We start from the raw sequence: 57671 nt of genomic DNA, 5'->3' as shown, positions 1-57671 counted from the left end.
CCCTGTTGCTCCTGGTACGTTGCTTGGATTGCCATGCAGCGTTTCGTTTGCCAATAGGGCAAAGGCAATCGCTTCTTTCGCATCGGAGGAATAACCGATATCTTCCTGAATAAGAATTTTCAACTCTGGAAGAAGTTCCCTCATCATATGGAGAAGCGTCCCATTATAGCTTCCTCCACCGCTGATGATCACTTCATTTATCGAATGTTCAGGAAGAACGAAATTCTCATAGGCATCCGCAATCGTCAGAGCTGTAAAGTAGGTTGCCGTCGCAATCAGGTCTTCTTTTGAAAGACTACCAAACTCGTCAAGGATCCGATTTACGAATACCTCTCCAAAAAGCTCACGCCCCGTTGACTTTGGAGGCTCTTTAAGGAAGAAATCCTTCTCCCATTCCATCCATTTCTGTGCTGCGTCTGTATGGACCATTCCACTCTCAGCAATCACTCCATTCTCATCAAAAGATAGACCGAATAGTCGCTCGCATAATCCATCTATGACCATATTTCCGGGACCGGTATCAAACGCGAATACTTCGTGAAGAGCGCAATCTTTAGGAAGTACGGTCACATTCCCGATACCGCCAATATTCTGAAGAAGTCTTCCCTGGCCTTTTTTTCGATAGAGAAGGAATTCAGTATAAGGTACAAGGGGTGCCCCTTCACCGCCGGCAGCCATATCCATGGAGCGGAAATTGGAGACGACTCTGGTGTTTGTACGGTACGCAATCACGCTCGGCTCACCGATTTGCAGAGTGGAAGGAACCGAATCTTCCGTATGAAAGGGCTGGTGATAAACCGTTTGCCCGTGAGATCCGATAAAGTCTAACTCCTCTACTGAAACGCCAGCCTCCCTACATACCTTCAAAACTGCATCGGCATAAACGTCTCCAAGTTCAAAATGCAAGCTGGAAAGGAGGGGAGTGGACGATTCTGTTATACTCATCACTTCAAAGATTTTCTTTTTTACCTTTGGAGGGAAGGAAGCCGTTGAATAATGGGCGAGCTCCACTTTTGTATCCGTGCCGCTGCCTTCAATTGAAACAAGGGCAGCATCCACCCCATCCACAGACGTACCGGACATTAACCCGACAGCTAAACGTTTACTCATTTGACAACCTTCCTTCCCTGATGGCTTTTGTCACATCGACTGCCCCGGTGGCAGGGGAGGTTGAGTCGACGATATAGGATGCGTTTGGAAAACGCTCTGAAATTCTTACTTTAAAAACGGATTGCACCACCACATTATGTTCAAGGACACTTCCTTTTATGGCGATAACCGGTTTGGAACCGATCTGTAGTTTATCCAATAAGGAAATCGTCTGTCGGGCAAGCTGTTCACCGGCTATTTTAAGTAAAAGAATGGCAGCGTCATTACCATCCTCAGCTTGCTTGTGAACCACTTTCGCAAGCTTTGCAATTTCACCTTTGGCAGAAGAATAGATAAACCCTTTTAAACCCTTCCCATCACTAGCACCGATTTCGTTTAATATGTCACGTGAGAGAGGGGAAAGTGGTTTACCGGAATCCATCTCCATGGAAATCTGTTTACAGGCTTCAATTGCAATATGATATGCGCTGCCTTCGTCACCAAGAAGATGTCCCCAGCCTCCGGTTGTTCCTTCCTGTTTCCCGTTTCGTCCATAACAAATCGAGCCCGTTCCCGCAATGGTCATCACACCGTTCTGATTCCCGATTAAACTGAAATAGGCGAGGGTGGCATCATTCAAAAGGATAATAGGCAGGGAAGTCATCCTTTGTAACTCCGTCTTGATTCGATGAGCCAGATTACCGGACTCGGCACCTGCCATCCCGATCACAATATGGGACACCTCTTCAGAAGAAGTGTGATCCAGGCATTGTTGAATAACGGATGAGAGATTGGTTAATGCCTCTTCAAAGGAAACCGTGGGATTACCGTGTCCGGATAAGCTTTGAAACAGGATGTTCTTCTCTAAGTCAAGAACGAGTCCTTGTATTTTCGTCCCGCCTGCATCGATTCCTATTACTCTAGTCATCTAAAGAAACCTCCACTTTACTTGGTTTGAAAGGCAAATTTACCCCAAGGCTTCAGGTAATCCAATAAGAAGATTTCTTCTTCGCGGATCCGTCCCACCACATTGGTTTTGCCTGAGTTCTCCATATCTTGAAGCGCTATCTGAAGTTCTCCTGCATACTGGGCATATAGGTCGTTTTCAATCACAATATCGCCCCGTTTAATGTCTGCCGTATTATGTGGAGCAAATTCTCTTCCACGATATTTCACGCGGCTTTGAGTCGAGCGGATCATATAATCAGATACGTCACCACGATAGAAGTGCGGTTCTTCAAAAATAATCGTCTTTTCTAAGTCTGTTGTCGTTTCATGGGTTTCGACTGTAAAGGTAAGCTTCGATGTGTTCAGTTCGCTAAGCAGTTGCATTTCACGTTCTGATGCATAAGCGTTACTGATAATGACATCATCAATTAAACCTGTGGCAAAAAGATGCTTCGCCTGAACATCGATCGGAAGGTTCCGGTGCATTTCTAACGTAGGCAAACCTTCCGTGACCGGCCAGGGACCGAATGTTGCATCGGAAGAAGAGACAAACGCAGCCGTTCTCATCCCAAAGTCTTTAAACTTTTTACTGCATTCAATAAAGAATGGATAGGATAATCCGGAGTAGCGGTGCGGATAGAAGTTATGACATCCAAGCAATTGATCCTTATTCGGTTGATACGTCATGATGTTGTCGATATATTTCGTAGCATTACTCATATTAAGTTCAATTTTCAAGTCATAAGGGTTATACGACATCATCGATTCTTCATGCCCTGTATACCCGAGATCCAGGCGGATACCGTGAGCCCCGAGATCCGCAAAAAAGGATAAATCATCATAGGAGATGTTCAGTTCTTTGAAAATGCGTGGACTGATGTCAGCGATGACTTCCATGTTTTTTTCACGGGCAAACTTAATCGTTTCTTTAAAATTCGAGATGATCCCATCCTTGTCACCCTCTACTGATAATAAACAGGTGAACACACGCTTAAAACCGTAAGACGCAGCCAGTGCCAGATATTCTTTATCCTTTACAGTCGTGGAATGGTTCGGGTATATTGAAACTCCCAGTTTTTTACTCATTGATATGCCTCCTTAAAATTAGTTGTTTTCAAGTTTATCTATTCTTTTTAACAAGGGTATCATTTGTTCGATCAACGAGATTTCACTGATAGAGGTCATCAAGTGGTCCTGGGCATGAATCATCAGAAGTGATTTTTCGAAATTCTCCCCATTGATTTCAGCCTGAATGAGACTCGTTTGCGTTTTGTGAGCTTTGTTCAGTTCTTCATGGGCTGTTTTCAGCATCTCTTCAGCTTCATCGAACTTACCTTCATGTGCCTTTGCCAGTGCCTCATATGCGGTGCTTTTGGCATTCCCGCCGTTTGATATAATTTCAAAAATCTCCATTTCTACGTTGCGTACCTCTGCCATTGTGTATTCCTCCTCATTCCTGTTTAGAACTGGTTTCTACTAGAATAGTAAAATAAAAGTTTAAATATTTTAAAATAATATTGAAATTTAATTTCATTATCGCATATAATCATATTAAACTGAAAGCCTTTTCAAGACAATCATTTTTTTGGAGGTGACTATGACGGAATTTCAAGTATTAAAACACATCAAAAGTCAGATGGAGAACTACACACCGTCTGAAATTGCGGTTGCTCAATATGTGTTGGAGTTTCCTGAGAAAGTAATGGAAATGACGACAAAGCAACTCTCACAATCATGCGGCAGCAGTGAAGCGGCCATCATCCGGTTCTGCAAACGAATCGGAATCAATAGTTTCAGCGGTCTGAAGATCGAACTGGCCAAAAGCACGAATAGTGAAGAAACAAAGAGTCATGACATCAATACACTCCTCCATTTTGAAGATAATATTGAAACCGTATTCAATAAAGTACTGGTGAACACCTATCAAGCGATCAAGAACACGGAAAAGCTTTTTTCCATAGATGAACTGGATCGGGCTGTGAACGCGTTCCATAAAGCTGAAAGGGTATACCTGTATGGAGTAGGCGGTTCTGCTGTAGTAGCGGAGGACTTTACGCAAAAGCTGTTACGACTGAACTATCTCGCATTTCAAGCAAGTGATATCCATGTTCAGATGATGATGGCCGCAAACTTAACCGAGAGAGACGTTCTCTTCGTCGTCTCCACATCGGGTCAGACAAAGGAAATACTGAAGCTGATGAACGTCGCTCAGGAAAAAGGGGCCACAATCGTTCTATTGACACAGCATGGGAAATCCCCGGCAAGAAAGCTCGCTGATATCGTCTTGACGATTTCCGAGGAAGAACACAATATCAGAATCGGGACCATGACGGCAAGAATTGCTCAACTCGTTGTGATTGATGCTTTATTCGTCGCTTTATGCATGAAAAAAGGACATGGCGTTTACGAGCAAATTATTCATACACATGAAGTAGTTCAAAGGATGAAAGAGGAGGAAGAGTAGAAATGAGAGTATTATTCGTATGTTCAGGTGGAATGTCCAGCGCAATTGTCGTGAATGCACTGAAAAAAGAAGGGGACAAAGCAGGGATTGTGATGGAAGTCCATGCAATCGGGACCGGTGAAGTATCTGAGGAGATATCCAAGGGATGGGATGTTTGTATGGTAGCACCGCAGATCCGTCACCGTTTTGACCAAGTGAAGAAAGCCGCTGATGAAGCGAATGTGCCTTGTGGTCCGATTCCTCCACAAGCGTACACGCCACTTGGCGGTCCGACTTTACTGAAAACAGTAAAAGAATTAACCAACTAATTTAATAGGAAACAAGGGGGTACAAACATGCAAAAGTTTGTGAATTTTCTAGAGAACAACTTGTCAGGTCCAATGGCCCGACTCTCTGAACAAAGGCATTTGCAAGCAATCCGGGATGGGGTTATTTCAGCACTGCCATTTATTATCGTCGGTTCATTTTTCCTGATATTAGCTTTTCCACCGCTTCCTGATGGAGGAATATTCGGAGACATCAAACAGTGGGCCGCTGACAACATCGTCGAAATCCTGATTCCCTACCGACTGACCATGTTTATCATGTCACTCTATATAGCCTTCGGGATAGGATACAACCTTTCGAAAAGCTATAACCTGGATCCATTATCCGGTGCACAAATTTCAGTAGCTGCACTTCTATTAACAATTACACCTAAAGTAATGGACGGAGAAGGATGGGTCCTGCCAATGACCAACCTCGGTGGTCATGGATTATTCGTCGCCATGGTCGTCTCGATTCTGGCAGTAGAAATTTTACGTTTCTGTAAAACAAAAAACATTACGATCAAAATGCCTGAACAAGTACCGGCATCTGTATCACGAAGCTTTGAAGCACTTATTCCTGTAGCGATTGTTATCATTTTAGTTTCATCCATCACAGTCTTAGCTGGAGTCGACCTTCATCATATAGTTGGTGTCGCTGTTGCTCCATTGGTTACAGCAGGTGACAGTATTTTCGGAGTATTGGTTCCAGTATTCCTTATAGATTTCTTCTGGTCATTCGGAATTCATGGTGTATCAGTTGTAGGAACGGTAGCACGTCCGCTTTGGGAAGTATTCCTTGTGAACAATGCCGATGCTGTTGCCAGTGGAAATCCGATTCCACATATCGCTCCAGAAACATTCTATCAGTGGTTCATTTGGATCGGTGGATCAGGAGCAACTCTTGGATTGGTTCTTGCTATGGTCTTCTTTGCACGTTCGAAATACTTGAAAGCACTGGGGAAAACATGTCTAGTACCAGGCCTGTTCAATATTAATGAGCCTATTATTTTTGGAGCTCCAATCGTATTGAATCCGATTCTAATCATACCTTTCATCACGGTTCCTTTAATAACGGCAACAATTTCGTATGTGGCAACGACAGTCGGATTAGTATCACCAACTTACATTATGCCGCCATGGACCCTTCCTGCACCGATAGGAGCTTACCTGGCAACGGGTGGTGACTGGAGAGCGATCGTTATGGTTCTGATCAATATCGGAATTTCCTTCGCAATCTACTTCCCATTCTTAAAGATGTACGATAAAAAAATGTTAAAAATGGAAGAAAACGAGCAACAAGCGGCGTAGAAAAGCGGAGGGGCTTTGCCCAGAGGCGACAAGCATAAGCTAAGCCGGCATGAAGGTTGCAGTTTAACCTTCTTGACGGATTAGCTTATGACCTCGAGCCTCTAAGCCCCGTAGCTGGACAAGTAGAAAAGCGGATTAGGCTCGATCAGCCCCGACAAGCATAAGGAAAGTCCACCGGAAAGGCGTTCTTTGCCTTTTTGGCGGGCTGGACTTATGACCTCGAGGGGCTAGCCGCCGCAGCTGGACAAAGAGAAAAGCGGAGGGGCTTTGTCTCTAGCAAAATACGATCATATCAAAAAGCAGAAGTGGGGGTCCTAGGATTCCCACTTCTTCATTAGCATTAGGAGTGATTCAAATGACAGAAACGGTTGTCCCGAAGAGAATCGGTTTTAGAAGTGTGTTTGTTCTTCTAATCTCCGTATCCATCGGACTTTTACTTCTTTCCAAACCTTTGATGAGTGCGGGACTCGCAAAGGATTGGAGCGTATTTTTAGCAACAGGGATTTCGGCTTCGATTGGACTTTCATTTGTTCTTTTGAAAATTGAAGGTCCCGTTGAGGATGCTTCTGTTAAAAGGAAGCGCGTTTTATTAGCAGTAGTTGTAAGTTTCTTAATAAGCTTTATTTTGGCCTTTGTTGCAAAGTAATCTCGGGGAGGCATTCACAATGAAAAAAGGAATCAAGGTTGTTACGATCGGCGGGGGTTCAAGCTATACTCCCGAGTTTGTTGAAGGACTGATCAAGCGTTATGATGAGCTTCCAGTGAGTGAGCTGTGGCTGGTGGATATTGAAGCAGGGAAAGAAAAACTTACTATAGTCGGGAATTTAGCGAAAAGAATGGTAGAAAAAGCTGGGGTTCCCATGGAAATTCACCTTACACTGGACCGGAAAGAAGCGCTCGCAGATGCTGATTTTGTCACGACTCAAATGAGAGTCGGACAACTAAAAGCGAGAATTCAAGATGAGAGGCTTCCAATCAAGTACGGGATGATCGGCCAGGAAACGAATGGAGCCGGGGGATTGTTCAAGGGAATGAGGACGATTCCTGTTCTGCTTGAAATCGCTGATGAAATGCAGGAGCTTTGCCCGGACGCCTGGTTGATCAATTTTACGAATCCTGCAGGTATGGTGACAGAGGCTTTATTGCGTTACGGGTCACATCCTAAGGTCATAGGCGTATGTAATCTTCCCATTAATACGAGAATGACACTGGCCAAGCTTCTAGATGTGGAGGTAGAACGACTACATATCGATTTCGCAGGATTGAATCATATGGTGTACGGATTGGACGTTTTGGTGGACGGTGAGTCAGTTTTAGAGGACGTTCTGGAAATGATGAGTAACCCTGACAAGCAGGTCAGCATGAGGAATATTGCGCCGCTTCCATGGGAACCGGAGTTCATTAAGAGCCTAGGAATCATCCCATGTCCCTATCACCGTTATTTTTATAAAACAAGTGATATTTTAGAAAAGCAGCTAGAAGAATTCAAGACGGGGACCACCAGGGCAGAAGTGGTTCAGCAATTAGAAAATGTACTTTTTGAACTTTACAAGGATGAAAACCTAGATATCAAGCCTCCACAGCTTGAACAAAGGGGAGGGGCTTATTACAGCGATGCGGCTTGTAATCTCATCTCATCCATTTATAATGATCGCTGTGACATTCAAACCCTGAATGTCCGCAATAACGGAGCGATCAGTGATCTACCACGTGGATCTGCTGTGGAAGTGAACTGCGTCGTTACAAAATCTGGTCCTAAGCCGATTGTAGTCGGTGAGCTGCCGGTGGCTGTGAGTGGACTTGTTCATCAAATTAAATCATTTGAACGGGTTGCTGCGGAAGCATCGGTAACAGGGTCCTATGAGAAAGCGATGCTTGCCATGACGATCAATCCGTTGGTGACGAGTGATGTGAAGGCGAAGCTACTGCTGGATGAAATGCTTGAGGTACATAAAGAGTATTTACCGCAGTTTCGTGAGCGATTTAGCCATAGTTAAGCTAGGAGAGTGTCTCAAATTGTGATTTGGGGCACTTTTTTTGTGTGGATTGTCGAGTAGAATGGGGGTTGGAAGTAATTTTGGTAGAGATATTATCGACTTTAAGGATATATTATCGCGTTTGGCATGTTTATTAACGACTTTAAGAATATATCATCGACTTTGGATCGATAAGCGATGCTCAAGCGGGGCAGGATCCAACTTATTTTCACCTTCCCAAATTAATTTTTCAAGACCGCCTAACTCATCCAACCCACACCAAATTCCACCAGAATCCCCACATCTTTCCCCCGGACGAGCATACCATGATACAAAGACCCTTTTCCGAAAGGATACCACGCCTATGATTCCAGTTAAAACAAAGATTGCCGCCTCATTATATGCCACGATGTCAATCAGCTTTTGGGGCATATCATTTGTATCAACGAAAGCAGTGTTGGACACCCTCGACCCGTATACACTGCTCGTTCTCCGGTTTGCGATCGGAGCTCTGTTTCTGCTCTTGCTCTTACTTTTAAAAAGTTATCGACTCACCATTCCGATCAGATATATCCCTCACCTGATAGTGTTGGGGGTACTTGGCGTCTTCGTTCATCAGGTGATCCAGGCGACGGCCCTCCTTACAATTGATGCATCATCCGCAGGCTGGATGATTTCATTTTCTCCCGTATTCACCGTAATCCTCTCCATGATTTTTTTACATGAAAAAATGACAGTACCAAAAGCGCTAGGAATGATTATAGCAATTACTGGCGTTCTGATGGTGACCACAGCGAGGAGCGGGCAGTCTATCGGATTTGCCGTTAACATCGGTTATATCCTGATGATCCTCAGTACCTTAAATTGGGCCATTTACTCAGTGTTGCTGAAAAAACTACGTATCGAGCTGCCATCCCTCGTCATCACCTTTTATATGAGTCTACTGGGTTTCAGCTTAACCATCCCTTTTCTTATCCGAAACCGGGGCTGGGAAGGCATTTCTCTTCTATCCAATGTGGAATGGGCCCACTTGATGTTCCTCGGTGTATTTGTATCAGGTATTGCGTACTGGTACTGGGGAAGAGCACTTGAGGTATTAGATGCGTCAAAGGTGTCGATGTTTCTCTATTTAGAGCCCGTTACCACACTCATTGCGGCAATCCTTCTCCTGCACGAGAAGATTTTTTTCATAACGATACTGGGTGGAGTCATAATTATAATAGGGGTCGTGATTGTAAACGGCCAGTTGATTTCTGTTTTCCATCGGTTTCTATGGAGGAAACGATAACACAGGGAGGAATCGCGGTGACCTTAAGGGAACGGATAATGGATAGATTGGATGAATTGACCACCCCTTCCACGAAAGACCTTAAAGAAGTCTTGCAGTCTCTTCAAATAAGTCTCGATGATTTACAGCCATACTTACAGTCTCCGGGGGGTAAGCCATATTATCGAAAGCTCCTTTATCAAAATGAAGTAGCAGAGCTTCTGGTGATGAATTGGTCCGACATGGAATGTGCTCCACATGATCATGGGGACTCAAGGGGATGGATCCAAGTTCTGAGCGGGACTTCAGTCAATACAATCTTTGAAGTAAAAGAGAACCAGCTTCCACAGGAGATATTTGATCGCGAATATAGGGAAGGTTCTTTCTTTTTTGCACCGAAAAAAGGTGTTCACAAAATGAAGAAAGGGAGAGGGGAAGACCTGGTGACCCTCCATCTCTATTCTCCGCCCATTCAGGGTATGATGGTGTACGACTTGGAAAAATGTGCTGCCTGTGTGGTTTCGGAAGAATGTGGGGCATGGTGGCCGGACCATATCAGGCAAAAGGTAAAGGAAATGCAGTTGAAGTAAAAAAGAGAGTTTCTCCATAGCGGAGAAACTCTCTTTCTATCATTATCGTACTCTTACTCGTACTGTTTTGGCATCCTTACTTTCCACACCTGTCGGAGAAACGGAGGTAATACCATATGTGTACATTCCACCTTCTTCAGCTGAAGTATCTTCATAGGTTGTAAGCCCTTCTTGAGAATACACGACATCCACAATGTTAGCTGGATTCTCGTAATCTCCTTCTTTTACGCCATCAAAGCGATAGATGACATATTTCCTTGCATCGGTATGCTTCTTATCATCTATCATTATCGTGATACCTTCTTTATGTTTATCTGCTTTCACCTTGTTCGGTTTCTTTGGAAGTGTTTCATTGTTCCAAGGAGTGGCAGGGGTTAAAGCAGGCTCGGTGTAAACCTCGTTACGTATAATATCGGCGTAACCAAGCGGGTTTTCAAATATTTGTTTGAGAGAGAAATGCATTTGCCCAAGTGCCGTTCCATTTTCACGGTTGTCCATTATTTGTTCAGGCAGTTCGTATGGATTGAACCATTCCTGGTCAAAATTGTCCCCTACTTTATAGTCAGCCATCCCTATATAAAGATTAACAGGATGATTGTACGCATACTCATTCACTTCCTGACTCCACCAATCTAATAGAACGGAGTAGTTGGCAACAGCGAGATTCCTGGACCAATAGATTTGAGGGGTAATATAATCAATGCTTCCATCCTTGATCCATTGACGTGTGTCTGCATACAGATCGTCATAATTCGTTTGTCCCGCTTGTGTGTCGCTTCCAGTCGGATCATCAGCAATATTTCTCCATACTCCAAATGGGGAAATCCCGAATTGTACCCACTCTTTAATGTCTTTGATGGCTGAATTGATGTCAGCTACTAGTACATCAACGTTATTTCGTCTCCAATCTTCAATATCGTCAAAAGAGTTACCATATTTCTCGTATGTATCTTGATCTGGGAAGGTTTCTCCTGCAATTCGGTAAGGATAAAAGTAATCGTCCATGTGAACGGCTTCGATATTATAATGACTCACTAATTCTTCAACTGTATCAATCAAGTATTTTTGTACTTCAGGTATACCCGGGTCCAAATAATATTGTTTGCCATATTTCACTACCCATTCAGGATGAAGCTTGGCTACGTTATTATCTGCAAGTGACTCGATCGTTTGATTTGGCATCGTGATTCGATAAGGGTTCACCCATGCATGAACCTCGACTCCGCGCTTATGAGATTCATCGATCATAATCTGAAGTGGATCATATCCCGGATCCGTTCCTTGTTTGTCACCTGTAATGTACTGAGACCAGGGAGCCAGTTCAGAAGGATAAAAGGCATCAACAGTAGGTTTCACCTGATAGATGACCGTATTAAACTTCAACTCTTTCAGTTCATCAAGGGTCTCTTCCACCCAATCCGTATACTCCTGCTTGTCCATTCCGGCTTTCACATCGATGTTTTGAACCGTTGCAATCCATGCTGCACGCATTTCATGTTTGGGCGCCTGAGTTTCCGAAGCTTTTGCTTTTCCTGTAGAAAAAGGAAGAGCAAGCGAGAACAACAAGACGGCCATGATCATGTACTTTACTGCTTTCATCAACAAATCCCCCGCTTTCATTAACTGATTTCTTATAAAAGAAACCGTTTTCATTTTACTGAAATAATACTTCACGAAATTATAAAAAAATGTGAAATAATATTTCTATTTTCATTATAAAGTGTTGCGTTAATATGGTATATAGTACCAACGAGATAAAAAAACTGAATATTCTATCGATAAGAGGGAGGATTTGACTAGATAAATAGTTCTAAAAAGAAAAGAAAGGGAAAGAATGATTACAGAATGTTGCGAACAATCGGGTTGGAGTGGTGGTAAAATAGAAGTTAGAAGTGAAGAGGAGAGTGGATGAAATGTTCAAGGATATAACGATAGATCGATGTGATGTCAATAACTATACATTCGTAGATGTGAGATCTCCTTCTGAATACAGGGAAATGACGATTCCAGGCAGTATAAACATACCGGTCTTCAATGATGAAGAGAGAGCAGAAGTCGGGACTCTATATAAGCAAGTAAGCAAAGAGAGGGCAACGGAACGGGGGCTGGAAATCTTCTCACGAAAACTCCCGGAGTTTATACAAGAGTTTAAGAAACTGGGTGGTGAGATTGTGGTTTTCTGCTGGCGGGGTGGTATGCGAAGCAAAGCGGCTGCCACCTTCCTGGATTTGATGGGTGTGAAAACATCCCGTATTCAAGGAGGAGTCAGGGCGTATCGTCACTGGGTGTTGAATGAACTGGTGACATTCGAGGTGAAACCTCAAGCCTTTGTGTTAAACGGTGGAACCGGAATTGGCAAAACAGCCATTCTGAAACAGCTTCAAAATGAAGGGTACCCGGTCTTGGATATTGAAACGTTAGCCAACCATCGAGGCTCCATTTTTGGACAAATCGGATTGACACCACGCAATCAGAAAATCTTTGATTCCCTTCTGCTTAAAGACCTGATGGAGCTTCAGGAATCTCCCATAATATTATTTGAAGCAGAAAGCAAACGGATCGGAAAGCTGCTTCTCCCTGACTTTTTAGTAAAGAAAAAAGAGAGCGGTTTCCATATCTTTATTGAGATGCCAATGGAAGAGAGAGTCAATCATATTTTAAATGAATACCGTTTACATGAGCATCATGATGAATTTGCAGAAGCGTTTAGGTGTATCAAGAGACGAATACATAGCCCGGTTGCCAATCAAATAGAGGACGAGCTGAAAGAGAAGAACTATAAGCGGATTTTAGAGCTTTTATTGGAATACTATTATGATCCAAGATACTACCATACTGCGAGTCAGTATCCTGGAGATAAAAAGGTGACGATAAAAGCGTCTTCTATTGAAGAGGCATGCGAAGAAGTGAAGAAATTTATTAAAGGATGCTTATCAGTTCATGAAAACCTCAGTTTACAAAGATAGGGTCGGGAAATCATTTTATAGAAAGGGATTGACCGTGTGGTGCACCACATGGTTTATGATTTAGGTGTGAGGTGGAAAGAATGTACAAGGTGAGCGAGTTTTCCAAGATGACAGGACTGAGTAAGGAAACACTGCGTTATTACGCTGAGATCAAATTACTGGAACCTGTGTATATCGATCCTGCAAACAACTATCGCTATTATGATAATGGATCCTACCTAGTGGGACGATTATTGGTCTACTTAAGGAGATTTAACTTTTCCATTCAAGAAATGTTAACCGTTGTAAATGACGAGTCCTTTGAGAATTTGGAACAATTGATACGTGCGAAGAAACGGGATTTAGAAGTGGAAATTCAGCGAATACAAACAGTGATCGAAGAAATGGATGATTTCTTCGAGATGGGAATAGGAGAGGATAAGAATGATTAAATGGCATGAAGAACGGATCATTCCAGTCAATATAGAAACGATTTGGCATTTGTTTGAGATTGAGAACATTCAACGAATTATGCCGAACGTGGTTGAAAACAAGATACTGGAGCAAAAGGAAGGCGTAGTAGGATCCACTTACCAACAGAAATACAAAGAGGGGAAACGAATCGAGACGTATATTGTAGAAGACCTCGAGTATGAGAACACCCCTGAGAAGAAACACAATAAAATCGGTTTCACACTCGCCAAAGCATTTGAAATCGAAGCCGAATTCACCCTCCACAAAATAGACGACAGCCAAACCAGATTCATCTATAAAGGCGAAAACAGAGGAGTGAACTTCCTGGGAAAAGTTTTATTAAAACTGGGCGGGGAAAAAAACAACAACAAAGTCGTCATTGATTTCATGGACCTGGTTGAAAGCGAAGCATTGAAAGAAGCGAATAAGTAGTGAAGAAGAGGGACGGACCTCCGGGATTTTTGGAGGTCCGTCCCTCTTCTTTTGGTTTGGATTTTGGTATTGAAGGGAAAAGAAGAAGAGTTTAAGCAGCTGAAATTCAAGGTGCAAAAAAATTTTTTTAGTTAACATTTTGCATGAAAATTCATGTTGGATTTTGATGAAAAATGTTCCAGTGAGTGATTTTTTGTAAGCGATTTCTTTGTGATTACATCAAGCTTTTAAAGATTCTGAATATTAAGTCAAAATAAACATTTATATATCAACGTTCATTCATTGTATTACATATATATTTGGAAAATAAGCTCTTTTTCCATTAACTTAATTTTTCGTTTTTTCTAAATTTCATGATATACTAACGAAAATTAAGAAAATTTAATTAACCGGTTAATTATTCAAAAAGTATACAAGTTTGGTAGAGGAGGACATTGGATGAAAACGAATCTTCCTGTAGCGCAAGGGATGTATGATCCTGCGCAAGAACATGAAGCATGTGGAATTGGAATGATTGCAAATATTGATGGGACGAAGAGTCATAACATCGTTCAAAATGCCATTAATATTTTATGTAACTTAGAGCACCGCGGAGGACAATCTGCAGATACAAGTACTGGGGACGGTGCAGGTATCCTTACTCAAATCCCTCATCATTTCTTCAAAAAGCAATGTGAGAAAGAAGACATCATCCTTCCCCGAAAAGGAGAATATGGGATCGGGATGGTATTCCTTCCTGAAAATTATGAGAAGCGCATGAAGAGTAAAGAAATCTTCGAACGCATCATTGATGAAGAAGGTCAGAAGACACTTGGCTGGAGACCTGTTCCACTCAATGATTCCTTTGTAGGGAAAGTTGCATCGAAGTCAAAACCGTTCATCCGCCAGGTCTTCATTGGTGTATCGGAAGACATACAATCCCGGATGGATTTCGAGCGAAAGCTATATGTGATCCGGAAGCGGATTGAACAGGAAGTCGCAACCGTCGAGGGACAAGAGGATGTTTACCTTTGCAGTTTGTCCTCCACGACCATAGTATACAAAGGGATGCTCATTCCGGAACAACTCGATTCTTTTTATATTGACCTCAACCATCCTGAGTTCCGGTCAGCTTTAGCCCTTGTACATTCCCGCTTTAGTACAAACACTTTCCCAAGCTGGCAACGGTCTCACCCAAACCGTTATACGATTCATAATGGAGAATTCAATACGCTCCGTGGAAATGTGAACTGGATGCGCGCCCGTGAGAAGCTTTGTCATTCAAGTGCTTTCAAAGAAGAGGACCTGAAAAAGATACTACCCGTCATTGATGAGACAGGCAGTGACTCCTCCATGTTTGATAACTGCTTTGAATTCCTTCATTTATCAGGTAGATCCCTTGCCCATACGGCTATGATGATGGTACCGGAGCCATGGGAAAATGATGACACGATCCACCCTAAGAAAAAGGACTTCTACGAATATCATAGCTGTTTGATGGAGCCATGGGACGGACCTGCAGCCCTTGTGTTTACAGATGGAAAACAGATTGGCGCTTGCCTGGACCGAAATGGACTTCGACCTGCCCGCTACTACGTGACAAAGGGCGGCATGATCGTTCTTGGTTCTGAAGTTGGGGCCCTTGATATTTTTGCCGATGATATTGTGTACAAAGACCGATTACAACCGGGGAAAATGTTGTTGGTGGACCTTGAAAAAGGTAGAATCATTCCGGACGAAGAGATCAAGTTGCGGGTTGCTTCCGAACAACCATACAGACATTGGTTGGATAACAATAAGTTTGAGCTTGAAGATTTGCCTGAAACGACCCAGGAAGTGGTTCAACTGGATTCAGAAGAAGTTCTCATGCAGCAACAGGCATTTGGCTACACAACAGAGGAATTAAACAAAATCATCAAGCCGATGGTTACAGATGGAAAAGACCCGGTTGGTTCCATGGGATATGATTCACCTCTTGCTGTATTATCGAAAAAGCCGCAACTTCTTTATAACTACTTCAAACAACTATTTGCTCAAGTGACAAACCCGCCGATCGATGCGATTCGAGAACAGATCATTACATCTGTGGGAACAACGATTGGAGCAGAAGGTAACCTGGTTAACCCGGGTCCTGAAAGCTGCAGGCATATCCATTTAAAGACACCGATTCTAACCGGGGAAGAGCTTGAAAAGCTTCGTCATCAAAACGAAGAGGGCTTCAAAGCTGTTACTTTATCGATTTTATTTGATGTAACCGATGATGGAAATCAGCTTGAAAGCACCCTGGATGCTCTGTATGAAAGAGCTGACCAGGCTGTTGAAGACGGTGCGACACTCCTTATTTTATCTGACCGTGGAGTTGTGAAGGATAAGGCAGCCATTCCAGCTCTCCTTGCCGTTTCAGGACTGCATCATCACTTAATTCGCCAAGGAACCCGTACGACCGTCAGCATTCTTTTAGAGTCTGGGGAACCAAGGGAGGTTCACCATTTTGCAACGCTGCTTGGATATGGTGCAGAAGCGATCAATCCGTATTTAGCCTATGAAACCTTGCGTGATCTGATCGATAAAGGCGAGCTGCAGGACACCACTTACGAGAAAGCTGTGCAAAGCTTCGTGAAATCAGGGACTGACGGTGTCATCAAGGTTTTATCTAAAATGGGAATCTCGACGATTCAAAGCTACCGTGGAGCGCAAATATTTGAAGCGGTAGGCATTCATAAAGATGTAATTGATAAATATTTTACCCGTACAGCGTCAAGACTCGGCGGAATCGGAATGGATATCATCGAAAAAGAAGTGCTCTTGAGACATAGAAAAGCATTCAATGACCGGAAAGACAATCAAAGTACATTAGAATCCGGAGACGAATTCCAATATCGTAAAAATGGAGAGGATCATGCGTACAATCCTAGTACGATTCACACTCTTCAACATGCATGCCGTACGAATAATTATGAGTTGTTCAAAAAATATTCCAACATGCTGACAGATGAAAAGCAGAACCTGCAATCTCTGCGCGGACTTCTTTCGTTTAAAGAAACGAAGCCTATCCCGATTGAAGAGGTAGAGTCAGTGGAAGAAATCTGTCGCCGTTTTAAGACCGGTGCCATGTCATTCGGCTCCATCAGTCAGGAAGCCCATGAAGCATTAGCGATTGCCATGAATAAAATAGGCGGACGGAGCAACTCAGGAGAAGGTGGGGAACATCCAAGCCGCTTCACCCCGGACGAAAATGGGGATTCAAGGCGCAGCTCAATCAAGCAAGTAGCGTCAGGACGCTTCGGTGTAACAAGCCATTACCTGGTAAATGCGGACGAAATACAAATCAAGGTTGCACAAGGAGCAAAACCTGGTGAAGGTGGACATCTCCCAGGCAAAAAAGTATATCCTTGGGTTGCTGAAGTGCGGGGATCTACCCCTGGAGTGGAATTGATTTCACCACCGCCTCATCATGATATTTATTCGATTGAAGACCTTGCCGAGCTGATTTATAACCTGAAGAATGCAAATCCGCAAGCCCGCATCAGCGTGAAGCTGGTATCAGCTGTGGGGGTTGGAACCATTGCTGCAGGTGTGGCAAAAGGCCGCGCGGATGTTGTGTTAATCAGTGGATATGACGGAGGAACAGGTGCTGCCCCGAGAACTAGTCTGAAACATACAGGATTGCCATGGGAAATCGGTCTTGCCGAAGCTCATCAGACCCTGTTACTGAATCGTCTTCGTGACCGGATTGTCGTCGAGACTGATGGGAAAATGATGACGGGCCGGGATGTTGTTGTTGCATCGCTTCTAGGAGCGGAAGAGTATGGATTCTCGACTGCACCACTTGTTGTCCTTGGATGTGTCATGATGCGGGTTTGTCATATGAATACATGTCCAGTCGGTATTGCTACTCAAGATCCTGAGTTACGTAAAAAATACACAGGTGACCCTGAGCATGTAGCGAATTTCATGCGTTTTGTTGCCCAGGAAACAAGAGAGCTTATGGCTCAACTTGGTTTCAGAACGATCAATGAAATGATCGGTAGAACCGATATCCTTGAAGCAAACGAAGCAATCGATCATTGGAAAGGGAAAGGAATCGACCTCTCTGCTCTTCTGCATCAGCCGGATGTGCCTGAGAAGGTGGGACGCTATGCGACAAGAAAACAGGATCACGAACTAGAGAAAACACTGGATTATCAAGAGCTGATTCCCCGCTGCCGCCAAGCGATTGAAAAGGGGGAACCGGTTGAATGGACGACAGCGATCCGGAACATTCACCGTGTAACCGGCACGATGCTTGGTAGCGAAATTACAAAACGTTACGGCGCAGAAGGCTTACCAGAAGATACTATCCGCTTGACGTTTAAAGGATCTGCAGGACAAAGCTTCGGTGCCTTTATTCCAAAAGGTCTGACGCTGAGACTTGTCGGTGATTCAAATGACTTCGTAGGAAAAGGTTTATCAGGCGGGAAAATCATCGTTCATCCTGATCCGACTGCTACGTTCATTCCTGAACGAAACACGATCATCGGTAACGTTTCCTTCTACGGGGCATCAGGTGGAGAAGCATATATTTACGGAGTGGCAGGCGAGCGCTTCTGTGTCCGAAACAGTGGAGCGCAGGTAGTCGTTGAAAGTGTTGGCGATCACGGATGTGAATATATGACAGGTGGGAAAGTGGTTGTACTCGGTCTTACAGGCAGAAACTTTGCAGCCGGTATGTCAGGTGGAGTCGCCTATGTACTGGATGAGGATGAAAACTTCCGATCAAGATGTAATCAGGAACTGGTACTTGTTCAACCATTATTTGATCCGGAAGAAATGAAAGATGTATACGACATGATCGAGAAATACGTTCATTATACAAACAGTAACAACGGTAAGAAGATTTTAGCGAACTGGGATTCCTATGTGTCAAAATTTGTACGCGTGATTCCGAAATCGTACCTCAAGATGAGAGAACGGATCAGTGAGCTTGAAAATAGTGGATTAGAGAAATTCGATGCCGAAATGGCAGCATTTGAAGAAGGTACAAAAGCAGAGAAAAAAGTGTTAGAACCAGCGAAATAAAGAGGGAGGGGGATATTATGGGAAAACCAACTGGATTCATGGAATATAAAAGACAAACATTGGATGAAAGAAATCCAGCTGAACGAACGAAGGATTGGAACGACTACACCTCTCCTCTTTCGGAAGAAGAAGTCAAAAAACAGGGGGCGCGCTGTATGGATTGCGGCGTTCCTACCTGTCAGTCTGGAATGGAAATCAACGGAGCAACAACGGGTTGCCCTGTTTATCACTTAATACCGGAATGGAACGATCTTGTGTACCAGGGACAATGGAAAGAAGCCCTTAAGCGCGAGCATCAGATGAACAACTTTCCCGAATTCACCGGTTTTGCTTGTCCTGCACCATGTGAGGGAGCATGCGTACTCGGAATCAACGAGCCGCCTGTTGCAATTAGAACCGTGGAACGCTCGATCATCGAAAAGGGGTTTGAAGAAGGCTGGGTCATTCCGGAACCACCCGAATACCGCACCGGTAAAAGGGTGGCGGTCGTGGGATCAGGTCCTGCAGGATTGGCCTCAGCTGCTCAATTGAATAAAGCAGGTCATCTTGTGACCGTTTTTGAAAAGAATGATCGTGTAGGCGGATTATTAACGTATGGCATTCCAGAAATGAAATTGCCTTATTCAGTCGTTAAGCGCCGAGTCGATATTCTAGAAGAAGAGGGCATTGAATTCGTTACGAATACGGAGGTCGGGAAAGACTACACAGTCGAAAACCTGCGTGAAAACTTTGATGCGGTAATACTTTGCGGAGGAGCCGCCGTTCATCGTGACATACAAGTGGATGGGCGGGATTTGAAAGGCGTTCACTACGCAATGGAATTCCTTCATGCGAATACAAAAAGCTTATTGGATTCCAACCTGGAAGACGGAAATTATATTTCTGCTGAAGGGAAAAACGTCATCGTCATCGGTGGCGGGGACACAGGAACAGACTGTTTGGCCACTTCGGTAAGACATAACTGTAAAAGCCTCACTCAGTTTGATATCTATGACAAAAAGGGCGCCATGCGTGATGAAGTCGGCAACCCTTGGCCGCAATACCCGGTCATTCACCGGGTGGAGTACGGTCAAAAAGAAGCAGCAGAAGTACTTGGAGAAGATCCACGCGCGTATGCTGTCATGACCAAGAAGTTTGTCGGTGACGAGCATGGTCATATCAAGGAAGTTCATACGATTAATGTAAAGCTTCGTTATGACGAAGATGGAAACAAAATCCGTGATGAAATTCCCGGAACGGAAAAAGTATGGCCAGCTGATCTTGTCCTTCTGGCAATCGGATTCAGTGGTCCGGAACAAGACCTGATCAAAGAGCTTGATGTCGAAACAAACACCAATTCAACGGTGAAAGCAGAGTACGGCAAATACCTGACCAACGTCGATGGTGTCTTCGCTGCAGGAGACATGCGCCGGGGCCAAAGCCTTATCGTCTGGGCAATCAACGAAGGCCGTGAAGCAGCCCGCGAATGCGACCGCTACCTCATGGGTACAACTGAATTACCTTAATTGAGGGACGGACCTCCGTCGGGCTTGATACCTGACGGGGGTTTTTTTTTGCGTGTTTAAAGAGGGACGGACCTTCCTCAAGCCCCATCGACCACTTCCAATCCTCATAACCACACCATTTCTTCAATCGAATTCCAAGGTCCGTCCCTCAATATCCTTTAAGTAGTGAATTACGGTAGAAGATGGTTGTTTCTTTTGCGAGGATGTGGATTGAACGGGCGTTGAAAAGTGAGGGAAGTAGCCTTTAGTAAAGTAAATATGATGTAATTTCATTCGTAGGGCTCTGAAAAGGCACTTAAACCTTATTAAAAGGGTCTGATGGGTCCATTAGAAGGTATAGGCAAAGCTTTATATAGAGTTCTTGGAGATAATTGCTTCATTTTGGTATGCAATTGCGTCATTTATAAGTATATTGCGTCGTTTTCTTGGTAATTGCGTCATAATTTCAATAATTTCGTTATTTTCAATAGTAATCGCGTATATTTCTATTTTATGGAAATGGCGACAAACCCACTTCCACAAAAACTCTCCCCCAAGGTCCGTCCCTCAAATCACTCTTGACAGATATCTCCACATACCGTAAATTATGTTTAATTTATCCATTTGTAGAATTTGATTAGGTAAATAACGAATCAGTTAAAGGTGGGGTTCTTATGGGGATTGAAATTGTGTTTTCACCATTTAATGAATTGGTGGCGAGTTTGCATGTGCTGTGTAATCCGGTTCATCATCCTTATCGCGGGAAGTGGGCGATGGAGGTAGAGGCATCACTTTCAAAAGAGATGGTCTCTGATATTCGCATGATTGGACTGTTGACCTATGAGTGGTTGTATCTCATGAACATCCGCAACGAATACAAGCTTAATGAGTCCTCTACTGAGGAAGCTATCGAGTTTATTTGTTCAATTCCTGATGAGACCTTCGTTTTTTATATGCTGGGAGAGCAGTACAGTGTTGAATCGCTTCAAGGCTGGAGGAAAGATAATCGCATGTCGCCCCTGAACCATCATCAAAAAGATTTACTGAAGCATCCGAAGCAGTGGAAGGACCGCATTCACCAGCTCCTATACGAATACAACGAAAAGATATTCCAACGGGAATTATTCCGTATACACCCTTGGATTAAGAGGGCATCCGCCACTTTCCAGCAAAAGCTTGATCAGTCTTCTTTCGATGCACTGAATGAGCTTCATCCGGATGTTACGCTAAAAGGCTCAACCATTAAGGTGCAAAAGGGTGAGACGTACCGTTTTTCGTTAAAAGAATATTCCCATCTCACATTGCAGCCTTCTACCTTCATTACCCCACATGTCATGCTCGGAGTATATCCTGGCAGGCTATGCCTCGGATTGCACGTGGCAGTGCCTGAGCCGGAAGCTTCAAATGATGAGCCGCCCACGGACTTAGTTCTCATGTTCAAAGCCTTGGGAGAATCAACAAGATTAAAGATTTTACGGGATATTTTCATGCATCCGTACAGCACAAAACAGCTTGCGGAAAAACATGACCTTGCAGAAGCGACCATTTCCAGTCATATTAAAACTCTTCAAAAGTCCGGCCTGGTGACGAGTGAACGGAAAGGCTATTACATTTTTTATTCGGGTAACAGAGAGAGGATGGAGTCACTACGGGCGGATCTTAGTCAGTTCATCTCGCTTCCTTTATTAGAAGAATTTATTTATGAGTCGGATTTAACTTAAGGGGTTATGTTTATGTTGAAACTCATAAAAGAAATTGGACAATATGGATTGACGTGCATAGGCATCATTCTCTTACTGGCTTCTCCTGCAATGATAGGAGGCTTAAATACCTTTACATCAACTATTCTAACGATCATGAAGAATATTCTGCAGCCGCACACACTTTCATACTATGTACATTCAGAGACCCGATCCTACGCCAGAATGCCCGAAGTAAGGTCCGAGGAATTCCATCAGCAGGCGGTCACAATAGACTTGTTTCCCTATATAACAGATTCCTATTTTTATAGTTTAACTTTGCTTCTGGGAAGCTTTATTATAGCAGTATTCATTGTAATGATAGCGAGTATGATGTATATACATTTCCCTCCATTTTTGAAGAAAATAATACTTGCCACAGTAGGAATTCTTGAATCACTTCCAGACGTCTTTTTTATCTTTAGTATTCAATTATCTGTTGTGTGGTTTTATAAACAAACAGGAATCGAACTTGCGGCAGCCTATTCCACAGATGATAAACCGGCTTATCTCTTACCACTTTTAACCTTGAGTGTTGTCCCGTGCATTTATCTCCTTAAAATGAACCTTCTTTTCATGAAAGAAGAGATGGAAAAGGATTATGTACTTTTTGCGAAATCAAAAGGGATCTCCAATGCTGCCATTTCGTTTCATCACATTTTAAAAAATACGGTCATGGAGTGCCTGACACATTTACCCGTCATCATCCTAGTCCTGGTGACAAATCTGGTTGTCCTCGAATTCCTGTTTAATAGTAGCGGGATCATGAGATTTATCATAGGAGATCAGCCAGCGGCATCACGGGCATTCATGCTGATACTCCTCATGACACCACTATTTATTGTGGTAAAAGGAACAATCCATTATCGGCAGCGGTTTTATGGAAAGAAGGGAGGAGGGAATGGTTGAAATCATCAAGCGTGCTTCCAGCATATCTACTCATTACGATTATTCTTGTGAGCGTAATCTTGCCAATTGTAAAAGAAGAACCCGTCGCCAAGCCATTTCTGTATGACGAAAATGGAACAGTGGTGGATACTACTCCATATCTGCCTTCAAGCTTGTATTGGCTTGGAACAGACCGGGAAGGCCGTGATCTGTTTTATTTGTTGGTGATTGGGGCGAAGTGGACGATGTTATTTGCGTTACTGGTCACCATATGTAGAATCATCCTTGCGACTTTCCTTGGTGTCTGGCTTAAAAATTGGTTCACTTCATCATGGGTGGAAGGACTGCTGCAAGCATTCACCTTCGTGCCCCAGTCACTGGTAGCGATCATCTGGCTGTCACCTTTTTTGCTGTATGAGTTGAGAAGTGCACCGCCCCTTACAATGACTCAATCTCTTCTTTTACAGCTCATTGTTCTCATTATGGCAGGTGTACCAACTACTGCAAAAATGATCGGAGAAACTGTACGGCATATTTATTGCCTTGATTTTATGGATAGTGCCCGTGTCCTTGGTGGATCATCCTTTCATCTTGCAAAAAGACATGTTTTTCTCCACCTCTTCCCTAGACTCATCATTTTGACAGGCAGGCAGCTCGTACAGGTTCTCAACCTGCTGCTGCATCTAGCTATTTTTCATATATTTATAGGAGGGACGGTTATTACTTCGGGACAGGAGCATGATCAGTTCAATGCATATTCAAGCGCGACATATGAATGGGCGGGTTTGATCGGAAGTCAATACGGTGAATTGTTGTTGGAGCCGTATATCGTGTTTTTCCCTGTAATCGCTTATTCGTTATTGATCCTGTTGGTCAATATGACGGTCAAATATTTGGAAAAATCCTATAAAAGGGGTTGAATATTCACTTCTAAACAGGGTGGAACAAGAATATTTTTTATGGGAGAGGTTTTGTCCTATTTACTAGACAAAACATCTTAAAGTGAAAAATGGACTGATAGGGGGAAAACAAAATGATGAAATATCTTCAGCGCATTGGTCGTTCGTTGATGCTTCCGGTTGCCGTATTGCCGGCTGCTGCGATTCTGATGGGGATTGGGTATTGGATCGATCCGACTGGCTGGGGCGCGGATAGTCCGATTGCAGCCTTCTTAATCAAAGCTGGCGCATCGATCATTGATAATATGTCGATTCTGTTTGCAGTCGGTGTAGCACTGGGTATGGCCAAAACAAAGGATGGTTCTGCAGCACTGAGCGGCTTGGTCGCTTATCTCGTGATTACGACACTCCTTTCAACGGACTCAGTTGCACTGCTTCAAGGTGTGGATGCCGCAGCCGTCAATCCGGCATTTGAGAAAATCGGTAATCAGTTTGTCGGGATTTTGTCAGGGATCGTTGCTGCAGCTATGTACAATCGCTTCAGTCACGTGAAGCTTCCGGATGCCCTTGCATTTTTTAGCGGAAAACGATTAGTTCCGATCATGTCGGCTGTTGCCATGCTGGTTGTATCAGGTGTGATGCTGTTTGTTTGGCCGGTCATCTACACTGCTCTTGTTTCATTCGGGAAGGAAATCAGTGGATTAAGCTTCACGGGTGCAGGTTTATATGGATTCTTTAATCGATTATTAATTCCTACAGGTTTGCATCATGCCTTAAATTCTGTGTTCTGGTTCGACGTTGCCGGTATCAATGATATCGGAAACTTCTGGTCAGGTAAGGGTGAAAAAGGTGTGACGGGTATGTATCAGGCTGGGTTCTTCCCGGTTATGATGTTTGGTCTTCCTGCAGCGGGGCTCGCCATCTATCATGCTGCAAAGCCAAGTAAGAAGAAGCAGGTGGCTTCACTGATGCTGGCAGCAGGTTTTGCTTCCTTTTTCACAGGAGTGACTGAGCCTCTGGAGTTTGCCTTCATGTTTGTTGCACCTGCCCTTTATGTAGCACATGCGGTGTTGACAGGATTATCCCTGGCCATTGCCTCCTTCTTTCAATGGACGGCAGGGTTCGGCTTCAGCGCAGGGTTCGTCGATTTTGTCCTAAGCTCAAGACTTCCGTTAGCGAATCTTCCGTACATGCTGCTCATACAAGGTGTCGTATTTGCCCTTCTCTACTATTTCTTGTTCCGTTTCATGATCGCGAAATTCAATCTTATGACTCCGGGGCGTGAAGAAGACAGCGAAGAAGCAGCAGGGGAGAGTGCAGCGGTGCTCACTCAAGACGAAAAGTTTGCTGTGATGGCATCTGAGATCTATGCAGGACTCGGTGGGGATGAAAATGTAACCTCCGTAGATAACTGCATTACCAGATTGAGAGTGGAGGTGAAGGACATGGATGCCGTAGATCAAGCTAGGATCAAAGCGACAGGGGTGCCGGGCATACATGTAGTTGGGGAAAATAGCATTCAAGTGATTGTCGGCACGTCGGTGCAGTTTGTGGCTGATGAAATTGAGAGGATTCGAGGATAGGATAAGGAAAGGGGACCTGTCGTTTTTTTGTAGAATGGCAGATAAAAGCTGATTTTGGCAGGTATATTTCTCAAACGGCTGGTATATCCCAAAAACGGTAGATAAACCATTTCCAATAGCTCCCCCCAACTTCCGAACCAGGAGTTGGGGTCTCTTTTTCTTCCAAACTGCAAAAATCTCTCGAATAGTCTATACTTTACCTATAGAATTCTTTCCCAGAAAGGTTTTTACCATGAAGAAACTTAAAGAATCGGATCTTTATCAACCGATCCAAAAACATTTTCACAAACAGGGTTACCAGGTGAACGGTGAAGTGAACGATTGTGATGTGACTGCCTTTAAGGAAGATGAACTTGTGATTGTAGAATTGAAGCTTTCATTGAATGTCGAACTTCTTATTCAAGCGACAAAGCGGCAGAGACTCACAGACCTTGTATACATTGCAATCCCGAAACCAAAGCGTCCCCGGTCAAAGCGGTGGAACGATGTCTGTCACTTGGTGCGCAGATTAGAGCTCGGTCTGATTACCGTATCGTTTACAACGAAAACGCCTAAGCTTGATTTTGTCATACATCCGGAAACCTTTGACCGGAATAAGAGTATGAAGAACAGTAAGCGGAAACGGGCAGCTCTTGTAAAAGAAATCGAAGGGCGCAGTGCAGATTACAATGTAGGCGGCAGCAATAAAACGAAAATCATGACGGCTTACAAGGAAAACTGTATTCAGATTGCCTGTTACCTTGAAAAACACGGTCCCATGTCACCGAGGAACTTAGCCAAGTTGGGGACTGGTGCGAAAACTCCATCCATTCTTCAGAAGAATTATTACCGCTGGTTTGAGCGGGTAAAAAGGGGAGTTTACCAGATAACGGAGCAAGGAAAAAAAGAGCTTGAGAATTATCCCGAGCTTGTAAGCTACTACTTTAAGAAAATAGAAGAAGAACAATAGAAAGAGCCTGCCCCGCAACCGGAGAGCAGGCTCTTCTTTGTATCTCACTACTAGTACCCGCATTCTTCACATATACATTACATCAGAGCAGATATCGGGAGGAAGGATACATGTATGAAAAAGAAGATTGAGAACACGATTCATAAAAAGGTGAGTGATCTTCAGCATAGACAGAATGCAGAAGGAAGCTGGTCCTTCTGCTTTGAAAATAGCGTGATGACCGATGCATATATGATCATTCTTCTGCGTTCCCTTGAGGTGGATGAGGAAGAGCTTGTGGGACGGCTGGTGAACCGACTTTGGAAAGTACAATCCAGGGAAGGGACATGGAAGCTTTTTGATGATGAGAAGGAAGGGAATCTGTCTTCAACGATCGAGGCATACTTTGCCCTCTTATTTAGTGGATTGGTGGAGAAGGAGGACAAGAGACTGGAGAAAGCCGAGCGTTTCATAGAGAAAAAGGGTGGCATTCACGGGGCGCACTCGATTACGAAATTCATGCTTGCCATTCATGGACAATATGATTGGAGGCATTTGCTTCCGGTTCCCATCGAGTTTTTAATGATTCCGAAGCAATTCCCCTTGAATTTCTGGGATTTCAGCAGCTATGCACGAGCTCACTTGGCACCACTGCTGTTGCTGAAGGATCAGGGGTTCTCGTTAAAATCAAACAGCATTCCACAAATACAACATCTGTCCCGGACACCACATGAAGTAAGATACAGTGCAAGGGAGCTGAAATTATTCTCGAAAATCAATGAGGGCTTACAGTCCTTAATAAGTATTCCAACCCATCTTCATCAACAGGCCCGGCAATTCGCCCAGCAGTATATGCTGCAAAGAATAGAACCCGATGGGACGTATCTTAGTTATTTCAGCACAACGTTTTATATGATTTATTCCCTGCTGGCTTTGGGATACAAAAAGAGTGACCCTATCATCGTAAAGGCAATGAGTGGATTAAAAGAGATGGCCAGCGAAACGAAGAAAGGCATTCATATTCAAAATTCTCCCTCAACCGTGTGGGACACAGCCTTGATCAGCTATGCCCTTCAGGAGGCAGGAGTGGATGCACGAGAACACTCCATAGAGAAAGCGGTGGAGTACCTTCTTAAGAAACAACATTTTCGGTATGGGGATTGGGCGATGGAGAGCAGAGCGAAGCCTGGGGGCTGGGGCTTTTCAAAGAGCAACAGCATTCACCCTGATGTGGATGATACGACGGCTGCACTCAGGGCCATTACCTATTCAGCTGCTGAGAAACCACTTGTGCGGCAATCGTGGGACCGTGGGCTCGAATGGACACTTGGTATGCAGAACCGTGATGGAGGCTGGCCGGCTTTTGAAAAAAACAAGACAAAAGGTATCCTTACTTCATTTCCTATGGACGGGGCAGAGGCAGCGGCAATCGATCCATCAACCCCTGATCTAACAGGAAGAGCCCTGGAGTTTCTAGGAAACCGGGCAGGGTTGACCATGGACCATCCTCAGGTCAAAAGAGGGGTACAATGGCTGAAGCTGATGCAAAAGGACGATGGATCGTGGTACGGGCGCTGGGGCGTCTGCTATATCTATGGAACATGGGCGGCCATCACGGGAATGAAAGCAACGGGAGTACCTTCTTCTGATAAACATATCCAAAAAGCAAAAGCTTGGCTGGAAAGCATTCAACATAAAGACGGGGGCTGGGGAGAATCCTGTTACAGTGATCAGGAAAAGACATACGTGCCTCTTTCCTTCAGTACACCCTCACAAACCGCATGGGCACTTGAATCTCTCATCTGTATCGAAGACAAACCCACTCCCGCCATTGACCTGGGCATCATGGCGCTTCTCGAATTCATGAACGGAGAAGCAGATGACTCATCCAAAACCTACCCCACGGGAGTAGGCCTGCCAGGGAACTTTTATATCCATTACCATAGCTATCAATGGATATGGCCATTGATCACTCTGAGCAGGTACAAAGAAAAGTATAGCTGAGGGACGGACCTCTTGAGGTCCGTCCCTCCATGCGATAAAATAAAAGTAAGAATTTTCTGTGAAAAAGGGTGATTGTATGGTGAATGTGGATTCGTTTCCTTATCCCTTTAAGGGGGAGGTGTATCGGTATTCGAATAATTCGGTTCCTTTGGATGAACCGAGTAGTGTCGAGGTTACATCCTCTTATCAAAAAGAAATCAAACTTAAACGGGAACTGCTTATGCATCATCCTGAGCGGTGCTTTCAGTCCCAGCGGCATACCTTGAAAGCTCAATGGGAGATAACAGAGCTGGTCATTCAACATCTCACTACGTACTATCCTCAACAGTTTTCCCTTGACAAAAATGAGGGGGAATGGACGTTCCACAATCACATTTTAAATGAACAAACAACCTTTATACTCGGGGATGCATCCACTTTATCCATGGAACCACTCGATTTTATCGGTCGACATGTGCAAGAAGACCTGATTTTCATGATGCAGCGGGATGGGGATTTATATTTGGATGCGGGACAGCTTTGTTTTCCTGCTAATTGGTCCCTTGCGTTTAATACAGGAATGAGTTTTAAGGAGATTCATAAGCCGATTCCGGGTTTTAAAGAAGAAGGCTTGGATCAGCGGATTCTGACGTTTTTAATGCGTATGGAAGCAGGAGACCCATGGGTCAGGAGGAATTGGTCGTTAATAGCGGGAAATCGCTTGGATACTTCACTTGAAACCTTTGATCAGTGGGGGAAGAACAGAAGTCTGGTAACGGGAGAAAATGCGGGTGAATTCGTTCATTTGCGGGTAGAGGTACAGAAACTGTTCCGTTTACCGGGTTCGAATGGATTACTGTTCACGATTCATACCCACCTCCTCTCACTGGAAAAGTTCACTCGAAACCCGGAATGGACTGAAGAGTTTTATCAGATCCTGCAGGAGCTTCCTTCACATATCTCTGATTACAAAGGGATTTCCTTATTTCAAGATGTGGTCATAGAGTATTTGAACAAGAAGCGGGTGATGAAATGAAGACCGGGACGCAGCCAGCGTTCGTCACGGGCAAACGAAAGTATTTATTTTGTGGTGATAATAAGGGATTGGAACGACTGACTCCCATCATTAAAAAAGTGATGAAGGAAAATGTCTCTTTTGAAGTGGTGTATCTTGGTGAAAAGGAAGAAACAGATATCACACTATGGTTGCGAGATCAGAAGATGGGCACTTTACTTTACATAGCAATGGATTGGAGTAAACTGGAAGATTTCAAGCATCTGGCTCTGGAATGTGGTTTTTCTGAAGAGGAAACGCAGTTTATTGGTCACGGTGTCAGAATGATTGATGTTTTCTGTTGCAAATGCCATCAGAAAACAAAGATTGACAGGGGAAAATTGGGTGAACTCCCGACGACCTGTTCCCATTGTCACTTAATGCTGTCCGTTTCCGACCATTACTCTCCATTACGGGGGTCATACCTCGGTTATGCTACCTTTGAAACGGGGAGTGATGGAAAGTGAATATTAATAAAACGATCCCCGTCCAAGTCAGGTCCATTCATCAGGAAACCCCTTACATCAAGAGGTTTACGCTTTTCCATGAACATCACGAAGCCCTTCCTTATTTTAGCGGGGGATCCCATATCACTACATATGTTGAGCTGGATGGGCAGACCATTGCCAGATCGTATTCCTTAACGAATCCACCTGGTCAATCGGCAGCCTATCAAATTGCCATCCGTTTAAATAAATCGTCACAGGGAGGGTCTTATTACTGGCATGAACGGATGAAGGAGGGGGACACGTTGCGGGTGGGATTTCCACAAAACCATTTCCCACTGAGTTTCAAAGCAAAACACCATGTATTCTATGCCGCTGGAATCGGCATTACCCCCTTCATGTCCATGATGGCAGAACTTAAGGAAGAGGGACGGACCTTCGAACTCCATTATGCAGCGAAATCGAGAGAGGCTTGCCCTTTCTACTCTTTTCTATCGGAAACATATCCTGAGCAGACTCACTTTTATTTTTCACAAGAAAAGAGATTAACGGATGCAAGTCTTTGGGAACACAGAGTGGGAACCCACGTTTACTTCTGTGGTCCCCCTTCATTTATCGAAAAGTTTACCAGAAGCGCCCTGGAAATCGGATATCCTTCATCGAGTGTTCATTACGAACGGTTCACTCCTCCACAGTCATTAACACGGAGAAGATTTAAAGTGGAATTAACGAATGGTCAAATCGTTCATGTTTCAGAAAAAGAGACTTTATTAGAGGCACTTCTCGAGTCTGGGATCAAGGCACCCTATTCCTGCCGGGCCGGCCGGTGCGGGACGTGTGAATTAAAAGTGTTAGAGGGAAAAGTCGATCATGCTGATTCCTTTCTGAATGAGGAAGAACGGAATGACCATCGCTCGATTCTGTCTTGTGTATCCCGTGCCCAGTCTGGTAAGTTGAGAATTCAACTGTGACAGTGGCATACAGGTTGTTTTTCTTATAGAGTAAATAATATATAGATATAGCATAATGCAGAATGACGCTTAAGAAATGGAGGGCTCACCATCACCGATCTAAATACATTATTTCGCAAAAGAATACATTATCCAACCACCGGGAAAATATCATTTCACCAACTGGATACGATTTTAGAAGAGACAGCTAAAAGCATCCCATTCGAAAATCTATGCGTTATTGGAAATACATTCACAAATCTTACCAAAAGAAATCTAGTGAATAAGATGCTTGTAAAGAACGAAGGTGGTCTATGTTATGAACTGAATTCATTGTTTTATTTATTTTTGATCGAAAATCAATTCGATGCGGTTCTTGTTCGTGGAGTTGTTTACAATCATGATAAAGAGCAGTACGAGAAGATAGGAAGGACCCATGTGGTCATTTTAGTCTCTCATAAAGATACAACATATGTGGTCGATACAGGTTTTGGGGGGAATCTCCCGTTAAAACCAGTACCATTATCGGGAGAAGCGGTCGTCTCTTCAAATGGGGAGTTTAGAGTTAAAGAGCTCGACAGCCCACATGGAGATTATATCTTTGAAATGAAATTAGAGCATAAGCATTCGGATTGGAGAACAGGATATGCTTTTGATTCGGGAAATCCCATAAAGGATGTCACACAATTGAATGATATCCAAACAATTATTTCCACCCATTCAGATTCCCCTTTTAATAAACATCCATTACTGACAAAACGGACGAATGACGGGACTGTGACCTTAACGGATACGTCCTTTACACACTGGAAGGACGGAGAGTTAACGAAAAAGGAGATAGACCTTGAAAGTTATATAGAACTGCTGAATTCCTGGTTTGGTTTCCGGCATACTAAAAAAGACCCGGAATAAATCCGGGTCTGATTATCACTTCCCTAGTATGGACATGATGCCTTTATAGATAAGGAAAAGTGAGAATATGAGAATAGCTAAAACGCCTATGATGTCCGTTACTGGGGATACACTTGCTAAGAACGTACCTGCTAAAGGAACCTTCAACAATGCGAAACCGGATAGAATACCCGCTACTAACAAAAGAATAAAACGATCCATTCTGTTCCCCTCCTTTCGAGGTATTATATGTTCGAGGTGAGAGGAAGTTGAACCCATTCTTATGTCAAAGTTCATAAAGAAAAAAGGAATGAGCCTATCGGATAGGTTCATTCCTTTTATTTCATCAATGTATTATAATCCCAGTTCTTCCAAAATAGAATCAAGTGTTTTACCATCTGCTGACTCTACTGGAGCAGGTACGTCCTCAACATGTTCATTCTGTAATAAATAGTTCTTCTGCACAAATTTGATATCGTTGGCGTTGACCGTTCCATCAAAATTGATATCTGCTGCACGATGGTCTGTATTCCAAGCATCCTGAATGGCAATGGCGTCATAGATATCGATGACGTTGTCCTGGTTGACATCTCCCCCGACAGGCTTAAGGTTCGTAGCTCTTTGATACTTTCCAAAAAGCTCCCCATTGTACTCATAACCGATTCTTTCTGTGTTTTTGGTCAAGAAGTGGCCTGGTACCAGAACTTTTACTTCATATGGATCTTCGCTTAATGGGAGTTTCCCAATGGAGTACTCCCCATTTTCATTGATGGAGGATGGAGTAAAGACGTCCCCGGTTGATTTCTTGAATTCTATTGTTGCGCCGGCTTTAGTCCAATCTTTCTTGGCATTGAAGCCTGATCCACCATCAAATCCTTCCGGGCTCACATAACCTGTAATTGAGTTAAAGCCCGGATTGACAGCGAATTCAGCACCCGCATGCAGGAGATCAATGGTTGCATTGTTTGAATTCGTAATGGTTACAGTTGGATCTAACCCATCTTGTTTGGTGAACCGTTCATCTTGGACCTTTACTTGCACATCAACAATCTTGCTATGATCGAATGATTGATTAGGTTCATTGAACGTAACGCTGATCTGATTGCCATCAAGTGTCAACGAGGCTATATCTGAATATGCCTCAGATAACTTGGCATCGATCACTTCTGATTGAAGTCCGTAATGATCTTCAAATGTCCAAGTGGCTTCTTTTACATCTTGAACATTATCCAGTGCTAAAGTTGCTGTTACGACTTCACCAGTATTAACAGTTTTCGCCCCAGTTTTCAGATACGCATTCGGTGTACCTTCTTTAATGAAGAAATAGTTCTTCATCGCACTATTGTTTCCTGCCATATCATAGCCCTTCATTCTAAAGTTAAGAGCTTCCACGTTCTCATTCATCGCAATTTCTTCTACAAACTTACCGTTTTCATCCATATAAAGCGGGGAAGATGGGAACGGTGAATTCCAATAATAAATCATAAAGTTTTTGGATTGATCTGCGTCGACTCCTGCTGCTTGCATATCTTCAATAAGTGGATCTGTAATTTCAATCTCAAATGGATACGTTTCCTGACCTGGTTGATATTCAAGGAACGGGGATTCACCATCCAGGGAACTCTTGAATGTAGGACCCTCAATATCGATATAGAAATGCTCTGTTTTTGTTTTTACCTTGCCTTTTGGATCTGTCATCGCGTATTTGATTTTATAGTGTCCAGGTTTTGCGATGGTCATTTCTTCTGAAAACGGATTCTTCTGATCACCTGTAAATGCGTAATAGCTTCCTTGGAATACTCTTAATAAATAGTTGTTATCGATCAGGGCATTCTCCAGATCAAGTGTACCAATCAGCCCCAAATCTTCCCCTGTTTCCCCATCCTGTAGGATAATGTCCATACTTTTCATCGGTGAACTCAGATTGAATTCAGCCATTGCCCATGGGTAGCGGAAAGGATCATATCCATGTGTATAATGAGAAGGGGCAAAGGCAGGTGATAATAATTCAAGTGTATTAAAGCCTTCTTCCGTCCTCTTCACACTAAATGGCACTCGATAACTTTCTGATGGATCATGACTGTTTGTAACTACCACATACCCTTCATATATCCCTTTCGCAGCGGTTTTCGGCATCGTCAGGAATAGGTTTGAGGTCTTTTTCTTACCTCCATTTACCTTGATGGACTTATCAGTCGTTACTTGAACTCCATTTTCTTTAAGGCTAAGGGTGCCTTCCTGTACATTTTCTATAACACGAATGTCAAACGTTTTCTTTTCATCACTATTGTTGGTGATTTCAAAGCTTTTTTGAACGCGGAGGTGAGCTCCTTCAGCCACTACCTGATTACCGAAAATCAGTCCGCCTGTCGGATTATCGATCGGGATCAGTTCTTCCCCGCTAGGAAGCAACGTCTCATCTTTGATTTGAATCTTCGTCTGACTGTGAAGGGCTTGATACGGATCCACTCTTCCTGCACCTACTTCAAATACGCTATAATCCCCATTTAATGAATCAGCAGTGTTCATGAGAATGGTCTTAATATCAGCAGGCTCAAGATCAGGATTCTCACCTAACAGTAAAGCTGCAACTCCCGCAGTGAAAGGAGAAGCCATAGAGGTACCTGATAATCTCGAGTAAGCATACTGATAGTCATCCGTTTTTTCTGGATCGATCATATAGGAAGGGAAGGTCGACAGAACGCTGACTCCGGGTGCTACGACTTCTGGTTTCATATCATAGCTTTTATTAACAGGGCCCCGTGAACTGAAATCCGCTAAATGGTCACCCTCAGTCACGTTTTCTTCTAAGTTTGTAAAGGAGAAATTTGATGCTCCACTGGTGATCGCAGCTTTTAATTCTTCCCCGGCAGCCATTGTCATAGAGAAGGCTGGGACATAACTTGTTGATTCACCAAGATTATATCCTACATGACCTTCAGCATTGTTATACATGATCACAGCTTTGGCACCATGTTCCTTAGCCAATTTCACTTTGTCATTCAGTGCGAAATTTCCTCGCTGAACAAAGGCAATCTTTCCTTCAACATTTTTATTCTCATAGTCTTCTTCATAACCAAGGCCCACATCTACCAACTCTAATGTTTGATCTTCTAAACTGGCAAAGGAATGTGCGAACCCTCTTGCCATACTCACAATTTCCGCTGACCATCCATCTGACGTTTCACCGGTAAAAGTGGTTTGCGAGACAGGAACATCACTTGCTCCTACTGTTAGCGCTAAAGCAGCTGTACCCGGAGAGCCGAGGGTAAAGTCATTTGGTCCTGCATTCCCTGCTGAAACAACGGCTGTCACACCGTTTAATACGGCATAGTTAAGGGCTGTACTTGTAGGATAATATGGATCATTGACACTGGCACCCAATGAAAGGTTGATGACATCCATTCCATCCTGCACAGATTTTTCAATTCCGGCAAGGACGTCTTCTGTGTAACCACTTCCGTATGGACCTAGGACGCGATACACATAAAGATCTGCATCTGGGGCAACTCCCTCTACGGATACTTCACTATCATTCTCGTTTTGTCCTACGATGGTTCCGGATACATGAGTACCATGAGAAGTATAATAGGAACTGCCAGTATAACTGAACTCCGGTTCACTCGTACTCTCCCAATCTTCATACGTTGCTTCCATTGGGTCAGCATCATCGTCAACAAAGTCATATCCACCTTTGTAAGCATCTTTAAGGTCAGGATGGTTATAGTCAATACCTGTGTCGATGACACCGACTTTGATTCCCTCTCCTGTTATTCCTTCCTTATGTAGTTCATCTACATTTAAATAGGGGATGCTTTCAACAGATGTTGTGATTTCTCTCTCAACATCATTTGGATGGTCTTCTTTAACGGGATCGACCGTAAAGGCCTGATTTTTAAACACAGCTTTAACGGCTTCGGATTTAAGCAGTTGTTCTACCTGATTAGCTGGAAGGGTCATGGCAACACCGTTATACGCTTCTTTATAGGTTTGGGTGATTTTAGGCGCTACCTTTTTCCCTTTTAAGTGGCTTGTAGATAGGTGCTTTGCTACATCTTCTTTAAAAATCTTATGTTCTTTCTCCACTTGGGCTTTGGCGTCTGCTTTCTTTATTGATTTACCTTGTACTGCCGCTTCCAATACTGCCACATGTCCAGGTTTGGATTCAAATTGAACGATAACGGAGATCTCTTCGTCAGATGCCAATTCACCCGACTGAAATCCTTGGAGGCCCTCTGCGTTATTTACCTCCAGTTGATGCAAGGCTTGTCTTTGTGTTTCAGTCAAGGAAGATAAAACTGTTTCTGCTTTCCAATCCTCAGCTGTAGCTGTTGGCATGGAGTAGTTCGACACTGGGGATAACAGTAATCCAGTGGATAGTGCAATCACAGCCGATTTCTTTGTGATGGAAGATCCATTCATCATTTCTACCTCTTTTCTGTTTTTGGTTAGATTATTCAAAAGATTAGTACAATTCTTATTGTAAATACAAATTTATCATGTTTGTATGGGGGTTTATTTAGGGACCATTTGACTATTAATTAGTGTAGTTTCATTAATTTTTGTCTGATTTTGAATGGTGTTTCAGGAGGAAAGATGTGAAAAAATGATGGGGAATGGGGGTTGTGAGCAATGCCAACGATCGATGTGAAAAAAGAAAAATGATAAAAAGACTGAACAGTCCTTTTATCATTTCAATAGGAGGGTTACTCTAATTCATAATAACTTATTTCATTTGACATCTTATCGGATGCAAGTCTGAATCCTTTCTCTGTTTGCCCAGTTTTCACATAATATAAAAATAGTTGTCTTTCATAATGCTGATACATCAACTGACTCCCCGTTTTTTTGAAGTGGGGGAGAGCTGTACTTTCAATATATTCATATAGTTCTTTTTCATCCTCATTTATGGTAAGTAAGTAAATCTCAAAGAATACATGACTTGGATCCCGGTGCTGAGTGGCCATATTCAGTCCTTTTGTCGCTAAGTGATTGAGTTCTCGTGAAGATAGTAGATTCCCTTTCATGCAAGCAAGTATATATCCGCTGAGCGTAACTAAATAATTTGATGCCGGCGTTTCGTCATTGATAAGATTTAATGCTTCTTCATAGGATGCCTTTGATTCAGAATATCGTTTTCTCCTAAAATATTCGAATCCAAGGTTATTATGTATCTTATGCGCCCGATCGTTTGAATTGACTGATTCACAGACTCTGAGGAGCTTATCGTACTGTTGTTTTGTTTCTTCCATATCAAAGGGTTCCTTGGCATTCAATTGGATTAAAATTAAGGTTTCCGAATCGATGACCCTAAGGATATTCAATGTTTTCTGGAAAAATTGCAAAGCTTTTTGCCCATAATAATAGGCAAAGGTGTTTGAATGAATGGAATGATATGCTAATGCCAAATGGAAATAATATTCGGAGTTGGGATATTCATCGTCAATCTGTTTCAATACATGTATGCAAGTGTTAAATTGTCTTGTTGAATGATAGTAAATCCCTTTGACATGAAGCAATAAATTTTGTTCAAAAGGGGATAGAGAATAGTTTTTATTTTCGAACATGCCCAGGATTTCCTTGGTTTTTCCATGATTGTTCAAAAATAAATAATATCTTGCCAGAAAAAGGTTGTATTGAATGATGAAGTCAGATAAAAACCTTAAAGGTTCCTTTTCAATTTCACCTTTAAGTTGATGGATGTCATTGGTTCGAATCATAATAATCGCATCGTTCCATTCTGATAGTTTAGCCTGTAAGGAATGGTAGCGGGAACGTTCAACATCCATATTGATTCCAAGCTTCCTTGCAAGTAAATCAGTAATTTCACTGGAATACTCTGTGATGCCTCTTTCGATTTTACTAAGATGTGTGGTGGAACAGATACCCTGAGCAAGCTGTTCCTGAGTCAATCCTGAATCTTCACGATGAAATTTAATTAATTTACCTTCGATCATAGTACACCCCGAGTGAACAGTTTATTTATCATTATAGGGAAATATCTTTGTTTGTTCTATAGATGGGGGACAAGACGGAGGTCTGAAGGCAAAAACATCCAAATCCAATGGAATCTGCTTTACTATACTGATTTTCTCTTTTCTGCATCCAGCTCATTCAGGACTTCTATCCTTTCGACAAAACGATAAACTGGATAGATGATTCCTGGAATGGAAGAAAGGATCGCGGGATAATAATCTCCAAAGTTACACTCAGAGCTTAGAAAACTCTGAGTGTTTTTGTTATATTAGTTAGTCAGTGAATCAGGGATTGTTTATAAGATAAGCGCGCGATTCTTTCTATGCTCTTTTCGCAAAGGAGCCGTTTTGAATAGTCTCGTTTCTTCTTCCGTTTGAGGAATGACCTTTGGTACCGGCTTCGGTTTTCCATCTTCATCAACGGCGACCATTGTCAGGAATGATTCCGTCGTCAAGGTTTTGACACTCGTTACTAGATTCGTAGAGTACACCTTTACATACACTTCCATTGATGTTCTGCCGGTGGAAGTGACGTATGCCTCAAGGCTTAGAGCATCGCCGACCGTGGCGGATGATAAGAAGTCGACGGAGTCAATCGATGCCGTGACGACGACTGAACTGGAATGTTTCATGGCGGATAGGGCCGCAATCTCATCAATATAGGATAAAACCTTTCCTCCAAAGATGGTCTGCATATGATTGGTGTCAGGCGGCAATACCAATTTTGTTTGTATGGTTCGTGAACGTTCGACTGAATAGGCTTGTTCCATTTTCTCATCTCCCTGTTTGTATTATGAAACAAAAAAGCATCTTCTTTTGAAAAAGAAGATGCGGCTATTCCAGGTGAACGTTCAGAGTACAACGATTCCTCTTGTGACGTCTCATTAGCGCAACACCCTCCTATCTCCCGTAGGAACTTCTGTGTTCTTCCCATTTGGCAGGTCTCCTGGCTCAGCGTCAACGATTTCGTATTCCTTCCCATTTCAATCCGAAACAGTGGATCCATACGAATTCTCAGCCTTACAGTGGCGGGACCGCGTTGGACTTTCACCAACTTCCCTTTTAAGAAAATGAATTAAAGGTCATCTTCACCAATGAGCAATGATTAAATTGTGAACGCTTTTATTTTATCATAACCCTTAGTGAGTGAGGAGAAGGATTATGGTAAAATTTATAAACAAGTGCTTTTCAAAAAGGTAGTGAGGTCTGAAAAATGCCACAAGACAAAATACAAAGAAACCAAATCGATAAAGTAGTAGAGTATATCGATCAACATCTAAGCGAAGATTTATCCTTAGAACAGTTAGCCAAAGTATCAACCTATTCCCCTTATCACTTTCAGCGGTTGTTTAAAGGGCTGATCGGTGAAACACCGGCAGGTTATGTGAAAAGGATGCGCTTGGAAAATGCAGCGCATATGCTCATTTACGAGCCACAGCTTCCTATCACACAAATTGCGTTCATATGTGGTTTTTCATCGTTATCCTATTTCACCTATTCTTTTAATACTTACTTTAAAGCTAACCCCAAAAGCTGGCGGGAAGGTGCCTATTTAGAGCGTTTTCCGCGAGAATATCTAAATAGCAAGATATCTAAACTCTTCAGCGCAAAAGCGAAAGCATCCCAGGGTGAAGAATCCTATAATGAGTTTAAATGGCTGGATTTATCGAAAGTGAAGATCGCTCATTTTCCAGAGTGTTCAACCGTCAATAGATTCCATATCGGGTCATATATCGAAGGTATTCCAGAAGCATGGCAAGATCTATACAGATGGGGAAATGCCAGAAACCTCATAGAGAAGAGTCCTTTGATATTCGGAGTTCCAAAGAGCAACCCTTATATTACCCCACCTGAAAAAAGCAGGTATGAGTGTCGCTTGGCTGTTGAAAATCAAAATGACGCGGAAGGTGAGGAACTCTATCTATTTCGAGGCAGTAAGCATGTGGTTTATGAATTCGATGAACCTGTCGACTACCGTGAAAGAGGGAAGTTAATCGAATGCTATTCTGAACTTTACAGCTATTGGTTGCCGAAAAGCGGATACAGATACCTGGGGAATCCGATTGAACTCGTGGAAATGATCAGTTTAAAAGGAACACTCGATATTGGATGTAGCATTAAAGCGATCGCTTTAGCCATTGAGCCGAATTAATGGAGGAATTGGGATGGAATTAAATGTGAATTTGCTCGCGATATTGGCGGGGGCTGTGGTGTATATGGTATACGGCGGAATTTATTATTCTATTTTACTAGGAAAGAAGGAACAGGATAGTACTGGACCGATTAAATATGCAGTGGCTGTTATTGTTGCATTTATCAGCTCACTTCTTGTTGGGATTTTTGTTCAAGCCATCGGTTCCAATGGAGTAGTCGAAGGAGCTTTGACAGGTGTACTAATTGGAATTCTTATTTCCATTGTCTACTTGAAAAATGCTTTATTTGGTCTTATGACAAAACGGATGTTTCTTATCGCGATAGGAGATCATCTCATCATATTTACCCTGTTAGGGGCCATACACGGATGGTTGTTGTAGATTGTAAGCTCGAACCTTTTAAAGGTTCGAGCTTTTTTTATATAAAATTAGGAGATTCACCTAAATTATTGAAACTTTTCTAACACTCTTCCGTAGATAGTATTGTAGCTAGCACTTTTATTTTAAATTAAATCAGATTTCATGCTGGTTAAACAAAATGTCGAGAGGGGTTGTCAGAATGCTAGGATCATTAAGTATTATCGGATTTTTCATGTTCCTTATTCCTGTTCTAGTTATTGCAGCGATTGCAGGGATTGCCTATTATTTCTGGATGAGATTTCGTTATCGTACAGCGAGATCGAACCAGGCACTGATCATTACCGGACCTAAACTGGGGGATCCTGAGAAGGAAACGAATATTTTCACCGACCAGGAAGGGCGTTCAATGAAAATCATCAGAGGTGGGGGGTACAGATTAAGACGTTTCCAAACATCCACACCTGTTAATCTTACATCCTTCCAATTAAAGCTATCGACACCGAGAGTATACACAAATGGCGGAGTACCGATCGTTGCAGACGCAGTGGCGATGGTGAAGGTGGCCGATACATTAAACGGGATTGCGAACTATGCCGAGCAGTTCCTTGGTAAGGATCAAAAAGAAATTGAAGATGAAATCATCGAGGTACTGGGAAGTAATCTTCGTGCGATCCTTTCAAAAATGACTGTTGAAGACATTAACAGCAACCGTGAAAAATTTAACGCAGACGTATCAGAAATTGCCCAGAAGCAGCTGGATCTCATGGGCTTCAAAATTACGTCACTCGGGTTAACTGACATAAGAGATGCAGACGAAGAAAATGGATACTTAAAAAACCTTGGTCGTCCACGTATCGCCGAAGTTCGCAAGCAAGCTGAAATTGCAGAAGCTAACACCGAGCGTGAAACCCGTATTCACCGGGCCCAAACCGATCAGGAAGCGAAAGAGGAAGAATATAAGCGTCAAATTACCATTGCCCAATCGAAAAAAGAGAAGGACATCAAAGACGCCGCCTTCAAAGAAGAGACAGAGCGGGCAAGAGCAAAGTCCGAGCAGTCCTATGAGTTGGAAAAAGCCAAACTTACCAAGGAAGTGAAAGAAGAAGAGTTAACCCTTCAATTCCTTGAGCGTGAACGTGCCGTTAAGCTTGAAGCAGAAGAATCAAAAGTTCGTAAAACGAAAGCAGATGCCGAATACTACGAAACCACCCGTAAAGCGGAAGCCGAAGCGCGCAAGGCTGAAATTGACGGGGAAGCGAAAGCCAAGATCCGAAGAGAAGAAGGTTCTGCCGAAGCCGATGTTATCAGAGAGCGAGGTAAGGCGGAAGCCGAATCCCGTAAACTGCTGGCAGAAGCAATGGAGAAACATGGCGATGTCATCATTACCGAGAAATTAATCGAAATGCTGCCCGTTTTCGCAGAGAAAATTGCCCAGCCTCTTAACAATATTGACTCTGTTAAGATCATTGATTCCGGTAATGGCCAGGGAGTTCCTTCCTTTGGGAAAAGCATCACCAGAACGATGCTTGACATGCAGGAACCGTTACGGGAAATGACTGGCATCGATGTAGGTGAACTACTGAAGTCATATGCAAACAGAAGCCAGGAGAGACCTTATCAACCTGCGATTTCGGAGTCAGCAGACAAGGAAGTTGCTGTTACGACTGAAGAAAAAGAGTTACAAGAAGAAAGTAAATAATGAGAAAAGAGATGTCTCAATAATGGAGACATCTCTTTTCTTATGTAGTCTAATCGATTCCAATAAAGGAGTGCCAGAAACGGAATGGTCTATCTGAACCTGGCACCTATTGAATGAATGTACCCTGGTACATAGTGTTAGTGTTGTTTGGGGGTCAGCTGCTGAACATCATGGAAAAATCAGTAGCTGAATATAGGAAGATTATTAACAGTTGAACTCAACGGGGAATTTACCTGTTAAAATTCTTGAAAAGTTCAACAGTCAAATATCCGAAGAAATTAAGCAGTCAAATAAACTGCAATATTTTACAGTCAAAAAAACACTGAAATTCAACAGTCAAACATACCCCTCAACCCTCTACCCCAACCTCAATATGCCGGGAACTTTTAACATCAAACAGCCCTAAATCTGTCAGCTTCAACTCAGGGATCACAGGCAAAGTGAGAAAAGAGAGAGTCAGAAATGGATTAAAGTCCCCGGAGAATCCTAACTCTACAAACGCATTTTCCAACTCGTGGAGCCCTGATACCACTTCTTCAAATCCCTGATCGGACATCAACCCTGCAATCGGTAATGGAAGAGAGGCTATGATATTTCCGTCTCTCACCATCACCAGGCCGCCATTCATTTCGTAAAGCGCCTCAATCGCTTGCAGGATATCACGATCATTTGTACCAGTTGCGACAATATTATGGGAATCATGAGCAATGGTGGTAGCAATGGCTCCCTTTTTCAATCCGAAGCCTTTTACAATCCCCAACCCAATATTTCCTGTCCCGTTATGTCTTTCAACGACAGCCATTTTTAGTTGATCTTGTTGAATAGAAGGGATAAAGAATCCATTTTCTACTTGGACCCTTTCAATCTGTTTATTGGTTCTAAGGTGGTTAGGGATGATTTCGATAATATGTGCTTCTTTTGTAACGCCCATATTAATTTGGAGATGTTTTTCAGTTAGTACAGGAATATGAACAGTTGAAGTCAGGGATGGTTTTTGCGCCGGTTTTACGATTGAGTCGCCGACAAACTGACCATATACAGCTACCTGCTTCCCTTCTTTGTAAACCTCTGATATAGAGACCGTTTTAATATCATCGAGTAAGACAAAATCCGCATCGTATCCAGGTGCAATTGCTCCTTTAGTGTGTAACCCATAACATTCAGCAGCATTCAAAGAGGCGATGCTAATCGCCAATAGAGGGTCGAGCCCTTCATTGATTGCTAAGCGGATATTGTGATCGATACTGCCTTCCTCGATTAAGTCATCCAAGTGCTTATCATCTGTACAGAATAGACAGCGACGGGCATTTCTTTCGTTAACAACCCCAATAAGTGATTTTAAATCTTTGGCCACGGATCCTTCACGGATGAGAAGGTACATCCCCCGGCGTATTCGTTCCAATGCTTCAGGGACTGTGGTGCATTCATGGTCGGTTCGAATACCTGCAGATTTATAAACATTGACCGCATTTGTATCAAGCCCTGCTAAATGTCCGTCCATATTGTGACTATACTCTGAAGTGACAGTGATTTTATCAACAATGGAATCATCGCCTTTTTGGAGGGAAGGGTAGTCCATTACCTCTGCGAGTCCAAGGACACGCTCATGCTTATAGAAAGGTTTCAGCTCTTTTGCTGTCAGCGTTGCTCCTGCATTTTCAAATGGAGTTGCCGGCACGCAGGATGGAAGCATGGTAAACACATCTAATGGAATGTTCCCTGTATCATCGAGCATGAATCCAATTCCTTCTTCTCCGGCTACATTCCCGATTTCATGAGGGTCTGTAATAACTGTCGTGACCCCATGAGGAAGGACGACTTTTGCAAATTCGGATGGTGTGACCATGGAGGATTCAATGTGGACATGGGCATCGATAAAGGATGGACTAATATATCTCCCTCTGGCGTCGATTACCTGTTTCCCTTCAAATTCTCCAATTCCAACGAACATTCCATCAATAATTGCGATATCTCCATCCATGATTTCAAGATTAAACACATCTATTATTTTTCCATTTTTTATAACGATGTCTGCGAGGCTTTCCTTATTCGCAGCTGCAATCCTTTTTTTCAATATATCTTTATTTGTACCCATGAAATCCTCTCCTTATCTAAATAAAAAACCCCGGGAGTCACCCAGGGTTTGACATAGAGAGAGAAGAGCAGGGACTCCTGCCCCTGCTCCCTCTCGTAGTCAAACCATTTACGGTAGTTTGGTAGAAACTTTTGGACCATATTTCCAATATTATACGAGTATGTGGATAAGATTATTTGTTGAAATGATTATTTCACATTTTATCTGCATCGGATGGAATGTGTCAATGGTAATCAGTTTAAGTGCATTATTGAAAATAGTCTTCCTTTTGTGTGTGAAAATGTCTTCAGAGAGTTGAATGTGCTAACAGGACAGTTTATTAATTGATATATTTCTCCATTAGTTATACATTTTATATACAAGTAAACTACAAAACTTGTACAAAATACAAAAGGAGTGGAAGAAATGAAAAAGATTTTCTCGATTTTGGCAACTGTCATGTTAATGTTATCACTGGCTGGAGGTGCGTTTGCGGCTGAGAATGATGCGATGGTGCGTATTGTCCATGCTTCTCCCGATGCTCCTGCTGTCGATGTGTATGTGGATGGAAATGCAGTGGTAGAAGGTGCAGAATTTAAAGCAGCAACAGATTATATGAATCTTCCTGCAGGGGATCATAAAGTTGAAATTTATGCAGCGGGAACAATGGGAAGTGAAGATCCTGTCATTTCTCAAGATTTAACGGTCGAAGCCGGAATGGCTTATACAGTAGCAGCTGCTAATACAGTTGAAAACCTTGAATTAGTCGTAGCACAAGATTCAATGGAAGTAACAGAAGGTATGACTAAGGTGCGCGTTGGGCATCTTGCCCCGGATGCACCTACTGTGGATGTTGGTCTTGTAGGTGGAGATGAGTTATTCAGTGGAGCTGAATTCAAAGCGATTACTGATTATCAGGAATTAGATGCAGGAACATATGACCTGGAAATCAGAACACCAGAAGGAGATCAAGTGTTGGATCTTTCAGGTACGATGCTTGAGGAAAACACAGTATATAGCGTGTTTGCAATCAATACAGCAGAACAATTGGAAGTACTTGTACTGAAAGATTATACGCTGATGCCTGGCAGCATGCCTGAAACAGGTATGGGTGGAGCGGCAGCCGAACAATCATCTACTCTTCCTATAGTGCTAGCGGCAACGGTATTGGGTGGAGCGGCTCTACTATTTGTTACACGCAGAAAACTGCAAAAATAATGAAAAGACTACTATTGTCAATCCCTTTGATGGCTCTTCTGGCAGCATGTGCTGCCGAAGAGCCTCAATCGGTTACGGAAAGTGAGGTTCAATCATCCACCATTGAACAACCTGTTCAACCAGTTAGCCCTGTAAATCATGCATCAAATGAGGAATTAATCAGTGTCAAGCCATCCTCTTTATCAATTCCTAAGCTTGATCTTGAAGCACCAATAAAGGAATTCGGCCTTGATAAGAAAGGAAATATGGAGCTTCCGGATAACGGAAAGGACGTTGCGTGGTTTGAACCGGGTTTTCAACCGGGGGAAAAAGGGAATGCCGTCCTTGCGGGACATGTAGATGATGAGAAAAAACCTGCTGTTTTTTTTGAATTAAATGAACTTGAGCCTGGGGATGAGATCCATTTACATGATGAAGATGGAGCTATCCTGACATTTGTGGTGAGGGAAAAAGTCGCTTATCAAAAAGATGACGCGCCTCTTAGAACCATTTTTGGTCCCAGTGAAAAACGCATGCTTAATCTGATTACGTGCACGGGTTATTTTGACAGGAAAATCCATAATTACGTAGAACGATTGGTTGTGTATACGGAACTGGTCGAAGAGAATAAAGGAATTTGAAGAGCTTATCTCCCATTGCGTGGAAGATAAGCTCTTTTATTTCCATAAAAATCCTTTACAGAAACTTGATTTCCTTTACTATTAATACAGAGAGTTTTCTGAAAAACATTTTGGAGGTTAAGATGAAATTAAAAATTATTCATACCAATGATCTACACAGCCATTTTGAAACGTTCTCGAGAGCAGCATCCTTGATAAAGGCGCATAAAGACGAGAACACACTTATTCTTGATGGGGGGGACTTTGCTGATTTCAGAAGCGTCGAGCTTCAAGGAACGAGAGGAATGGCGGCTATCGAACTGTTGGAATCTGTCGGCTATGATGCGTTAACAATTGGAAACAATGAAATGTTCAATGGATTCGATACCCTTGAGCATATGGCAAGTAATACTCCCGTACCGTTTATTAGTAATAATCTTTATAGGAAAGATAAAACGGTGGCCAATGGGGTAAAACCAAGCGTCATCCTGAAAAAAAACGGTTTACGTATCTTGATTACAGGCTCGTCTCCGGACTTAGGAGGTTTCAATGACGGTCTGGGTGTGCATATTACCGATTTTAAAAATGCAATCGTAGAGGAAATAAAGCGTAATCGTGGAAACTATGATGTTTGCATTCTTTTCAATCATGTAGGGACACTAGCAGATGATGAGCTGGCGAATGAACTTGATGGAGTAGACATCATCCTATCTGCTCATGACCACAAGCTTTATCCACAAGCAAAAGTAATAAACGGGACCGTGATGAATAGTGCCGGTTGTTATGGGGAATACGTTGGTATTGTGGAAGTGGATGTAACAAAGGATGGTGTCAAATTACTCCGGGGGGAAACGATTGAAACCGGGTCTTCTCCTATCGATAAAGAGGTCGTTGCCATATTAAAAGAAAATAAAAAGAAAGCGATTGACGTATTAAGCAGGTCATTATATAAACTCGACCAGTCCCTATGGCATGATGTGATTGAAGAAAATCCAATCACGAATTTAATCGCCGACGGGCTGCAGGACATGTTGAAGTGCGATTTTGGCTTGATCAATAGTGGAATAGTGAACGCTGGTGCATTTGATTTTATCAGCAATAAAAAATTGATCGAAATCTGTCCATCGCCACTGAACCCAACGTCTTTTGACATTCAAGGAAAGCATATTCGTACGGCCATCCAGCATTCTCTGGATGCTGGAGTTTGTTTAGCTGATGGAAGAGGTCCAGGATTCCGGGGGAAATTCGTTGGAAGGCTCCATGTTTCAGGGGCAGAGATTACTCATGATGGTAAAAGAGTATCGGAAATCCACATTGGGAATGTTCCTCTCGAAGATGAGAAGTGGTATTCCGTTGCATCCTCTGATTATTTGCAAAGAGGATCCGGCTATGAATCTCTCGCCCATAACCGGAATGAAAAATACATGGCGGAAGAAATCCGCGATGTGATCCGGATATACGGGGGGCGGAAGGATTTTATCGAGAAAGCTTATATGACCAGGTGGAAGGAAAGTAGTGACGTCATGGTTTAGAGTTCACACGAGGCGCAAGGGTCTCTGCGCATGTGAATGTGATAAAACTGCAGCGAAAAAGCACATATGAATATGCCTTATTCTATGAAACTCGCACCGGCTTAAAGTAAAATAGACTTAACTACTTGTACGAAGGGGCCGTGTCATGAAAAAACGTATCGCATGGATCATGAGCAGTTTGTTGTTGTTATTGATGGTAGGTCTAATTGTAGCCGGAAACTATTTTTATGATGTTGCAATCAATAGAAGTAATGAGGCGATAGAATTATATGGCGGAACGGAAGAAGCGGTTGAAGCCGTCAGCGCGTTGGAGGAAGAACAGAAAAGATTAGAAGAATTAAGGAACTGGACACGTAAGCGGAACTTTGAATCGGTGGAGGTTGAAACAGAGGACGGTTTGACCCTTAGAGCTCAATACCTTGAAAATGAGTCACCGAATGGGAAAGTCGTTATCCTGGCCCATGGGTATAAAGGGAACAGCGAGCAGATGCCTGAAATCACTAGATTCTATTACGAGGAAGGATACAATATTCTCAAACCTGATGCGAGAGGGCATGGGAAAAGTGAAGGGGATTATATCGGGTATGGCTGGGACGATCGATTGGATTATAAAGAATGGATCAATCTCTTAATCAATGAAAAAGATGAAAAATCCATTTTTTTGCACGGTTTTTCCATGGGGGCAGCAACCGTATTGATGACAAGTGGTGAGGACCTTCCAGAAGAGGTGAAAGGAATCATTGCCGACAGTGGATATACCTCATTGAAAGAAGAACTGACTCACCAATTAAACTATCTTTACCGTTTGCCGGCATTTCCGATTATGGAGATAACGAGTGTGGTGACGAAGGTGAGAGCAGGCTATACGTTCAGTGAAGCCTCGGCACTCGACCAGGTGAAGAAAAACAAATTACCTCTATTCATCATTCATGGAGATCAGGACGAGCTCGTTCCAACCGAAATGGCCAATCGTCTTTACGAAGCATCAAATAGCATGAAAGAATTATGGATAGTACCAGGGGCCGGTCACACTGAGGGCTTTACGGTAGAAGAAGAGGAATACAAGAAACGAGTGAAGGGGTTCATTGAAAAAGTGATGAACTCATAAAAGGGGGCAAATCGATGGGAGAAAAGACATTATTTGAAGCGTATAAACAGACTGCTAATCAACTACAGGGACATGGGAAACGAAATCTGGATGTTCTTAAAGAAGCTTTAGAAGAACTCAATGGTGAACAGGATAGTGATATTTACGGATCGGGTAGGATAATAGAGGACTTCCAAAAGAAGATGGCAAACTTCCTGGGAAAAGAAAGTGCCGTTTTCTTCCCGAGCGGAACGATGGCTCAGCAGATCGCCCTGCGCATTTGGTGCGATCAAAAAGATTTGCACAGAGTGGCGTACCATCCTTTATGCCATTTAGAGATTCATGAAGAAGATGGGTTGAAGAAATTACATGGAATTGAACCGATTCTATTAGCTGACAAGGAGCGTGTGATTGGACTGGAAGACGTGATGGGACTTGAAACGGACATCGCATGCTTACTGTTAGAGCTGCCTCAAAGGGAAATCGGTGGTCAACTACCAAACTACGAGACTCTCGAAGCAATCTCAGAATACTGCCGGGATAAAGGAATCAAGCTTCATTTAGATGGGGCCAGGCTTTATGAAATTCTGCCCCATTACGGGAAAACAGCAGAGGAAGTCTGTGCTCTTTTCGATAGTGTCTATATTTCATTCTATAAAGGGATCGGTGGAATTGCAGGTGCGGTCCTGGCAGGGAGCGGGGAGTTTACGAAAGAATCAAAGGTATGGAAAAGACGCCATGGGGGAGATCTCATCAGCCTCTATCCATACATACTGAGTGCAGACCATTACTTTGATCAACGAATCAACAAAATGGAACAGTATTATGAAGGAGCAAAAGAACTTGCCGGTCTTTTTAACGCCTGCCAGGGTGTATCGACTCTTCCTGAACAGCCTGTTTCCAATATGTTTCATGTCTTCTTTCAATATCCACAAAAAGAAATAGAAACGATTTTGATGGATGTGTATGACGAGACATGTATTGGTTTAACAGGATATGTAAAGGAAGTGACTGAAAATGAGTGTGCATATGAAGTAAGCATAGGAGATCAATACGAGAACGTTTCGAAACAAGATTTGAGTAAACTATTTGTGGTGTTGGATGAGAAATTGAAAACGTTGATAGAGAAATAAACGATTGTATTGTGGTACCGGATAATTCCGGTGCCACTTTTTTTGAGGGACGGACCTTCTCTTTTTCCCTTTATTCAACATAGAATCCCGTCCCTAGCACATTCTTCTAACATAAACAGAGGTCCGTCCCTCTCCCGAGAAAGAAATATCTTTTTTACTATTGAAATATTCTGATTATTAGGTATAATTCGATACATTATACATTTTTTAGAAGGGGAGAGGGCATATGAGTGTGAAGGATAGTCGTTTGGTGGATGAACTGGGGGAAGTCGTAGATAGTCATCGGGTGACGGTGAATGAGACGATTTTAGAGCAGCATGGGAAGGATGAATCCTATCATAGGCCGAGCTCTCCGGATATAGTGGTATTCCCTGAGAGTGTTGGGGAGGTGAGCGGGATTGTGAAGGTGGCAGCTGCTCATCACACACCCATTATCCCGTTTGGTCTGGGTACAAGCCTTGAAGGTCATGTGATTCCATATGATAAAGGAATTACCATTGATTTTTCCCGGATGAATAAAATACTCGAGGTGAGGGAGAAGGATTTCCTCGTAAAGGTTCAGCCTGGTGTCACACGTTCACAGTTAAATAAAGAATTGAAAAAGTATGGTCTCTATTTTTCAGTTGATCCCGGTGCTGATGCGACCCTGGGAGGCATGGCTGCCACGAATGCGAGTGGGACGACTTCTGTAAAATATGGAGTCATGCGGGATCAGGTCCGGGATTTAGAAGTGGTGCTTCCGGATGGAGAAGTGATTCACACAGGAAACATGGCTCAGAAATCATCGTCCGGCTATCACTTAAACAGTTTATTCGTAGGTTCAGAGGGCACGTTGGGATGTATTACGGAGCTGACCCTCCGCGTATATGGGATACCTGAGCATATTGTGGCGGCACGCGCGTCGTTTAATCATATAAATGATGCTGTGGAAGCGGTCGTGTCCATTTTACAAGCCGGCATTCCAATTGCGAGAGTGGAGCTGGTGGATGAACCATCGATGATACAAGTGAATCGATTCAGTGAGACGGATTATAAAGAAAAACCTACTCTTTTTCTTGAGTTTCATGGTAATGAAGCAGGTCTCCAACAAGATGTAGAATTCACCAAAGAGATAATGTCTGATCATAATTGTGAAGAGATTGTGTTTGAAGAAGACACTGCAGGTAGGAATAGATTGTGGGAAGCGAGACATAATCTTGCCTATGCTTATGTACATGGAAATCCAGGAAGGAAGCTCATGGTGACAGACGTGTGTGTGCCGATTTCAGAATTGTCCGGTGCCGTGCAGCATGCACGAAAAAGGCTGGAAGAATTAGACTTGATAGGGGGAATCCTCGGACATGTGGGAGATGGAAATTACCATACATCACTCATGATTGATTTAAACGACTATGAAGAGGTGAAGAGAGCGGAAATATATAACGAACAAATTGTGGAGTATGCCCTTGAACGAAATGGCACATGTACAGGTGAACATGGTGTAGGGGTCGGAAAGATGAAGTATCAACAGAGGGAACACGGTGGTGCTTTGAAGGTCATGGAAAAAATCAAGATGGCCATAGATCCAAATGGAATCTTTAATCCTCACAAACTAGTACATAAAAAGAAGGAGGAACAGAAATGAAACTACTCGAAACGATCAGCAATCTGGCAGGTAAATATTTTGCTTTTTGGGTCATCCTCGTAGCTGCGGTAGCCTATTTTGTTCCTGCTCCTTTTCTGCCATTGGGCGGCTATATAACGATTCTATTAGGTGTCGTGATGTTCGGTATGGGACTTACATTAAAGCCCGTCGACTTTCAGCTTGTTCTGAAGAAGCCATTGCCGGTCATCACCGGAGTACTGGCGCAATTCATCATTATGCCATTGGGTGCCCTATTGATAGCATACATGCTGAATCTACCGAGTGAATTAGCTGCCGGATTGGTATTACTGGGATCGGTTCCCGGTGGGACGGCATCCAATGTGATGGTGTATCTGGCAAAAGGAAATCTGGCATTATCCGTGGCCATGACATCACTGTCAACATTATTGGCACCGATTGCGACTCCACTGATTTTGTTAGCATTAGCGGGTCAATGGCTTCCTGTCGATCCAATCGCCATGTTTCTTTCCATCGTTCAAGTGATCATCGTACCCATCACTCTTGGGTTAGTCATTCGAAAGTTATTCCCGAGCACAGTGGAAAAAAGTTTAAATGTCATTCCGTTGATTTCAGTATTGGCAATCATAATCATCGTATCGGCCGTTGTTTCAGCAAATGTTGAAAATATCGCAACCTCGGGAATGATCATTTTCACAGCTGTGATCCTGCATAATCTATTTGGACTTGGACTGGGATATGGCACAGGAGTCCTTATGAAATTAGATGAAAGTAAGCGGAGAGCGATTTCAATTGAAGTCGGGATGCAAAACTCTGGACTTGGAGTCGCACTTGCAACTGCTCACTTTGGACCACTTGCCGCGCTCCCAAGTGTGATAGCAGCCGTGTGGCATAATATTTCTGGGCCGATCCTTGCGACGTTTTGGAGTAAGAAACCTGTGAAGGAAGGGAAAGAGGAGGAATTTGTAACAGGTGAAGTTAATCCCACTGTGAGGTAATGAAATGGAGAAAGGTACCGGAGAGTCCGGTACCTTTCTTTATTTCGTTCTTATTTTTTCAATAACAAATACATGAAATAAGGTGCCCCGATCAAAGCGATCATGATCCCTGCTGGAATGCCATCGGGTTCCAGGATATTACGACCGACTGTGTCAGCAAGTAATAATAGCCATCCGCCAAGCAGTATGGCAATCGGGATGAACATTTGATTGCGTGGTCCGACCAAAGCTTTGGCGATATGGGGAGCCATTAATCCGATAAAGGCGATTCCTCCTGTGACCGAAACAGCCGATGCGGCTAAAGCCACAGCTACCATCAGCATGATGAAACGTTCACGATTGATGGAAACTCCTACACCTACAGAGACAGGTTCACTTAATCCCAGAAGATTCAACATCTGAGATTTATAGAGTGCAAATGGAATCAGAATCACGAGCCATGGTAGAAGCGCCCATATGAACGGCCAGTCTGACCCCCAGATATTCCCCGCCAGCCACATGGCAATGAAATCCACTTTTGCCCGTTCGGCACTGGAGATGAGAATGATCATGAGCCCCGACAGTGCCATGGAGAATCCGACCCCTACTAAGACTAATCTGACAGGCTGAATCCCATTACGCTTACTATACGAAAATAAGTAGATCAAGCAAGCTGTAATCAGTGCTCCCGCAAATGCAACAATAGGCAAGAGATAAGCAAATGAACCGGCATCTATCGGAAAAAATAAAAAGAAGATGGCAATGGAAACCCCTGCCCCGGAATTGATACCGATAATTCCGGGATCCGCTAAGTCATTACGTGTGATACTTTGTAAAATACAACCGGAAAGGGCCAGGGCCATACCTGCCAAAAGCGTAATGATGATTCTGGGTAAACGAATGGAAAATAGGATGAATTCTTCTTTAAATGACCCTTCACCTAAAATAGTAGGCAGTAGACGATCATATGAAACAGAAGAATAGCCCATTCCAATACTAATAAATGTTGTTGCTGCGATAAGGATCAGTAGTCCAATAAGAAGTAATCGTTGTTTTTTGATCAAATCCGGATGTATCATCAGAAGCCTTTTCCTCCTTTATGCACGATAAACAGGAAGAAAGGTAAGCCCATCATCGCGACGATCGCTGCCACAGGTGTTTCATAAGGGGCGTTGATTGTACGGCCGAGCGTATCTGCGAGCAGCATGAATGTTGCTCCAAACAGGGTGGAGATAGGGATGATCAAGCGGTAATCTGTCCCCACCACAGCCCGTACAATATGGGGGATCATCAAGCCGATGAATACCATATTCCCGACAAGGGCAACGGCAGCGCCTGCAAGTAGAACTATCACGATAAACAGGATCGTTTTCACAAAAGCCGTACGTTGACCCAATCCGACGGCAACTTCCTCGTTTAAACTTAGTATGGTTAGTTGTCTGGATAAAAAGATTGAAACCACGATACCGATTAAAATAAATGGAACAATCACTTGAAGCTGATTCCACGTTGTCCCGATCATTCCACCGGCCGTCCACATTGACACATCTTTGGAAAGCTTAAAATAGAGACCGATTCCTTCAGAAATGGCAAATAAAAAGGCGGAAACGGCAGCACCGGCCAATACAATTCTAAAGGGAGAGAAGCCGCCCCGTTTCATTGAGCTGATGCCGAATACCAACAATGCCCCTACAGCAGAGCCGATGAAGCAAGCAATCATAATGCCGTAGTAGCTGATGGAAGAAGAAAAGGCAAGAGCAACGGCTAATGCTGCGTTTGCTCCTGCTGTCAATCCAAGTAACCCCGGGTCTGCAAGGGGATTTCGCGTCATGCCCTGCATGATGGCTCCCGATACGGCTAAAGAAGCTCCAACAACAATGGCGGCAACTTCCCTGGGGAAGCGGATCTCCCGCAGGATGGTTACCTTATCCCCATCACCGGCAGGAGTCAGTGCAAGCCATACGTCCTTCACCGTTGTCTCTGCAGCCCCATACACCACAGATATAAGAAATGCAGCAACAAATAAGAAGGTGGCCCCGATTAATTTATAAAAAAATGGAACTCGCTGATTTTGAGTTTTCATAATCAATCATCTTTTCTTTATTGGAGTAGAAAGAAAGGGAATTCTTGTGATAAGAATCCCCTTTACGAATTAATTGCCTAGAAATTTCTCTTTGAAGAAATCCAACTGGTAATCAAGTGTTAATGGATCATTAAAGTAGAATTCCATCATGTTCACTTCATATACTTGGTTGTTCTTTACTGCAGGAATGTTTTTGTATGTTTCTGTATCCATGAATGAGTTATCTGCTTTCGGGTCTTTGCTTATAATCAGATAATCTCCGGCATACTCAGGCATAACCTCTGTTGAAAGAGCGAAATATCCAGGTTCCAACGCTTGTTCTTTTACTTTTTCAGGCATCTTCAGGTCCATTTCCTGATAAAGGATCTCGGTACCGCGACCCCAGTTGTTTCCATAAACGTATAATTGCTTATTGAAGCTTTCAATAACGGAAACGGTTGTATCTTCTCCAATTTTCGCTTTGATGTCTTCTCCTGCAGTCTGGGCACGCTTCTTGAAGTCATCCACCCATTCTGTCGCTTCTTTTTCTTTATTTAGTAGTTTGCCAATTTCGATGTGCTGTGTTAAATAGTCTACTTTTCCATAAGTGTATGTAACAGTAGGGGCAATTTCATTTAACTTATCGACATTTTTAATATTGGATAGGCCGATGATTAGATCAGGGTCAAGCTCAATGATTTTCTCCAGGCTTTCGTCGGTTACTTCTTCCACATCTTTTAATTCCTTATCCCAACGGGGATTCATTTTTGACCATGAGTCGACACCTACAACATTCACATCCAATGCCATGACGTTACCGGCAAATGAGGATAGTACGACTACGCGCTGTGGATCAGCCGGTACTTCAACCGGTCCATTTTCTGATTGATAGGTGATGGTATCAGAAGACTTCATGTCTTTTTCTTTTGAATCCGAGCTTTCTTCTTTCGTAGAACTGTTGCCGCAGGCACTAACGAGCAGCACTAACAGCAGAGTAAAAGGGATGAGCCATTTCTTCATGTTGATCTTCTCCTTTTAGTAGATTATATGTGTAACACATTGGCTTGTTTGTTCGAGGATCTCTTCCTATCTCAGCATCGATTTGAAATACTTTTTTCAGGACCTCATGGGTGATGACTTCCTCACAATTTCCGGCTTTCACGATTTCTCCTTCTTTTAAAGCAACGATATAGTCGGCAAATCGTGCAGCTTGATTTAGATCATGGAGGACCATCACAATGGTGCGTTCCTGTTCTCTATTCAGCTTCTGTAGAAGTTCCAGTACTTCCAGCTGGTGAGCCATATCTAAATATGTAGTCGGTTCATCTAGAAAGATGATATCTGTTTCCTGGGCAAGAGCCATGGCAATCCAGACGCGTTGTCGCTGACCGCCTGATAAGGCATCGACTTCCCTGTACTTAAACTCCAGGGTCCCTGTCACCTCAAGCGCCCAGTTGATGACGTCATAATCTTTCTTCGATAGACGGCCCATTCCTTTTTGATGAGGGAAACGGCCATATGAAACCAATTCCCCTACCGTCAGTCCACTGGCACTCTCAGGGGTTTGCGGAAGAATCGCCATCTTCTTCGCTAATTCCTTTGTGTTGCCTTTAAAAATGTTTTCACCATCTAACAGGACGTTGCCGGAATGATGGGGGATGATACGGGTAATCGCTTTCAGTAAAGTCGATTTTCCACAACCATTTGAACCAATGATTGTTGTGATTTTTTTATCAGGGATGTCCACGCTTAAGTTTTTCACGATGAGGCGTTCACCGTAGCCAATGTTTAATTCGTTTGTATAGAGGCGAACCATTTTAAGACCTCCGTTTATAGATTAGTAAAGTGATAATGATTCTCAATCTCGAACAATTTAAATACTATAATCCTTTTTTACTAATGTCAATAGAAATTTGTATTGTCAAAGCATAAAAAAAGATGTAGGATGTAATTGAGAATGATAATCAATTATATTTTGGTTACTCAAGGAGTGGACGGAAATGGATAATCACGAACTATTTGATGTGACAGTCATTGGGGGAGGTCCAGCGGGACTTTACTCAGCTTTCTATAGTGGACTTAGAGAAATGAAAACAAAGATCATCGAGTTTCAGCCAACATTGGGTGGAAAGATACATGTGTATCCTGAGAAAATGATTTGGGATGTAGGGGGACTCACTCCGATTCCCGGGGCGAAATTAATTGAGCAGCTTGTTCAACAAGGATTGACTTTCGATCCGTCTGTCGTCTTGAACGAAAAAGTTGAATCCATTACACGCAATGAAGAAGGTACCTTTATATTAGAAGGTTCTTCTGGGGAAAAGCACTACTCAAAAACGGTCATCATCGCAGTGGGAAGCGGAATCATCAATCCTCAGAAGCTTGATATCGAAGGGGCAGAACGATTTGAAGTTTCTAATTTAAATTACACTGTCAAGTCATTAAAAAGGTTTAAAGATAAGACGGTCATCATTTCAGGTGGAGGGAACTCAGCCATCGATTGGGCAAATGAATTAGAACCAGTAGCGAAGAAAGTGTATGTTGCCTATCGAAAGGAAGCATTGAACGGACACGAAGCTCAATGTGCCCAGCTCATGAACAGCTCGGCATCCTGCCTGCTCAACACATCTATTACCAAGCTGATTGCAGCCGCTGATCACGAAACCATTGAAAAGGTGCAACTGACCAATCATCAGACAGGAGAGGTTTCCTATTTACCTATCGATGAAGTAATCATTAATCATGGGTATGAAATAGATACTTCCCTGCTTAAAAATAGTTCATTGAATATCGACATGATCGATCAGTATTACATAGCTGGTACGACTACCAGCGAATCATCGATCGAAGGCATTTACGCAGCGGGTGACATCTTGAAACACGATGGAAAGGTGAACTTGATTGCAGGAGCATTCCAGGACGCGGCCAACGCAGTCAATAGAGCCAAGCAATTCATTCAACCTGAAGCGAATAAATTCGCCATGGTTTCTTCCCATAACGAAGTATTCAAGAAGAGAAATAAAGAACTGGTCAGGCAGATGATGAAGTAATGAACAAAGCTCTCTCCAAATTCGGAGAGAGCTTTATTTATACAAATAGATTTTAATGTGCTCTTGTTTATCGATCGTGGCAAGTAATACATCGTGCACGGTGACATTGTAGGTGGTCTTTAGCTGATCATGCAGCCAATGTTCATCCTTTCCCAGTTTCATTAACAGAGATTGATTGATTTTCCGATCTTCAATAACGGGCATGGGGAGATCGAACCCTTTTGGGGACAGGGACAGATCCTTTTGAGTCACAGGCTGGTATTGTGGTTTGAGAAATATAGAGATTTCTCCGCCAGTTTCCCACAGGGCCAATGCCACATTCTCAACTTCTTCGGTCTGCTGCTTTCTTAATTCAGACAAAAGGCTGTCTATGGGTACACGTGCTTTCTTGAGATTTTGATATAGGATTTCCCCGTTATCGATCAATGGGATAGGGGAAGGATCGAGTATTTTTCGTATGAAAGTT

The 57671-nt window shown here is 43.0% G+C and carries 48 protein-coding genes and 2 riboswitches (2 of these 50 running past the window's edge); of the genes, 33 read left to right on the top strand and 15 right to left on the bottom strand.

Annotated features, from left to right (window positions below; translation table 11 throughout):
- The 4 genes in view from anmK to FZC88_RS08105 are tightly spaced (at most 18 nt apart) and all read right to left on the bottom strand, a layout consistent with a single transcriptional unit that may run on beyond the window.
- Nucleotides 1–1110, bottom strand: the 5' portion of a protein-coding gene (anmK, locus tag FZC88_RS08120) for an anhydro-N-acetylmuramic acid kinase AnmK (RefSeq protein ID WP_148994385.1). The gene continues 51 nt to the left of window position 1, outside the view; only the first 1110 of its 1161 coding nucleotides appear in the window; it begins with the start codon at nucleotides 1108–1110; the stop codon falls past the left edge of the window.
- Nucleotides 1103–2017, bottom strand: a complete 915-nt coding sequence (locus FZC88_RS08115) for a BadF/BadG/BcrA/BcrD ATPase family protein (protein ID WP_148994384.1) — start codon at nucleotides 2015–2017, stop codon at nucleotides 1103–1105. Before FZC88_RS08115 ends, anmK begins: the two co-directional genes overlap by 8 nt.
- 17 nt (nucleotides 2018–2034) lie before the next feature.
- Nucleotides 2035–3123 carry a DUF871 domain-containing protein gene (locus FZC88_RS08110; protein ID WP_148994383.1) on the bottom strand — a complete coding sequence of 363 codons (1089 nt, stop codon included), beginning with the start codon at nucleotides 3121–3123 and terminating at the stop codon, nucleotides 2035–2037.
- Nucleotides 3124–3141: 18 nt separating this feature from the next.
- Nucleotides 3142–3474, bottom strand: a complete 333-nt coding sequence (locus tag FZC88_RS08105; protein WP_148968035.1) for a PTS lactose/cellobiose transporter subunit IIA — start codon at nucleotides 3472–3474, stop codon at nucleotides 3142–3144.
- Nucleotides 3475–3634: 160 nt separating this feature from the next.
- Between FZC88_RS08105 and FZC88_RS08100 the strand changes: the two genes are divergently transcribed.
- The 7 genes from FZC88_RS08100 to FZC88_RS08070 all read left to right on the top strand — a co-directional run bounded on the left by FZC88_RS08100 (nucleotide 3635) and on the right by FZC88_RS08070 (nucleotide 9950).
- Nucleotides 3635–4501 (top strand): MurR/RpiR family transcriptional regulator, encoded by an 867-nt coding sequence (locus FZC88_RS08100; RefSeq protein WP_148968036.1) that lies wholly within the window; start codon nucleotides 3635–3637, stop codon nucleotides 4499–4501.
- A gap of 2 nt (nucleotides 4502–4503) precedes the next feature.
- Nucleotides 4504–4809 carry a PTS sugar transporter subunit IIB gene (locus FZC88_RS08095; RefSeq protein WP_148968037.1) on the top strand — a complete coding sequence of 102 codons (306 nt, stop codon included), beginning with the start codon at nucleotides 4504–4506 and terminating at the stop codon, nucleotides 4807–4809.
- A gap of 27 nt (nucleotides 4810–4836) precedes the next feature.
- Entirely contained in the window at nucleotides 4837–6117 is a 1281-nt protein-coding gene (locus FZC88_RS08090) for a PTS sugar transporter subunit IIC (protein WP_148994382.1), read from the top strand.
- A gap of 355 nt (nucleotides 6118–6472) precedes the next feature.
- Nucleotides 6473–6763 (top strand): hypothetical protein, encoded by a 291-nt coding sequence (locus FZC88_RS08085; RefSeq protein ID WP_148968039.1) that lies wholly within the window; start codon nucleotides 6473–6475, stop codon nucleotides 6761–6763.
- A gap of 19 nt (nucleotides 6764–6782) precedes the next feature.
- Nucleotides 6783–8114 (top strand): 6-phospho-beta-glucosidase, encoded by a 1332-nt coding sequence (locus FZC88_RS08080; RefSeq protein WP_148994381.1) that lies wholly within the window; start codon nucleotides 6783–6785, stop codon nucleotides 8112–8114.
- Nucleotides 8115–8457: 343 nt separating this feature from the next.
- The gene (locus FZC88_RS08075; protein WP_148968042.1) at nucleotides 8458–9381 is read left to right on the top strand and encodes a DMT family transporter; all 924 of its coding nucleotides are present in this window, start codon (nucleotides 8458–8460) and stop codon (nucleotides 9379–9381) included.
- 17 nt (nucleotides 9382–9398) lie between these two features.
- Entirely contained in the window at nucleotides 9399–9950 is a 552-nt protein-coding gene (locus FZC88_RS08070) for a cysteine dioxygenase (RefSeq protein WP_148968043.1), read from the top strand.
- Nucleotides 9951–9992: 42 nt separating this feature from the next.
- Here the strand turns inward: FZC88_RS08070 and FZC88_RS08065 are convergent, their stop codons facing one another.
- A complete protein-coding gene (locus FZC88_RS08065; protein ID WP_262371796.1) occupies nucleotides 9993–11549 on the bottom strand; it encodes a glycoside hydrolase family 10-like protein in 1557 nt (518 codons plus the stop codon).
- 314 nt (nucleotides 11550–11863) lie between these two features.
- Between FZC88_RS08065 and mnmH the strand changes: the two genes are divergently transcribed.
- The 15 genes from mnmH (at nucleotide 11864) to FZC88_RS07990 (ending at nucleotide 31704) form a co-directional block, all read left to right on the top strand.
- A complete protein-coding gene (mnmH, locus tag FZC88_RS08060; RefSeq protein ID WP_148994379.1) occupies nucleotides 11864–12916 on the top strand; it encodes a tRNA 2-selenouridine(34) synthase MnmH in 1053 nt (350 codons plus the stop codon).
- Between the two features lie 80 nt (nucleotides 12917–12996).
- On the top strand, nucleotides 12997–13347 hold the full coding sequence (locus FZC88_RS08055; protein WP_148994378.1) for a MerR family DNA-binding transcriptional regulator: 351 nt from the start codon (nucleotides 12997–12999) through the stop codon (nucleotides 13345–13347).
- Nucleotides 13340–13801, top strand: coding sequence for an SRPBCC family protein (locus FZC88_RS08050; RefSeq protein WP_148968047.1), 462 nt, complete (start codon nucleotides 13340–13342; stop codon nucleotides 13799–13801). Before FZC88_RS08055 ends, FZC88_RS08050 begins: the two co-directional genes overlap by 8 nt.
- 438 nt (nucleotides 13802–14239) lie before the next feature.
- Nucleotides 14240–18838 carry a glutamate synthase large subunit gene (gene gltB, locus FZC88_RS08045; protein ID WP_148994377.1) on the top strand — a complete coding sequence of 1533 codons (4599 nt, stop codon included), beginning with the start codon at nucleotides 14240–14242 and terminating at the stop codon, nucleotides 18836–18838.
- A 17-nt stretch (nucleotides 18839–18855) separates the two neighbouring features.
- A complete protein-coding gene (locus FZC88_RS08040) occupies nucleotides 18856–20343 on the top strand; it encodes a glutamate synthase subunit beta (protein WP_148968049.1) in 1488 nt (495 codons plus the stop codon).
- A gap of 653 nt (nucleotides 20344–20996) precedes the next feature.
- Complete coding sequence (locus tag FZC88_RS08035) at nucleotides 20997–22043, top strand: ArsR/SmtB family transcription factor (protein ID WP_148994376.1); 1047 nt, start codon at nucleotides 20997–20999, stop codon at nucleotides 22041–22043.
- Nucleotides 22044–22055: 12 nt separating this feature from the next.
- On the top strand, nucleotides 22056–22970 hold the full coding sequence (locus FZC88_RS08030) for an ABC transporter permease subunit (protein WP_187443547.1): 915 nt from the start codon (nucleotides 22056–22058) through the stop codon (nucleotides 22968–22970).
- Nucleotides 22967–23869 carry an ABC transporter permease subunit gene (locus FZC88_RS08025; protein ID WP_148994374.1) on the top strand — a complete coding sequence of 301 codons (903 nt, stop codon included), beginning with the start codon at nucleotides 22967–22969 and terminating at the stop codon, nucleotides 23867–23869. The genes FZC88_RS08030 and FZC88_RS08025 overlap by 4 nt, the downstream gene beginning before the upstream one ends.
- 113 nt (nucleotides 23870–23982) lie before the next feature.
- Nucleotides 23983–25431: an N-acetylglucosamine-specific PTS transporter subunit IIBC gene (gene nagE, locus FZC88_RS08020; protein WP_148994373.1), complete on the top strand. Its 1449-nt coding sequence runs from the start codon at nucleotides 23983–23985 to the stop codon at nucleotides 25429–25431.
- A 232-nt stretch (nucleotides 25432–25663) separates the two neighbouring features.
- Nucleotides 25664–26380, top strand: a complete 717-nt coding sequence (locus FZC88_RS08015) for a DUF2161 domain-containing phosphodiesterase (protein ID WP_148968051.1) — start codon at nucleotides 25664–25666, stop codon at nucleotides 26378–26380.
- A gap of 114 nt (nucleotides 26381–26494) precedes the next feature.
- Nucleotides 26495–28363 carry a squalene--hopene cyclase gene (gene shc / locus FZC88_RS08010; protein WP_148994372.1) on the top strand — a complete coding sequence of 623 codons (1869 nt, stop codon included), beginning with the start codon at nucleotides 26495–26497 and terminating at the stop codon, nucleotides 28361–28363.
- Between the two features lie 76 nt (nucleotides 28364–28439).
- Nucleotides 28440–29378: a heme-dependent oxidative N-demethylase family protein gene (locus FZC88_RS08005; protein ID WP_148994371.1), complete on the top strand. Its 939-nt coding sequence runs from the start codon at nucleotides 28440–28442 to the stop codon at nucleotides 29376–29378.
- Nucleotides 29375–29863 (top strand): dimethylamine monooxygenase subunit DmmA family protein, encoded by a 489-nt coding sequence (locus tag FZC88_RS08000; protein ID WP_148968054.1) that lies wholly within the window; start codon nucleotides 29375–29377, stop codon nucleotides 29861–29863. Before FZC88_RS08005 ends, FZC88_RS08000 begins: the two co-directional genes overlap by 4 nt.
- Nucleotides 29860–30813: a PDR/VanB family oxidoreductase gene (locus FZC88_RS07995; RefSeq protein ID WP_262371795.1), complete on the top strand. Its 954-nt coding sequence runs from the start codon at nucleotides 29860–29862 to the stop codon at nucleotides 30811–30813. The genes FZC88_RS08000 and FZC88_RS07995 overlap by 4 nt, the downstream gene beginning before the upstream one ends.
- Nucleotides 30814–30903: 90 nt before the next feature.
- Entirely contained in the window at nucleotides 30904–31704 is an 801-nt protein-coding gene (locus tag FZC88_RS07990; protein WP_148994370.1) for an arylamine N-acetyltransferase family protein, read from the top strand.
- A 15-nt stretch (nucleotides 31705–31719) separates the two neighbouring features.
- On the opposite strand, the gene FZC88_RS07985 is transcribed toward FZC88_RS07990, so the two are convergent.
- The 4 genes from FZC88_RS07985 to FZC88_RS07970 form a co-directional block, all read right to left on the bottom strand.
- Nucleotides 31720–31905 carry a hypothetical protein gene (locus FZC88_RS07985; protein WP_148968056.1) on the bottom strand — a complete coding sequence of 62 codons (186 nt, stop codon included), beginning with the start codon at nucleotides 31903–31905 and terminating at the stop codon, nucleotides 31720–31722.
- Nucleotides 31906–32037: 132 nt separating this feature from the next.
- Nucleotides 32038–36108: a S8 family serine peptidase gene (locus FZC88_RS07980; RefSeq protein WP_262371794.1), complete on the bottom strand. Its 4071-nt coding sequence runs from the start codon at nucleotides 36106–36108 to the stop codon at nucleotides 32038–32040.
- Between the two features lie 281 nt (nucleotides 36109–36389).
- On the bottom strand, nucleotides 36390–37640 hold the full coding sequence (locus tag FZC88_RS07975; RefSeq protein ID WP_148994369.1) for a helix-turn-helix domain-containing protein: 1251 nt from the start codon (nucleotides 37638–37640) through the stop codon (nucleotides 36390–36392).
- Between the two features lie 314 nt (nucleotides 37641–37954).
- Nucleotides 37955–38428, bottom strand: a complete 474-nt coding sequence (locus FZC88_RS07970) for an acyl-CoA thioesterase (RefSeq protein WP_148994368.1) — start codon at nucleotides 38426–38428, stop codon at nucleotides 37955–37957.
- Between the two features lie 149 nt (nucleotides 38429–38577).
- Nucleotides 38578–38768: riboswitch (cobalamin riboswitch) on the bottom strand.
- 103 nt (nucleotides 38769–38871) lie between these two features.
- On the opposite strand from FZC88_RS07970, the gene FZC88_RS07965 reads away from it, so the two are divergent.
- The 3 genes from FZC88_RS07965 (at nucleotide 38872) to FZC88_RS07955 (ending at nucleotide 41870) form a co-directional block, all read left to right on the top strand.
- Nucleotides 38872–39810 carry an AraC family transcriptional regulator gene (locus FZC88_RS07965; RefSeq protein WP_148994367.1) on the top strand — a complete coding sequence of 313 codons (939 nt, stop codon included), beginning with the start codon at nucleotides 38872–38874 and terminating at the stop codon, nucleotides 39808–39810.
- Between the two features lie 13 nt (nucleotides 39811–39823).
- A complete protein-coding gene (locus FZC88_RS07960; protein ID WP_148994366.1) occupies nucleotides 39824–40192 on the top strand; it encodes a DUF1761 domain-containing protein in 369 nt (122 codons plus the stop codon).
- Between the two features lie 178 nt (nucleotides 40193–40370).
- Nucleotides 40371–41870, top strand: a complete 1500-nt coding sequence (locus FZC88_RS07955) for a flotillin family protein (RefSeq protein ID WP_148994365.1) — start codon at nucleotides 40371–40373, stop codon at nucleotides 41868–41870.
- A gap of 349 nt (nucleotides 41871–42219) precedes the next feature.
- On the opposite strand, the gene ade is transcribed toward FZC88_RS07955, so the two are convergent.
- On the bottom strand, nucleotides 42220–43965 hold the full coding sequence (gene ade / locus FZC88_RS07950; RefSeq protein WP_148994364.1) for an adenine deaminase: 1746 nt from the start codon (nucleotides 43963–43965) through the stop codon (nucleotides 42220–42222).
- A gap of 76 nt (nucleotides 43966–44041) precedes the next feature.
- Nucleotides 44042–44143, bottom strand: a riboswitch (purine riboswitch).
- A 227-nt stretch (nucleotides 44144–44370) separates the two neighbouring features.
- On the opposite strand from ade, the gene FZC88_RS07945 reads away from it, so the two are divergent.
- The 7 genes from FZC88_RS07945 (at nucleotide 44371) to FZC88_RS07915 (ending at nucleotide 52114) form a co-directional block, all read left to right on the top strand.
- Nucleotides 44371–45162 carry a DUF4397 domain-containing protein gene (locus FZC88_RS07945; RefSeq protein WP_148994363.1) on the top strand — a complete coding sequence of 264 codons (792 nt, stop codon included), beginning with the start codon at nucleotides 44371–44373 and terminating at the stop codon, nucleotides 45160–45162.
- A 14-nt stretch (nucleotides 45163–45176) separates the two neighbouring features.
- Entirely contained in the window at nucleotides 45177–45782 is a 606-nt protein-coding gene (locus FZC88_RS07940) for a class F sortase (protein ID WP_187443546.1), read from the top strand.
- Nucleotides 45783–45904: 122 nt separating this feature from the next.
- Nucleotides 45905–47293 carry a bifunctional metallophosphatase/5'-nucleotidase gene (locus tag FZC88_RS07935; RefSeq protein ID WP_148994361.1) on the top strand — a complete coding sequence of 463 codons (1389 nt, stop codon included), beginning with the start codon at nucleotides 45905–45907 and terminating at the stop codon, nucleotides 47291–47293.
- Nucleotides 47294–47438: 145 nt separating this feature from the next.
- The gene (locus tag FZC88_RS07930; RefSeq protein WP_148968067.1) at nucleotides 47439–48401 is read left to right on the top strand and encodes an alpha/beta hydrolase; all 963 of its coding nucleotides are present in this window, start codon (nucleotides 47439–47441) and stop codon (nucleotides 48399–48401) included.
- A 14-nt stretch (nucleotides 48402–48415) separates the two neighbouring features.
- The gene (locus tag FZC88_RS07925; RefSeq protein ID WP_148994360.1) at nucleotides 48416–49513 is read left to right on the top strand and encodes a threonine aldolase family protein; all 1098 of its coding nucleotides are present in this window, start codon (nucleotides 48416–48418) and stop codon (nucleotides 49511–49513) included.
- 226 nt (nucleotides 49514–49739) lie between these two features.
- A complete protein-coding gene (locus FZC88_RS07920; protein WP_148994359.1) occupies nucleotides 49740–51137 on the top strand; it encodes an FAD-binding oxidoreductase in 1398 nt (465 codons plus the stop codon).
- Nucleotides 51134–52114 (top strand): bile acid:sodium symporter family protein, encoded by a 981-nt coding sequence (locus FZC88_RS07915; RefSeq protein WP_148994358.1) that lies wholly within the window; start codon nucleotides 51134–51136, stop codon nucleotides 52112–52114. Before FZC88_RS07920 ends, FZC88_RS07915 begins: the two co-directional genes overlap by 4 nt.
- Nucleotides 52115–52164: 50 nt before the next feature.
- Here the strand turns inward: FZC88_RS07915 and FZC88_RS07910 are convergent, their stop codons facing one another.
- The 4 genes from FZC88_RS07910 to FZC88_RS07895 all read right to left on the bottom strand — a co-directional run bounded on the left by FZC88_RS07910 (nucleotide 52165) and on the right by FZC88_RS07895 (nucleotide 55971).
- The gene (locus tag FZC88_RS07910; protein ID WP_148994357.1) at nucleotides 52165–53172 is read right to left on the bottom strand and encodes a FecCD family ABC transporter permease; all 1008 of its coding nucleotides are present in this window, start codon (nucleotides 53170–53172) and stop codon (nucleotides 52165–52167) included.
- Nucleotides 53172–54176 (bottom strand): FecCD family ABC transporter permease, encoded by a 1005-nt coding sequence (locus FZC88_RS07905; RefSeq protein WP_148994356.1) that lies wholly within the window; start codon nucleotides 54174–54176, stop codon nucleotides 53172–53174. The genes FZC88_RS07910 and FZC88_RS07905 overlap by 1 nt, the downstream gene beginning before the upstream one ends.
- 69 nt (nucleotides 54177–54245) lie before the next feature.
- On the bottom strand, nucleotides 54246–55175 hold the full coding sequence (locus FZC88_RS07900) for an iron-hydroxamate ABC transporter substrate-binding protein (protein WP_148994355.1): 930 nt from the start codon (nucleotides 55173–55175) through the stop codon (nucleotides 54246–54248).
- Entirely contained in the window at nucleotides 55126–55971 is an 846-nt protein-coding gene (locus FZC88_RS07895; protein WP_148994354.1) for an ABC transporter ATP-binding protein, read from the bottom strand. The genes FZC88_RS07900 and FZC88_RS07895 overlap by 50 nt, the downstream gene beginning before the upstream one ends.
- 184 nt (nucleotides 55972–56155) lie before the next feature.
- On the opposite strand from FZC88_RS07895, the gene FZC88_RS07890 reads away from it, so the two are divergent.
- Complete coding sequence (locus tag FZC88_RS07890; RefSeq protein ID WP_148994353.1) at nucleotides 56156–57205, top strand: NAD(P)/FAD-dependent oxidoreductase; 1050 nt, start codon at nucleotides 56156–56158, stop codon at nucleotides 57203–57205.
- A gap of 33 nt (nucleotides 57206–57238) precedes the next feature.
- Here FZC88_RS07890 and FZC88_RS07885 read toward each other — a convergent pair whose 3' ends face one another.
- Nucleotides 57239–57671, bottom strand: partial view of a DUF421 domain-containing protein gene (locus FZC88_RS07885; protein WP_148994352.1) — the 3' portion only. It continues 272 nt past the right edge of the window; 433 of the gene's 705 nt are visible here — the last part of the coding sequence; its start codon lies beyond the right edge, outside the window; it ends in the stop codon at nucleotides 57239–57241.

Source organism: Rossellomorea aquimaris (assembly GCF_008180865.1).
GTDB lineage: Bacteria > Bacillota > Bacilli > Bacillales > Bacillaceae_B > Rossellomorea > Rossellomorea yichunensis.
The sequence above is the reverse complement of the archived record's forward strand: the minus strand, read 5'-3'. Positions and strand labels throughout refer to the sequence as shown.

Bases quoted from the DNA above. Each gene is read 5' to 3' on its own strand.
- FZC88_RS08000 (WP_148968054.1), top strand. From the start codon at position 29,375: ATGAAGACCGGGACGCAGCCAGCGTTCGTCACGGGCAAACGAAAGTAT.
- FZC88_RS07925 (WP_148994360.1), top strand. From the start codon at position 48,416: ATGGGAGAAAAGACATTATTTGAAGCGTATAAACAGACTGCTAATCAA.
- FZC88_RS08030 (WP_187443547.1), top strand. From the start codon at position 22,056: ATGTTGAAACTCATAAAAGAAATTGGACAATATGGATTGACGTGCATA.
- FZC88_RS07890 (WP_148994353.1), top strand. From the start codon at position 56,156: ATGGATAATCACGAACTATTTGATGTGACAGTCATTGGGGGAGGTCCA.
- FZC88_RS08100 (WP_148968036.1), top strand. From the start codon at position 3,635: ATGACGGAATTTCAAGTATTAAAACACATCAAAAGTCAGATGGAGAAC.
- FZC88_RS08040 (WP_148968049.1), top strand. From the start codon at position 18,856: ATGGGAAAACCAACTGGATTCATGGAATATAAAAGACAAACATTGGAT.
- nagE (WP_148994373.1), top strand. From the start codon at position 23,983: ATGATGAAATATCTTCAGCGCATTGGTCGTTCGTTGATGCTTCCGGTT.
- FZC88_RS07910 (WP_148994357.1), bottom strand. From the start codon at position 53,172: ATGATACATCCGGATTTGATCAAAAAACAACGATTACTTCTTATTGGA.
- FZC88_RS08105 (WP_148968035.1), bottom strand. From the start codon at position 3,474: ATGGCAGAGGTACGCAACGTAGAAATGGAGATTTTTGAAATTATATCA.
- FZC88_RS08080 (WP_148994381.1), top strand. From the start codon at position 6,783: ATGAAAAAAGGAATCAAGGTTGTTACGATCGGCGGGGGTTCAAGCTAT.
- FZC88_RS08090 (WP_148994382.1), top strand. From the start codon at position 4,837: ATGCAAAAGTTTGTGAATTTTCTAGAGAACAACTTGTCAGGTCCAATG.
- FZC88_RS08075 (WP_148968042.1), top strand. From the start codon at position 8,458: ATGATTCCAGTTAAAACAAAGATTGCCGCCTCATTATATGCCACGATG.
- FZC88_RS07930 (WP_148968067.1), top strand. From the start codon at position 47,439: ATGAAAAAACGTATCGCATGGATCATGAGCAGTTTGTTGTTGTTATTG.
- FZC88_RS07905 (WP_148994356.1), bottom strand. From the start codon at position 54,176: ATGAAAACTCAAAATCAGCGAGTTCCATTTTTTTATAAATTAATCGGG.
- FZC88_RS08050 (WP_148968047.1), top strand. From the start codon at position 13,340: ATGATTAAATGGCATGAAGAACGGATCATTCCAGTCAATATAGAAACG.
- FZC88_RS07975 (WP_148994369.1), bottom strand. From the start codon at position 37,640: ATGATCGAAGGTAAATTAATTAAATTTCATCGTGAAGATTCAGGATTG.
- FZC88_RS07970 (WP_148994368.1), bottom strand. From the start codon at position 38,428: ATGGAACAAGCCTATTCAGTCGAACGTTCACGAACCATACAAACAAAA.
- FZC88_RS08065 (WP_262371796.1), bottom strand. From the start codon at position 11,549: ATGAAAGCAGTAAAGTACATGATCATGGCCGTCTTGTTGTTCTCGCTT.
- FZC88_RS07955 (WP_148994365.1), top strand. From the start codon at position 40,371: ATGCTAGGATCATTAAGTATTATCGGATTTTTCATGTTCCTTATTCCT.
- FZC88_RS08115 (WP_148994384.1), bottom strand. From the start codon at position 2,017: ATGACTAGAGTAATAGGAATCGATGCAGGCGGGACGAAAATACAAGGA.
- FZC88_RS07915 (WP_148994358.1), top strand. From the start codon at position 51,134: ATGAAACTACTCGAAACGATCAGCAATCTGGCAGGTAAATATTTTGCT.
- FZC88_RS07895 (WP_148994354.1), bottom strand. From the start codon at position 55,971: ATGGTTCGCCTCTATACAAACGAATTAAACATTGGCTACGGTGAACGC.
- FZC88_RS07965 (WP_148994367.1), top strand. From the start codon at position 38,872: ATGCCACAAGACAAAATACAAAGAAACCAAATCGATAAAGTAGTAGAG.
- FZC88_RS07980 (WP_262371794.1), bottom strand. From the start codon at position 36,108: ATGATGAATGGATCTTCCATCACAAAGAAATCGGCTGTGATTGCACTA.
- FZC88_RS08035 (WP_148994376.1), top strand. From the start codon at position 20,997: ATGGGGATTGAAATTGTGTTTTCACCATTTAATGAATTGGTGGCGAGT.
- FZC88_RS07945 (WP_148994363.1), top strand. From the start codon at position 44,371: ATGAAAAAGATTTTCTCGATTTTGGCAACTGTCATGTTAATGTTATCA.
- FZC88_RS07985 (WP_148968056.1), bottom strand. From the start codon at position 31,905: ATGGATCGTTTTATTCTTTTGTTAGTAGCGGGTATTCTATCCGGTTTC.
- ade (WP_148994364.1), bottom strand. From the start codon at position 43,965: ATGGGTACAAATAAAGATATATTGAAAAAAAGGATTGCAGCTGCGAAT.
- FZC88_RS08110 (WP_148994383.1), bottom strand. From the start codon at position 3,123: ATGAGTAAAAAACTGGGAGTTTCAATATACCCGAACCATTCCACGACT.
- FZC88_RS08005 (WP_148994371.1), top strand. From the start codon at position 28,440: ATGGTGAATGTGGATTCGTTTCCTTATCCCTTTAAGGGGGAGGTGTAT.
- mnmH (WP_148994379.1), top strand. From the start codon at position 11,864: ATGTTCAAGGATATAACGATAGATCGATGTGATGTCAATAACTATACA.
- FZC88_RS08095 (WP_148968037.1), top strand. From the start codon at position 4,504: ATGAGAGTATTATTCGTATGTTCAGGTGGAATGTCCAGCGCAATTGTC.
- FZC88_RS08085 (WP_148968039.1), top strand. From the start codon at position 6,473: ATGACAGAAACGGTTGTCCCGAAGAGAATCGGTTTTAGAAGTGTGTTT.
- gltB (WP_148994377.1), top strand. From the start codon at position 14,240: ATGAAAACGAATCTTCCTGTAGCGCAAGGGATGTATGATCCTGCGCAA.
- FZC88_RS07935 (WP_148994361.1), top strand. From the start codon at position 45,905: ATGAAATTAAAAATTATTCATACCAATGATCTACACAGCCATTTTGAA.
- FZC88_RS07920 (WP_148994359.1), top strand. From the start codon at position 49,740: ATGAGTGTGAAGGATAGTCGTTTGGTGGATGAACTGGGGGAAGTCGTA.
- FZC88_RS07900 (WP_148994355.1), bottom strand. From the start codon at position 55,175: ATGAAGAAATGGCTCATCCCTTTTACTCTGCTGTTAGTGCTGCTCGTT.
- FZC88_RS07960 (WP_148994366.1), top strand. From the start codon at position 39,824: ATGGAATTAAATGTGAATTTGCTCGCGATATTGGCGGGGGCTGTGGTG.
- FZC88_RS08015 (WP_148968051.1), top strand. From the start codon at position 25,664: ATGAAGAAACTTAAAGAATCGGATCTTTATCAACCGATCCAAAAACAT.
- FZC88_RS08055 (WP_148994378.1), top strand. From the start codon at position 12,997: ATGTACAAGGTGAGCGAGTTTTCCAAGATGACAGGACTGAGTAAGGAA.
- shc (WP_148994372.1), top strand. From the start codon at position 26,495: ATGAAAAAGAAGATTGAGAACACGATTCATAAAAAGGTGAGTGATCTT.